The sequence below is a fragment of the Citrobacter sp. GW821-FHT07H02 genome (assembly GCF_059418505.1).
This window is the reverse complement of the sequence record NZ_JBWKPZ010000001.1, coordinates 315833-373503: the sequence shown is the minus strand read 5'-3', so window position 1 is coordinate 373503 and position 57671 is coordinate 315833. Positions and strand designations below refer to the sequence as shown.

The window sequence follows — 57671 nt, the reverse complement described above, 5'->3', positions numbered from 1 at the left end:
TCCAGCTAACGCGGTAAAAATCGTCATGCCGCGCGATATTATCTCCGGAAATGTGGGGGACAATGATGTTTATGGTGCTCAGCAACATGCGCCATTACTCAGTATCCATTTTGATTTTTAATAAATAACACAACAACAACCATTGAAGTGCTGGATTCTGCTGTATCGCGGCACTTCGCATAATTCATGCGGTTGGTCATAACAGGCGAGCACCTGAGCGTTTTTATGCACTCGGGTGTTTGCTAACCCTACACATTAATTACCAGCCATTTTCCGATGGAGTAAACATGAAGAAAATTAGTTTAACAAAGATGATCATATTAGGCCTGATACTCGGGATGATTACCGGGGTGGCTATAAATAATATGGCATCTGTTGACACAGCAAAGTCGTATTCACAACACATTTCCATTTTCACCACCATATTTTTACGTATGGTGAAAATGATTATCGCTCCTCTGGTTATTTCTACTCTCGTGGTAGGTATTGCCAAAATGGGCGATGCGAAAACACTGGGACGTATATTCTCAAAAACGTTTTTCCTCTTCATTCTCGCGTCCTTGATCTCCATTGCCCTGGGTCTGGTCATTGTTAACATCTTCCAACCAGGTGTTGGCATTAACTTTGTGCCTCATGACGTTGGTGCTGTGGCCGCCGTTAAGTCTGAGCCGTTCACGCTGAAAGTCTTCATCTCACACGCAGTACCTACCAGTATTGTGGATGCGATGGCGCGTAACGAAATCCTGCAGATTGTCGTGTTCTCCATCTTCCTCGGTTGCAGCCTGGCAGCGATCGGAGAAAAAGGTGAGCCGATCGTGAAAGTGCTCGATTCTCTGGTACACGTAATGCTGAAACTGACCGGTTATGTGATGCTGTTTGCGCCACTGACCGTGTTTGCCGCCATCTCCGGACTGATCGCTGAACGCGGTCTGGGCGTGATGGTCAGCGCCGGTATCTTTATGGGTGAGTTCTACCTGACGTTGAGTATGCTGTGGGCGATTCTGATTGGTATGTCGACGATGATTGTTGGTCCGTGCATCGGCCGTCTGACCAAATCTATCCTCGAACCTGCCCTGCTGGCCTTCACCACTTCCAGCTCTGAAGCGGCCTTCCCTGGCACGCTGGATAAACTGGAAAAATTCGGCGTCTCTTCCAAGATTGCCAGTTTCGTTCTGCCTATCGGTTACTCCTTTAACCTGGTCGGCTCCATGGCCTACTGCTCGTTTGCAACCGTATTCATCGCGCAGGCCTGTAACATCGAGCTGAGCATAGGTGAGCAGATCACCATGCTGTTAATCCTGATGCTGACGTCAAAAGGCATGGCTGGCGTACCGCGTGCGTCAATGGTGGTTATTGCCGCAACCCTCAACCAGTTCAACATTCCTGAAGCAGGTTTGATCTTGCTGATGGGTGTCGATCCGTTCCTCGACATGGGCCGTTCCGCGACCAACGTCATGAGTAACGCCATGGGTTCTGCAATCATCAGCCGCTGGGAAGGTGAACACTTCGGTGAAGGTTGCCGTGGTAAAGCCCCAGAACAACGTCCGGTTACTGAACCTGCTCTTTCCTAATTTTTTATAACCCGATGCACTGGGCCGACTCCGGTCGGCCTTTTTTCCAACAACAACACCAACACTAACTTCACCAGGATCCTTTATGAATCTAAAACTTCTTAGCGTCAGTGTGTTTTCGGCAAGCTTACTCTGCAGTGCTGCCGTTTGGGCTCAACCCGCTCCGGATTACGCCCAAATCATAGAGCAAGCGCATCAAAAATATAAAAACAATAACGACGGAAAAGTCGCTGACTACATCCCGGCACTGGCAACCTACAGCCCGAAATTTTACGGTATCGCGATCGCGACCGTAGATGGAAAAATCTACAAAGTCGGTGATTCCAGCAAAGCGTTTCCAATGGAGTCGCTGAGCAAGGTCTTCACAATGGCGTTGGCGATGGAGCAGCATGGAACGCAGGTTGTACTGGATAAACTCGGCGCCAATGCCACCGGTTTACCGTTCAACTCCGGTCTGGCAGTTGAGCTGACGCAGGGCGCACCGGAAAACCCGCTGGTGAACGCGGGCGCCATGAGTACCGTTAGTCTGATTGAAGCAAAAGACAAAACGGAACGCTGGAACAAAATTCTCAATTACATGAATGACTGGGCAGATGCGAAGCTGGTCGTCAACCAACCGGTATTCAAATCGGAAATGGACACCAACCAGCATAACCAGGCGCTGGCGAAATTGATGGAGTCGTACAACAGCTTCTACGGTAACACCGATGAAGCTGTCGAGATTTATACCCGTCAGTGTTCAGTCGATCTCAACGTCGAGCAGCTCGCCAAAATGGGTGCCGTACTTGCTAACAACGGTAAATCACCTTTCAACGGCAAACAGTTGCTGAACGAGAAGTATGTTCCGCAGGTGCTGGCAGAAATGGCCATTGCCGGTCTCTATGATGGCAGCGGCAAGTGGCTGTACACCGTAGGTATTCCGGCGAAAAGCGGTGTCGGCGGCGGTATGGTCGCCGTTGTCCCTGGTGAGTACGCGATTGCCGTTTACTCTCCGCCGCTGGATCAAGCCGGTAACAGCGTTCGCGCACAGAAAACGATCGAAGATGTCGCTCACGCGACGCAGGCCAACGTCTTTTTAGGCCAGTAAGAAAATGCCGGATGGCGACGCTTCGGCGTCTTATCCGGCCTACAACGGATAGCGAACACGTAGGCCGGATAAGGTGCATGCACCGCCATCCGGCAAAATAACCACAAGGTGAGAAGTTAACATGTCTAAACCATTTGTCTGGCAAGAACCGTTTCTTCAACAAAAAGATAATACAGAATACGAATTGCTGAGTAATCAATACATTTCAGTAACGGAGTTAGACGGTGAAGAGGTCATCAAAGTCGCACCAGAGGCGCTAACATTGCTGGCTCAGCAGGCATTTTATGAAGCCTCTTTTTTCCTGCGCGCCGGACATCTGAAACAAATCGCCAGTATTCTGCATGACCCACAGGCCAGCAGTAATGATAAATACGTTGCTCTACAGCTGTTACGTAATGCTGAGGTTTCCGCCAAAGGCGTACTGCCTAACTGCCAGGACACCGGCACGGCAACCGTGGTGGCGAGCAAAGGGCAAAATGTCTGGACCGGCTGCAATGACGCCGAAGCGTTAAGCAAAGGGGTCTATACCACTTTCACAGAGAATAATTTGCGCTACTCGCAAAATGCCCCGCTGGACATGTACACCGAGGTGAATACCCAGACCAACCTGCCAGCACAAATCGATATTAGCGCGACGCCGGGCAGCGAATACCGTTTCCTTTTCGTCAACAAAGGCGGTGGTTCAGCCAACAAAGCGGCGCTGTACCAGGAAACCAAATCTATTCTGCAACCCGAAAAACTGAAGAACTTCCTGATCGAAAAAATGAAGTCGCTGGGAACGGCTGCTTGCCCGCCGTACCACATCGCGTTTGTGGTGGGTGGATTATCTGCCGACCAGGCGCTGAAGGTCGCGAAACTGGCCTCGACAAAATACTACGATAACCTGCCCACCAGCGGAAACGAGCTGGGTCAGGCATTCCGCGACACCGCGCTGGAAACCACACTGCTCAACGCCAGCCGCGAGTTTGGCATCGGCGCACAGTTTGGCGGCAAATATTTCGCGCATGATATCCGCGTCATTCGTCTTCCACGTCACGGCGGTTCCTGCCCTATCGCAATGGCGCTCTCCTGCTCGGCCGATCGCAACATTAAAGCGAAAATTAACAAACACGGCATCTGGCTGGAAAAACTGGAGCACAATCCGGGCAAATACATTCCTGACTCTCAGCGCGTAGAAAATAGCGCTCAGACCGTTCGCCTTGATCTTAATCGCCCTCTGCGTGAGATCCTGCATGACCTCTCTGCGTTGCCGATTGGTACACGAGTGACCCTGAATGGCCCAATCGTCGTTGCCCGCGATATCGCGCATGCCAAAATTAAAGAACGCCTGGACAACGGCGAACCCATGCCGGAGTACATGAAACACCATATCGTCTACTACGCAGGCCCGGCAAAAACACCAGAGAACAAGGCCTGCGGCTCACTCGGCCCGACGACCGGCGGTCGTATGGATGGCTACGTGGACGCGTTCCAGGCCGCAGGCGGCAGTTTGATTATGTTGTCCAAAGGCAACCGCAGCAAGCAGGTGACTGATGCCTGTCATAAGCATGGCGGATTCAACCTCGGCAGCATCGGCGGCGCGGCAGCCCTGTTGGCGCAGCAGTATGTGAAGAGCTTACGTTGCCTCGAGTATCCTGAACTGGGAATGGAAGCCGTCTGGATGATGGAAGTCGAAAATCTGCCTGCGTTTGTACTGGTAGACGACAAAGGCAATAACTTCTTCAGCCAGTTTGAGCAGCAGCATCGCTGCACAACCTGCCCTGCAGGGCATTAAGGAGCAATAATGGAAGCGCGATCCAATACTGAAAGGCACCGTCAGCGGCAGCAGAAACTGAAAGAACAGGTTGATACCCGCGTGGCAGCAGCAACCGAACAGAAAGGCATCCTGATCGTCTTCACCGGCAACGGCAAAGGCAAATCGACGGCGGCTTTTGGTACGGCAACACGCGCTGTCGGCCATGGAAAAACGGTTGGCATCGCGCAATTTATTAAAGGCCAGTGGGATAATGGCGAATACAACACCCTGCAACCTCTTGGCGTTGAATTCCATATTATGGGTACCGGATTCACCTGGGAAACGCAAAACCGGGAATCTGATATTCAGGCGGCGCAGGGTGTCTGGCAGGAAAGCAAGCGCATGCTGGCCGATGCGCATTACGATCTGGTCGTGCTGGATGAGTTGACCTATATGCTGGCTTATCATTACCTGGACACGCAGGAGGTGATCGCCGCGATTGTGAATCGTCCTGCTCACCAGACCGTCATTGTCACCGGACGCGGCTGCCATAGCCAGTTACTGGAGCTTGCCGATACGGTCAGTGAAGTTCGCCCGGTAAAACACGCGTTCGACAGCGGCATTCAGGCACAAGCTGGAATCGATTGGTAAATGCAGGGGCGGTGCTAGCGCGCCGCCCTTCCACCGTAACTACAACGGCGTCAAACTCCCCTCGAAACCACCGACTTTTCTAACAACCAGTTGCGGAAGGCCTGCAAATGGCGGGATTCCGCTTTTTCTTCACGCCAGGTCATGATGAAACGGTTCCCCGTGCGCATCGGCACATCACAAGGAATGACCATCTCGCCATTATCGAGGTCGCGCTGAATGGCAAAACGCGGGAGTAGCGCAACACCAAGATTAGAGCGCACCGCAGCGATCAGCATCGACAATAAATCAAAACGTGGACCTTTGTTCACCTGCGCGTTGCTGACATCAGACAGTGCAAACCACTCCTGCCAGCCTTTGATGCGCGTACTTTGGTGCAATAAGGGAAACTCATTAAGCAGGTCGTTCACCGACACTTTTTGGCCTGGCTCCATGAGCAAATGTCGGCTACACACCGGCAAAATTTCCTCTTCAAAAAGATACTCTACCGCAGACCACGGCGAGCAAAAGTCTTCCCGCATGATGGCGGCGTCATACTCGCGGTTGAGAAAATCACCAATATTCGCCAAAGAGTGAATATTTACGATGATATCAGGATTAAGCTTATTGAACTCACGCAAATTCGGGATCAGCCAATGCGTGCTAAATGTCGGGTTTACCGCTAACTCGATAACTTGTACGGTCGGCTGCCAGGTCATTATTGTTGTCGTATCGCGTTCCAGTTTGTTCAGCGTTTCTTTTACGATACTTAAATAGTGTTTACCCGCTGCATTTAAAAAAATACGCTTTTTAGCGTGATTAAAAAGTGAGGTGTTGAGAAAATCCTCCAGTGCGTTCACTTGTCGAAACACGGCGCTCTGGGTTAATGCCAACTCTTCTGCTGCCCGGGTATAACTTTCATGACGTGCCACCACTTCAAAAGTCACCAGTAGCTCAGTTTTCGGTATTTTTCCTCTCATAACGTCTTCCATATGCAGCGTGCAAAAAAAGTTTAAGTTATTAAAACAATGTAATCGCTCCAGATTAATCCCGAGAGTTATATTTTATTTCCATCATTGTTGTCTTTGATCCATTCCATGATTTACTCACACAAATAGCGAATAAATATTCACCAATAATACTCAAGCATACCCATAAACACAATTTAAATGCGGTTAATTCCAGGCAAATAGTGCCAATAACTTCTTAATAATTTTTCAAGACAACTTGTTTATTGAAGAAAAAACTTTGCGAGTTTAATCAATATTATCTCCGCATTAATTCAGGAAAATTGGGCACTATGACTTACAGGCAAACGGCGACTTTTTATCATTCTGCCATTTTAGTCTCCGCCATTTTCTACGTTAGACGTGATAAAGGACACAGTGTGAAAACTTCCGGAAAAGTTTGGCTCGTTGGGGCTGGCCCTGGTGATATATCGTTGCTTACCCTCAAAGCGATGCAGTGCATTCAACACGCCGATGTGGTGATCTACGATCGACTGGTTAACCCAAAAATACTGGAATGGGTCTCTCCTGATTGCCTGCTCATAAATGTTGGCAAAAATCCAGGCTTCCATTGCGTTCCACAGCATGAAATCAATGCGCTGCTTGTCCAGCATGCTGAAACACATGAAAACATTGTCCGTCTTAAGGGCGGCGATCCTTACGTCTTTGGTCGCGGCGCCGAAGAGGTTGAATGTCTGGTCGATGCTGGCATTCCTTTTGAAGTCGTCCCCGGCATCAGCTCGGCGATTGGGGGGCTTGCCTGCGCAGGTATTCCAGTCACGCATCGTGACATGGCTTCCGGTTTTCATGTTGTGACCGGCCACACCCGTGAAGGAAATCAACAGCAAGACTGGCGGCAGCTTGCCAAACTCAACGGAACGTTGGTCATCGTTATGGGCATTGCCAATTTGCCGTTTATTTGTGAAGAATTACTTATGGGTGGCAAATCCCCGGAGACGCCAGCCGCCATTGTGATGTCAGCGACAAGAGAGAATCAGCGTCGGTTAACCTGCACACTGGGTACGTTGCTTAACAAAGCGCAGGAGGCCAATATTGTTCCCCCTGCGCTGATTGTTATTGGCGATGTCGTCACGCTGAGCGATCGATTATCGTTCATTCCCAACAACGTTAAACTGCCGAAAAATCTCTATTGAGAAAACTGCTCGTAACGAAAAGATTGCGGTGAACGTTGATGTACAGCCCGGAAAACACGACAAAAGTAACTGGTTTGCGCGTATTGAAGTTTCCGGGCAATGCTCTCAATTGAATGGCCAGGGTCGCGAAGCAGTTCACTGGCGCGCTGCATTTTCTTCTGATTAACCCAGGTTTTGAAATTAACCCCCTGCTGCTTCTTAAAAAAGCGACTAAAATAATTTGCGCTTAAGCAGACCTGGGAAGCCACAGACTCTAACGTTAGCTCACCATAGAGATTTTCATCAATATAACGCAACGCCGCCGCCAGTTTCCTTTCATGACGTGAAAGCTCAGAGTAAGAAAAAGGAGATTCGCCACAGTGCGATTCGAGAGTCGATGAATATTTACTTTCTGTTAAAGTAATATTATTAACAATGAAATTAAGTAAATTCGCTGATGCAACCAGGTGATTATTATCCATAATAGCAACCTGCCGCCAGGCCTCATTTATTTCAGCATTTTGCGCCCACAACCTTTCATCCTGAATGACAATTGTTTTATATTCCTGAAATTTCGCCCGTACCTGCCCACAAATGATAAAGCCGAGCAAGCTCCCTTCACGAATGAGCGGCATCGAAAATAAGCTCAATCCCGCGTGGCAGCTGAGTATTTTTGGCTTTGATTCCTTAAGCCCTTCATAGGCGCAATATTTTTCGCACTGTTGGCAACCTACCCGGTATTGCTCATGGGCGCGCATCAACGAACAAAAGGAATTAAAATGATGACAACTTGAAAGCGCATTGCCGTGTATATCAACGACCACAGCAGCCAGCCCAGTTGCACTGGAGAAGACATCAGCGAGTGAGTAAAAACGATCTAAGTATTCATCCTGATTATGCACAGTCATGCATTTCCCCAATAGTTATTCTCTGTAAGTGGGTAATATGCAGAATTTGGCGTAATGAAAAAATGATGCTAACCGCAAAAAAATATCTCGTTTACTCAGGAAATTATGATTAAAACGCAAGAAGTTCAATAAAGAAAAAGAACAAAAAAGGCCATCATCAGATGGCCAACCATGTCGAAACGGACCACCCCTTCGCCATTCACCTACGGGAAATGAATGGCTTGGGTTGTTTTACTCTTTTAATACTTTACTTAATAACGCTTTTCAGTGCTTCGCCGATATCGGCCAGGCTACGAACGGTTTTCACGCCTGCCGCTTCCAGAGCCGCGAACTTCTCGTCCGCCGTTCCTTTACCGCCTGCGATGATCGCGCCTGCATGACCCATACGTTTGCCTTTCGGCGCAGTCACACCGGCAATGTAGCCGACAACCGGTTTGGTCACATGATCTTTAATGTACGCTGCGGCTTCTTCTTCCGCGCTACCGCCGATTTCACCGATCATCACGATCGCTTCAGTCTGCGGGTCTTCCTGGAACAGTTTCAGGATGTCGATAAAGTTAGAGCCTGGGATCGGGTCGCCGCCAATGCCCACACAGGTGGACTGACCGAAACCGTAGTCAGTAGTCTGCTTAACGGCTTCATACGTCAAAGTACCTGAGCGAGACACGATGCCCACTTTGCCTGGCTTGTGAATGTGACCCGGCATGATGCCGATTTTGCATTCGCCCGGAGTGATAACGCCCGGGCAGTTCGGCCCGATCATGCGTACGCCAGCTTCATCAAGCTTCACTTTTACCGTCAGCATGTCCAGTGTCGGGATGCCTTCAGTGATGGTGATGATCAGTTTGATGCCTGCATCGATCGCTTCCAGAATGGAGTCTTTGCAGAACGGTGCCGGAACGTAGATAACCGATGCGGTTGCACCTGTTGCTTCTACCGCTTCACGCACGGTGTTAAAGACCGGCAGACCCAGATGTTCAGTACCGCCTTTACCTGGTGTAACACCACCAACCATCTGCGTACCGTAAGCCATTGCCTGCTCAGAGTGGAAAGTCCCCTGGCTACCGGTAAAGCCCTGACAGATAACCTTGGTGTTTTTATCGATTAAAACAGACATTATTTCCCCTCCACTGCGGCAACAACCTGCTGAGCTGCATCCGTCAGACTTTTCGCTGCAATAATATTCAGGCCGCTGTCAGCCAGTTTCTTCGCGCCGAGTTCGGCGTTGTTACCTTCCAGACGAACGACCACCGGAACGTTTACACCCACTTCCGCCACGGCGCCGATGATGCCGTCAGCGATCAGGTCGCAGCGCACGATACCACCGAAGATGTTAACCAGAACGGCTTTTACATTGTCGTCGGAAAGGATGATTTTGAACGCTTCGGTCACGCGCTCTTTGGTTGCGCCGCCGCCAACATCAAGGAAGTTAGCCGGTTCACCGCCGTGCAGTTTAACGATGTCCATGGTGCCCATTGCCAGGCCCGCACCGTTCACCATACAACCGATGTTGCCATCCAGCGCAACGTAGTTCAGTTCCCACTGTGCCGCCTGCGCTTCACGCGGATCTTCCTGAGACTGGTCGCGCATTTCGCGCAGGTCAGCCTGGCGGAACAGTGCGTTACCGTCAGCGCCCAGTTTGCCATCGAGGCAGATCAGATCGCCCTGCTTAGTGATAACCAGCGGGTTGATTTCGATCAGCGCCAGATCGCGCTCCAGGAAGATGGTCGCCAGACCCATGAAGATTTTGGTGAACTGCTGAACCTGTTTACCTTCCAGACCCAGTTTGAACGCCAGCTCACGTCCCTGATACGGCATTGGGCCTGCCAGCGGATCCAGTGCCACTTTGTGAATCAGGTGCGGGGTTTCTTCCGCCACTTTTTCGATTTCCACGCCGCCTTCGGTAGAGGCCATGAAGACCACGCGACGGGAGCTACGGTCAACAACCGCGCCCAGATAGAGTTCTTTATCAATATCAGTGGCAGCTTCAACCAGAATCTGGTTAACCGGCTGACCGTGCGCATCCGTTTGGTAGGTCACCAGACGTTTACCCAACCAGTGCTCAGCAAAAGCGCGAATTTCTTCTTTGCTCTTCACCACTTTCACACCGCCCGCTTTACCGCGGCCGCCAGCGTGAACCTGACATTTGACTACCCACGGACCCGCACCGATTTTAGAAGCGGCTTCTTCTGCTTCACGCGGAGTAGTACAGGCATAACCCACCGGCGCCGGTAAGCCATAGCGGGCAAAAAGTTGTTTTGCCTGATATTCATGTAAGTTCATGTGTTCTGTCCATCCTTCAGTAATCGTTATCTTTAAACCCGTAGACCAGAGCGGTATCTTTGCCGGATGGCGCTACGCTTATCCGGCCTACGGGGCAGGTGATACTCTTGTTTACTATACGTCCAGCAGCAGACGTGTCGGATCTTCCAGCAGCTCTTTAATGGCCACCAGGAAGCCTACTGACTCGCGACCATCGATCAGACGGTGGTCGTAAGACAGCGCAAGGTACATCATCGGCAGGATCTCAACCTTACCATCAACAGCCATCGGTCTGTCTTTGATTGCGTGCATGCCCAGGATTGCGCTCTGCGGCGGGTTGATGATCGGCGTAGACATCAGGGAACCGAACACACCACCGTTGGTGATGGTGAAGTTACCGCCGGTCAGATCTTCAACGGTCAGTTTGCCGTCGCGACCTTTCACTGCCAGTTCTTTAATTTTCTTCTCAACGTCAGCCATACCGAGGGCATCGACATCGCGCAGCACTGGTGTTACCAGACCGCGCGGCGTAGATACCGCCATGCTGACATCAAAGTAGTTGTGGTACACCACGTCATCGCCATCAATAGAGGCGTTGACTTCCGGATAACGTTTCAGCGCTTCAACCACCGCTTTCACGTAGAAGGACATAAAGCCCAGACGGATACCGTGACGTTTTTCGAACGCGTCGCCGTACTGCTTACGCAGATCCATAATCGGCTTCATGTTGACTTCGTTGAAGGTCGTCAGCATCGCGGTCGAGTTTTTCGCTTCCAGCAGACGCTCGGCCACGCGCTTACGCAGACGGGTCATCGGAACACGTTTTTCGCTGCGCGCGCCGAGAGCCGGTTGTGCGGCAGGAGCTGCAGCTGGCGCTTTAGACTCGGCTTTTGCAGGTGCTTTCGCCAGATGCTTTTCAACATCTTCACGGGTAATACGCCCGCCGACGCCGGTGCCTTTAATAGCGCTGGCTTCGAGGTTGTGCTCACCGAGCAGGCGACGGATCGCCGGGCTCAGGGCATCATTGTTTTGCTCAGACAGAGAAGCCTGCTGACGCTGCGCCGGGGTAGACGCTTGCTCATCAGACTTGGCGTTGGTTTCTTTCCCTGCGCTGTTGCCTTCACGCAGGCGACCCAGGATCTGGCGAGAAGTCACGGTGGTGCCTTCATCTTCCAGTACTGCATCCAGAATGCCGTCCGCCGATGCCGGTACTTCCAGTACCACTTTGTCAGTTTCGATTTCTACCAGCACTTCGTCGCGAACAACCGCGTCGCCTGGTTTTTTATGCCAGGTTGCAACGGTCGCGTCTGCTACAGACTCAGGCAGGTCGGGAACAAGAATATCTACGCTACTCATTTTGTATCCTTTAATTAATCGACGTTCAGCGCGTCATTGACCAGATCTTGTTGCTGCTTCTGGTGAACGGACATATACCCTACCGCCGGAGAGGCGGAGGCCGGGCGACCTGCATAACGCAGAGCAGACCCAAATGGAATCACTTCACGGAAATGATGCTGGCTGCAATACCATGCGCCCTGGTTGAGCGGCTCTTCCTGGCACCAGACAAAATCATGTACGTGAGCGTACTGTTTTAATACTTCCTGCATCGCCTGATGCGGGAAAGGATAGAGTTGTTCGATGCGCACAATGGCCACATCTTTTTGATTGTTCTTACGGCGCTGTTCCAGCAGGTCGTAGTAAACCTTACCAGAACACATCACCACACGCTTCACGGCTTGCGGATCGAGTTCATCAATCTCACCAATCGCCGGCAGGAAGGTGCCATTTGCCAGTTCATCAAGTGAAGAGACGGCCAGCGGGTGACGCAGCAGCGACTTCGGCGACATCACCACCAGCGGACGGCGCATACCGCGCAGCGCCTGACGACGCAACATGTGGTACACCTGAGCTGGGGTCGACGGGACGCAAACCTGCATGTTCTGCTCAGCGCAGAGTTGCAGATAACGTTCCAGACGCGCGGAGGAGTGCTCCGGACCCTGACCTTCGTAACCGTGCGGCAGTAACATGACCAGACCACACATACGTCCCCACTTCTGCTCACCGGAGGAGATGAACTGGTCGATAACCACCTGCGCGCCGTTGGCGAAGTCGCCGAATTGCGCTTCCCAGATAGTCAGCGTGCGGGGTTCTGCTGTGGCATAACCGTATTCAAATGCCAGTACCGCTTCTTCAGAGAGCACGGAGTCCCAGACACGGAAAGTGCCCTGGCCGTTATGCACGTGCTGCAACGGGGTATAGGTGGAACCGTTGGACTGGTTATGAATCACCGCGTGACGGTGGAAGAACGTACCACGGCCCGCATCTTCACCGGACAGACGCACCGGGATACCTTCATCAACCAGCGTCGCGTACGCCAGCGTTTCCGCGCCGCCCCAGTCGAACAGTTTCTCGCCTGACGCCATCGCCTGACGGTCACCGTAAATTTTGGCTACGCGAGACTGCATCTCAACCGCTTCCGGCACGGTGCTGATACGTTTGGCCAGTTCCTGCAGGCGCTTCATTTCAACCGTATCCGGGTATTTTTCATCCCATTCATGGTTGAGGTACGGCGACCAGGTAAAGGAGTGCATATTCATCGGACGCCACTCTTTCACCACACACTCGCCCGCATCCAGCGCGTCGCGATACAGATTGACCATTTCGGTGGAGTCTTCCTGCGAAGCGACTTTATCCTGCTCGAGTTTGTCGGCGTAGATTTTACGCGGCGTCGGATGTTTTTTGATTTTCTGATACATCAACGGCTGAGTTGCACTCGGCTCATCGGCTTCGTTATGGCCGTGACGACGGTAGCAGAACAGGTCGATGAAGACATCGCGTTTAAAGGTGTTACGGAAGTCCAGCGCCAGACGGGTCACAAACGCGACCGCTTCCGGGTCATCCGCGTTAACGTGGAAGATCGGCGCCTGTACCATTTTACCGATGTCGGTGCAGTACGGGGTAGAACGCGCATCCAGCGGGTTAGAGGTGGTGAAGCCCACCTGGTTGTTGATAACGATGCGAACGGTACCGCCCACTTCGTAACCCCGCGCTTTCGACATGTTCAGGGTTTCCTGAACCACGCCCTGCCCTGTCACTGCCGCGTCACCGTGAATGGTGATTGGCAGGACTTTATTGCTGCTCGGTTCGTCCAGACGATCCAAACGCGCACGCACGGAACCGATAACCACCGGGCTGACGATTTCCAGGTGCGACGGGTTAAACGCCAGCGCCAGGTGAACCAGACCGCCTTCGGTTTCGATATCAGACGAGAAGCCCATGTGGTACTTCACGTCGCCGGTGCCGAGATGTTCTTTGTGTTTGCCCGCAAATTCGTCGAACAGATCCTGCGGTTTTTTACCCAGAACGTTAACCAGCACGTTCAGACGACCACGGTGCGCCATACCCAGCACCACTTCACGGGTGCCGCTGTTACCCGCATGACGGATCATCTCTTTGAGCATTGGGATTAACGCATCGCCGCCTTCCAGCGAGAAGCGTTTCGCCCCCGGGAATTTCGCGCCCAGATAACGTTCAAGACCTTCCGCTGCGGTCAGTTCGCTCAGGAAGCGTTTCTTCTCTTCAGTGCTAAATGCCGCACGACCCGATTCGATACGCTGTTGCAGCCAGCGTTTCTCTTCGGTGCTGGTGATGTGCATATACTCGGCGCCAATCGGGCCGCAGTAGGTCTGTTTGAGCGCTGAAAGCAGCTCGCCCAGCTTCATTGTCTCTTTGCCGCCAGCAAAAGAACCTACGTTAAAGCTTTCCTGGAAATCGGCCTCAGTCAGATCGTGGAAAGAAGGATCCAGATCTGCCACGTTTTCTTGCTTCCACAGTCCCAGCGGGTCGAGGTTTGCATGCTGGTGACCGCGGAAACGATAAGCGTTGATAAGCTGCAGGACTTTAACCTGCTTAGCATTGGTGTCAGGGTCGGAAATCGTAGAAGAGTAACGTGAGGCATCCTTCGCCAGACGACGGAAATAATCACGCGTTGTTGAATGGAATTGATCCGGTTTGACTCCGGTGCCAGGTAACTGCTGGAACATAGAACGCCAGTTGGCGTCTACTGAGTCAGGATCGGTTAAGAAGTCTTCATAGAGCTGTTCTATCCAGCTCTGGTTTGCGCCAGAGAGGTAAGAAGAGTCCAACCAGGCTTTCATTGCGCCGTTCTGCATCGTGATCCCTTAAGCATTCTGTATGCTTATTTCGCCGTGGATACTAACCACGCACAACCGGTGTGCGTGCCGGGGTTCACTTGTTGCGGACTGTCGTGTCATCTGCGTCCGCTAAGGAACCTTTAAAAACTGTCTAATAATCGTCGCTGTTCAGGCTGCGACTGCGTTGCAACCGTCCCTCACACCGGTCACATAGTTAACTATGCTCCCGGTGATTCGTTCCGTTCGCGCCTTGTCTCGCGCTGAACATCTCGATTATTGCTATCAATCTGGCAGTTTTTAGAGGTTTCCTGCACTTACTTTCCTGATGTCGCTGCGCTTATCAGGCCTACGGGAGAATGCCCTGTAGGCCGGATAAGACGTCAGTCGCCATCCGGCGTTGACTACTTACGCACTGCGATTCAGCAACATCGATTTAATATGACCAATCGCGCGCGTCGGGTTAAGCCCTTTCGGACAGACACTGACGCAGTTCATGATGCTGTGGCAGCGGAATACACTGAAAGCATCACTCAACCCTTCCAGACGGCTATCGGTTTCAGTATCGCGGCTGTCGATCAGGAAGCGATACGCAGCAAGCAGACCCGCCGGGCCGATAAATTTGTCCGGATTCCACCAGAATGACGGGCAGGATGTTGAGCAGCATGCACACAGAATGCACTCGTACAACCCATCCAGTTTTTCACGCTGCTCAGGCATCTGTAAATGCTCACGAGCGGGTGGATTTTGCCCATTATTCAATAGGTAAGGTTTAATCTTCTCATATTGAGCATAGAATTGCCCCATGTCTACCACCAAATCGCGAACAACCGGTAAGCCAGGCAGGGGACGGATCACAATTTTCTTACCCGGTTGGTGTAACGCCGAAATCGGGGTGATACAGGCCAGACCATTTTTACCGTTCATGTTCAAACCATCGGAGCCACACACCCCTTCACGGCATGAGCGACGGAACGACAAACTTGGGTCTTTTTCTTTCAGCTGGATTAAGGCATCCAGCAGCATCATGTCACGCCCTTCTTCGCCTTCCAGGGTGTAATCCTGCATGCGCGGAGCGTCATCAACATCCGGGTTATAGCGATAAATCGAAAACTCGAGTTTCATTGTCCTGTCTCCGCATTAGTAAGTACGAATCTTCGGCGGGAATGCCGGGCGCAGTTTCGGTTCCATATTGACCTGACGTCGCGTCATGGATTCCGTCTCTGGCAGATACAGGGAATGGCACAGCCAGTTTTCATCATCACGTTCCGGGAAGTCGAAGCGGCTATGCGCGCCACGGCTTTCAGTACGGAAGTTGGCGGATACTGCGGTTGCGTAAGCGGTTTCCATCAGGTTATCCAGCTCCAGGCACTCGACGCGCTGGGTATTGAACTCGCTGGAGGTGTCATCCAGGCGCGCATTTTTCAGACGCTCGCGGATCGCTTTCAACTGCTCAAGCCCTTTCGCCATCGCATCACCTTCGCGGAATACCGAGAAGTTATGCTGCATACATTCCTGCAAGGCTTTACGGATAACCACCGGATCTTCGCCGTCACGGTTGCCGTTCCAGCGGTTCAGACGTTCCAGAGAAGCGTCGATTTCCTCTTCGGTCGCATCCAGCAGGGCACCCTGCTCCGCGATGGATTCTTGCAGATGCAGGCCAACCGCACGGCCAAATACCACCAGGTCGAGCAGCGAGTTGCCGCCCAGACGGTTGGCGCCGTGAACCGATACGCAGGCGATTTCGCCCACCGCAAACAGCCCAGGGATCACCACGTCTTCGCCCTGCGCGTTCACGGTCAGCGCCTGACCGGTCACTTTGGTCGGGATACCGCCCATCATATAGTGGCAGGTTGGGATGACCGGAATCGGCTCTTTCACCGGGTCAACGTGTGCGAAGGTACGGGACAGCTCAAGAATGCCCGGCAGACGGGATTCGAGAACGTCTTTACCCAGATGGTCGAGTTTCAATTTAGCATGCGGGCCCCACGGGCCGTCACAGCCGCGCCCTTCACGGATTTCAATCATGATGGAACGCGCCACCACGTCACGACCCGCCAGGTCTTTCGCATTCGGGGCATAACGCTCCATGAAGCGCTCGCCGTGTTTGTTAAGCAGATAACCACCTTCACCACGGCAGCCTTCTGTCACCAGAACGCCCGCACCGGCGATACCGGTTGGGTGGAACTGCCACATTTCCATATCCTGCACCGGTACACCGGCACGGATAGCCATACCGACGCCGTCACCGGTGTTGATATGCGCGTTAGTGGTGGACTGATAGATACGGCCTGCGCCGCCGGTCGCCAGCACAGTGGCGTTAGCTTTGAAGTAAACCACTTCACCGGTTTCGATACACAGCGCGGTACAACCGACCACGGCGCCATCGGCGTTTTTCACCAGATCCAGCGCATACCACTCAGAGAAAATGGTGGTGTGGTTTTTTAGGTTCTGCTGATACAGCGTGTGCAGCAGTGCGTGACCGGTACGGTCAGCCGCCGCTGCGGTACGTGCCGCCTGCTCGCCGCCGAAGTTTTTCGACTGACCGCCAAACGGACGTTGATAAATAGTGCCATTATCGAGGCGAGAGAACGGAAGCCCCATATGATCCAGCTCCAGAATCGCTTCCGGGCCGGTTTTACACATATATTCAATCGCGTCCTGGTCACCAATATAGTCCGACCCTTTTACGGTGTCGTACATGTGCCATTCCCAGTTATCTTCATGGGTATTACCGAGCGCAACGGTAATACCACCCTGCGCAGACACGGTATGGGAACGGGTTGGGAAGACTTTAGACAGCAGCGCACAGGTCTGGCCGCTCTGGGAAATTTGCAGCGCCGCACGCATACCTGCGCCGCCTGCGCCAATCACTACAGCATCAAATTCTCTTACTGGCAGTTTCATTACACCCCCCACACCACAACAAATCCATAAATGACGTAAACCACCAGCGCAACAACAATAACCAGTTGCAGCACAAGGCGCACAGCCAGCGGTTTAACGTAGTCGGTCAACACCTGCCACATGCCGATCCAGGCATGGATTAAGATGGAAAACAGAGCCAGCAGGGTGAAGACTTTGGTGAATGCCGATGAGAAGAAACCCGTCCAGATTTCCCAGGTCAGCTCGCCGCTTGTGGCGAAAAAGCCGACCATATAGATGATGTATAACGTCAGAACGATAGCGGTAGCACGGACCAGAATGAAGTCATGTACGCCGTTGCGTCCCAATGCGGAGGCGTTGCTTACCATACGAGGACTCCTGCGAGAAGTGAAAGCACGACAGTGATAACAAAAGAGATTTTGGCGGAGCGTTTACCCGCTTCGAATGTTTCTTCCAGATAGCCAAAATCCATCATCATGTGACGAACACCGACCACGACGTGATACGCCAGCGCGGTGAGAATGCCCCACATAATAAATTTAACGAAGAAGCTTCCCATGATGGCGGACGCCTGCTGGAATCCTTCAGGGGAAGAGAGGCTGGTACCCAATAACCACAACAGGATCCCGACCGCCACAAAGGTGATCACTCCGGAAACGCGATGGAGAATGGACGCTATCGCCGTGATTGGGAAGCGGATCGTTTGCAGATCCAAATTGACAGGTCTTTGTTTTTTCACATTTCTTATCATGAATAACGCCCACATGCTGTTCTTATTATTCCCTTTGGACTTCGGGTACAGAGAGGATCCTGTAGCCTGGAAGACGGCGGGATTTCCTTACTCCGGTCTGCGTGCGGGTCAGACAGCGTCCTTATCTATAACTGTGCGTCATGTAAAACACTGCTTCCAGATGCTAAATCGACACGTTACAACGCTGGGTGGCTCGGGATTGCAGGGTATTCCGGAGACCTGGCGGCAGTATAGGACGTTCACAAAATCATTACAATTAACCTACATATAGTTTGTCGGGTTTTATCCCGAACAGTGACATAGGTCACGATACCAACATTTATTTAATTTTTAATCATCTGATTTGACAACCATTAAACAAAGTTGTTACAAACGACACCAGAAAAAGCATATAATGCGTAAAAGTTATGGGGTCACTCTTTCACCTGACATTAAGTTATGTAACAGTGTATAGGTATTGACCGATTCCTTCAGGACAGTTATTAGTGATAAACAGGTTTAATAATTCGGATTGCTAAGTACTTGATTTGCTGCTTATTCGCCATGAATTAACCGTTTTACCTGCAAGCGCCCATAGCTCTGTACCCAGGTCTTCCCCCCTCTTTCCAGAGCGGCGAGCCAAATAACAAACTGGTAACGGTTCATTGATGTACGAAGGCAAATGTGAGTTCCGGCAGTCTTAAGCAATAAGGCGCTAAGGAGACCGTAAATGGCTGATACAAAAGCAAAGCTCACCCTAAATGGTGATGCAGCTATTGAACTGGATGTGCTGAAGGGCACGCTAGGTCAAGACGTTATTGATATTCGTAGCCTTGGTTCAAAAGGTATGTTCACTTTTGACCCAGGTTTTACCTCTACCGCATCCTGCGAATCCAAAATTACGTTCATCGACGGCGATGAAGGTATTTTGCTGCATCGCGGCTTCCCGATTGATCAGTTGGCGACCGAGTCCAACTATCTGGAAGTGTGTTATATCCTGCTGTACGGCGAGAAGCCGAGCCAGGAAGAGTACGACGAGTTCAGAACTACTGTTACCCGCCATACGATGATCCACGAGCAAATTACTCGCCTGTTCCACGCCTTCCGTCGCGATTCTCATCCGATGGCCGTTATGTGTGGGATCACCGGTGCGCTGGCGGCGTTCTATCACGACTCTCTGGACGTGAATAACCCGCGCCACCGTGAAATTGCTGCCTTCCGTCTGCTGTCCAAAATGCCGACCATGGCGGCAATGTGTTACAAGTATTCTATCGGCCAGCCGTTCGTTTATCCGCGCAACGACCTCTCCTATGCCGGTAACTTCCTGAACATGATGTTCTCTACGCCGTGTGAAAACTATGAAGTGAACCCGGTGCTGGAACGTGCGATGGACCGTATCCTGATCCTGCACGCCGATCACGAACAGAACGCGTCAACCTCTACCGTGCGTACCGCCGGTTCTTCTGGTGCTAACCCATTTGCCTGCATCGCAGCCGGTATCGCCTCCCTGTGGGGACCGGCGCACGGCGGCGCGAACGAAGCTGCGCTGAAAATGCTGGAAGAAATCAGCTCTGTTCAACACATACCGGAATTTGTTCGCCGCGCGAAAGACAAGAACGACTCTTTCCGCCTGATGGGCTTCGGTCACCGTGTTTACAAAAACTACGATCCGCGTGCGACCGTGATGCGCGAAACCTGCCACGAAGTACTGAAAGAGCTGGGCACCAAAGATGACCTGCTGGAAGTGGCGATGGAGCTGGAACACATTGCACTGAACGACCCGTACTTCATCGAGAAGAAACTCTACCCGAACGTAGACTTCTACTCCGGCATCATTCTGAAAGCGATGGGCATTCCGTCCTCCATGTTTACCGTTATCTTCGCGATGGCGCGTACCGTGGGCTGGATTGCACACTGGAACGAGATGCACACCGACGGCATGAAAATTGCGCGTCCTCGTCAGCTGTACACCGGCTACGAACAGCGCGATTTTAAATCCGCGATCAAGCGTTAATATTCACGCTAAGCAAAACGCGCCTGCGGGCGCGTTTTTTATGCCTTCACCACTCTCCCCCCTCGCGTTTTTATTAATTACTGGTATTTTTTTCTCCGCCCGCTTTCTCTATGCTGTATCGATACATCACACAAAAATACCAGGGAGCATGAAATGCCCGTTTTGCAGTGGAGTTCGTTGTTTCTGCTCTCTCTCCTGCTCTCGCTGATTTTTCTCTTCTTGCATCTCCCGGCGGCACTGCTGCTCGGTCCCATGATCGCAGGCATTGTATTCAGTATGAAAGGCGTCACTCTCCGCCTTCCCCGCGCCGCTTTTCTCGCCGCGCAGGCGATTCTTGGCTGTATGATTGCGCAAAACATGACCGGTTCGATATTGACCACCCTGGCGGTGAACTGGCCGGTTGTGCTGGCCATCCTGTTCGTCACTCTGCTCTCCAGCGCGGCGGTTGGCTGGCTGTTAGTGCGTTACAGCGGATTACCGGGAAATACCAGCGCGTGGGGGTCGTCTCCCGGCGGGGCGGCGGCGATGGTCGCCATGGCCCAGGACTACGGCGCAGATATTCGACTGGTGGCGTTTATGCAATATCTGCGGGTACTGTTCGTTGCAGGCGCAGCGGTCTTAGTCACGCGTATTGCGCTGGGCGACAGCGCCGAAGCGGTCAGCCAACAGATTGAATGGTTCCCGCCGCTCAGCCTGAACCTGTTAACCACCCTGCTGCTTGCCGCTGTCGCGGGAATTGCCGGGCGCGTATTACGCATTCCTTCCGGCACCATGCTGCTGCCGATGCTGGCGGGCGCGGTGCTGCATTCAGGTGGAATTGTTGAAATTGAATTACCGGAATGGCTGCTGGCGGCGGCTTACATGGCGATCGGCTGGCGTATTGGGCTGGGTTTCGACAAACAGGTGTTCTTTATGGCACTGCGCCCGCTGCCGCAAATTCTGGCCTCTATCTTTGCCCTGTTGGCAATTTGCGCAGCAATGGCATGGGGACTCGCCCACTACATGCAGATTGATTTTATGACCGCTTACCTTGCCACCAGCCCCGGAGGGCTGGACACGGTGGCGGTGATCGCCGCAGGCAGCAATGCCAACATGGCGCTAATCATGGCGATGCAGACCCTGAGGCTGTTTAGCATTTTGCTAACCGGTCCCGCCGTGGCCCGGTTTATTTCAGCCCATGCGCCGAAACAGCCTCTGTCATGAAGAGACGTATTAATCCGGAAATTCGGTTTCTGTGACGGTGGTTCCCGCCGTGGCCGACTCCAGTAAAAACTCCGTCGTCCCTCCTGGAAAACTCTGCGTAATATGCAAAATGTTATCCCCTTGCCATTGATATTCCACACGTTCGGTATCGCCCAGTTTTTCAATGGTGAGGTTTTTGCCTGGGGTCAACGTCGGCAGTAGATTTTTGCTATCTGACCGCGCTTTCCGGTGAGCCTCGTAGGCGTCTTTCATCGACATATTAGGGTAAAAACAGCGCGTCATTGCCCCATGTTCATACACGTATTCCATATCCCGTGGCCCCAATTCACATTTACGGGTATCCGGCTTTGTGGACTGTTTATTCTCATCGCGAGTGTAGGTGACGATTTTATCTTCATATAAAAAGGCCAGTTTGCTGCCAAAATCGAGTAACTCAACGCCCGCAACCGGGCACTCTCCCACCGGCGATGCGGTCTCCAGAATGGTGAGTTTTTCAGGAAGTTTCAGACCGACACTGGCAAACAGGGAAGTGTAGAGTTCGACGGTGCTATTGCTGTGATAATACTTCACAGGCGTCTGAACGTAGGAGTTCCAGGACAAACGACACGCAGTGCCGAACATCATCTCATGGCCTTTGAAGGCGATTGGCTTGTCGGTGAATGTCTGTTGGTAAAAGGCGTCAGGGTGGTTTCTATCCCCCATCAGCGATTCCCGACTGACCGACGCATAGTGCCACCGCGTGCCATCAAGCCTTTGCGTCAGTTCCTCAACCGGTGAGTTGATGGGTAACGCGCTGTCGTTGGCAAAAACAGCGGGAATACCGGTCGAGATGAAAAGTAATGCAACACCATAAAAACGCTGAAAATCCATTTTCTCTCCTGCTCAAATTCCAGACCCGCGGTGTGCAAGGGTAACGTGTCGCACTACCGTTGACAATGCGGGCACCAGTAAAACGGTCGTGACGAAAGCATCGTTTTTTCGATAATACCGCCGCAGCGCTCGCAGGCTTCGCCGTCGCGATGAAAGACCTTAAAGCGAAACAGCGCACCATGATGTTTATTGTCATCCGCCTGACCCCGGGTGGTATAAGACAGACGAGGGATGTCGAGCAATGCGTGAGATAACGCCACGCGCTGCGAATCGCTGAGATCTTTCACCTTGTGCTGCCCGGTCAATCCCACCTGCCAGAGGATCTCCACCCGCAGATAGTTTCCCAGTCCGGCGAGAAACGCCTGGTCCAGCAGAAGCCCGGAAAACTGGCGATTGCGAAAACGCGGTGAAAGCAGTCGGGCTTCAACGGCCTGTGGCGTTAAACGTGGATCCAGAACATCCGGCCCAACCCGTTGCAGAAACGAATGCGTAGTCAGCTGTTCAGGGGTCAGTATGTCGATATCGGACGCGCTATACAGCAGGATGGTTTTATCGGCCGTTTGCAACCTGACGCGCAGCACCCGCGAGGTCTGTGGAAGCGTGCCGGTATCGACCACCCGCCACACGCCATAAAGCTGATTGTGGCTGTAGAGGGTAAGTCCTTTGGAGAAGTGGGTCAGCAACGCTTTTCCCCGCGTCTCCATCCGGGTGACGGTTTGCCCAATCAGCGGTGATTGATACGGTTTTAACCGATCAAAAGCAAACCAGACGTCCGTCAGCGGTTTGCCTTTGATCGCCGCCTCCAGGTTATCCGCCGCGCGGCGGATCTCCGGGCCTTCTGGCATGGTTGTGTCCTTACTTAATGGGTTGCGCCGCCCGTAACGGCGATATCATTTTCTACCTGTAGCGCCGTGGTAATGGCGATTTCCAGCGCCTGACGCACCGTTGTCGCCGCCATGCTTGGCGCGCCGGGGTGCGCCGCCGCCTGTTCTGGCAAATAAGGGATATGGATGAATCCCCCCTTCACCTCCGGCCTGGCGTTGAGTTTATGCAGCAGACCGTACATCACGTGATTGCAGACAAACGTCCCCGCCGTTTGCGACACCGAGGCCGGAACGCCCGCTTCGCGCATTGCCGCCACCATCGCTTTGATCGGCAGCGTACTAAACCAGGCCGCTGGCCCCTGCGCCACTATCGGCTCATCAACCGGCTGCTTGCCACGGTTATCCGGGATACGGGCATCATCAATGTTGATCGCCACCCGCTCAAGCGTAATATCCGCACGCCCTCCCGCCTGACCGACGGCCAATACCAGCGAAGGCGACAACGCATCAATGGCAGCGTTCAGTACCGTGAGCGATTCACCAAACACGCACGGCAGTTGACGCGCCACCACGCGACATCCGGCGATGATAGCATTGTCGAGCCGGGAGACCACTTCCCAGGAAGGGTTAACCTGCTCGCCTCCAAAGGGCTCAAATCCGGTGATTAAGACGGTTTTCATGGATTGCGCCCCTCCTTACGGGAACATCAGGAAATACATCAGGAACACGTTTACCAACAGCAGCAGCGCGCCGGTCGGCACCTGCGCTTTGATGACCGCGTTTTTATCCGGCAGTTCCAGCAGCGCTGCCGGTACGATGTTGAAGTTGGCCGCCATCGGCGTCATCAGCGTTCCGCAGTAACCGGAGAACATGCCGATGGCCGCCATCACCGCCGGATTGCCACCGTGCTGCAACACCAGAATCGGAATGCCAATTCCCGCCGTCACAATCGGGAAAGCGGCAAACGCATTGCCCATCACCATGGTCAGCAGCGCCATACCGAGAGTGTAAACCGCGACGGCCACAAAGCGGCTGTCAACGGCAAGGTAGTGCTGGGTGAGATACGAAATCCCGCTGCCGACGCCCGCCGCCGTAAACAACAATCCCAGCGTGGCGAGAATTTGCGGCAGGATGAAGGCCCAGCCAATAGAATCCAGAAGACGGCGCGCCTCCTGAATCGGCTGATGGACACGCTCGTGGGTCATTTTTATCGCCATCCCCAGTCCGATCACTGTCCCTGCTGTCATCGAAAACAGCGTGACCAGCGTGGAGTGATTGCCTGAGCCAAACAGCGCATTCTGTAATCCGGGTATGTGGTTGAACATCAGTACGCCAATGACCGTCACCACCGGGATCGCCAGCGCCGGATAAAACAGACGGTTGCCCAGCCGGGTGGCGCTCTCCTGACGCTGCTCGCGGGTACGCTGGTGATAGCTGCCCAGCTTCACGCCGCCGAAACCGGCAATCAACGCCATCAGCACCACCGCCACGCCGACCGCAATTTGCACCGTACGTTTGTCGCCAACCAGCGAGTATGTCCAGTCGCCCACTAAAAACAGCAGGCCATAAACGCCCCAGAACAATCCAGTCGTTAAACGGCGCGGATTGGCTTTATCCCGCCAGGACATCACGGCAACCAGCAGCAACACCACACCGGCCAGCCAGTAGAGATAGCTTTGCTGAAAATTCATTTCGCTTCTCCTTTGCTGGTCGCGACGGTATTCACTTTCGCCATTTCTCGCTGCAGATAGTTGTCCAGACGCCATAGCCTTGTTGCGTGGATCAGGAAGGCGCATATCGCCGTCGGGATCCCCCACAGGGCAATGTGCAACGGCTCAGTCTGGATCCCTCCCGACTCCAGCATAAAATTGTGCATGAAAATAATGGCGCCAAAGGCCACGAAAATGTCTTCGCCAAAGAACAGCCCAACGTTGTCGGTCGCCGCCGACATCGCCCGCAGGCGGTAACGCACCGCGCCGGGAAGCGCGCCGTGATTTTTTTCTGCCGCCCCTTCCGCCATTGGCGCCAGCAGCGGGCGCACCATTTGCGGATGGCCGCCGAGGCTGGTCAATCCCAGCGCAGCGGTGGCTTCACGAACAAACAGATAAACAATCAGCAGACGTCCCGCCGTGGCGCTGTGGATTTTGGCGATCCACGCCTGGGCGCGCTCTTTCAACCCGTGGCGCTCCAGCAGACCAATAACGGCCAGCGGGATCAGCAGGGTAAACGGTAGATTACGGGTGTTGAGGAAACCTTCCCCCAGTTTTTCAAGGATCGTGGCGATCGGCATATGCGCCGCCAGTCCGGTGACGATCCCGGCAACGATGACCACCAATACCGGGTTAAAGCGTAAGAGAAAGCCAACCACAATGACGGCGATCCCCATCAGTGGCCAGAGTGCGACTGCATCTTCCATAGTCCATTCCTGTCAGTTATGTTGCGTGTTATTTTATTTTTATATTAATGACTTATGCGCCAATCTGAATATTGTATGCGTTGAACGCGGCGCGCAAGCGGCGGGCAAAAGCAAGTGCGTGCTCACCATCCCCGTGAAGACACACCGTTTGCGCCACCACTTTCGCCCACTCGCCGGTAATGCTTTTGACTCGCCCGGACTGCACCATCTCCAGGGTTTGCGCCAGAGACTGTTCTTCGTCATCGATAAGCGCCCCTGGCTGGGTGCGCGGCACCAGACTGCCATCCGCCAGATACCCCCGATCGGCAAACACTTCCTGGCGCGTCGTCAGGCCATAGTGTGCGCCTGCGCGGATCAGTTCACTGCCGGCCAGTCCCACCAGAATCAACGCCGGATCGCAGACATGCACCGCCCTGGCGATAGCATCTGCCAGTTGCGCGTCTTTGGCCGCCTGGTTATACAACATGCCGTGCGGTTTGACGTGGCGCATCACGCCGCCTTCCGCCTTTGCGATCGACGCCAGCGCGCCAATTTGATACAGCGTTTGGGCATACACCGTTTCCGGCGGTAGCGTCATGGCGGTGCGACCAAAGTTTTCCCGATCCGGAAAACTGGGGTGCGCGCCAATCGCTACGCCATTTTTTAGTGCTTCGCGTACGCTGACCAGCATGGTTTGCGCATCGCCCGCGTGAAATCCGCAGGCAATATTGGCAGAGGAGACCAGCGTGAGCAGTTCTCTGTCGCTGGCGCAGCCTTCACCTAAGTCTGCATTGAGGTCAATTTTCATCACTGAGCCGCCATGTGAGCTGTTCCAGGTAACGTTGCTGATCCCGGCGCGCTTTTAGCGCCTCTTCCAGCGAACACTGAACGAAATGAATCGGCTGTCCGAGGGGAATTTGCGCCAGGTGGTACATATCGGCTTCGATAATGCAGGCGATCCGCGGATAGCCGCCCGTTGTCTGAGCATCATTCATCAGGACTATCGGCTGACCGTTATGCGGCACCTGCACGACGCCAGGCAGTAAACCGTGGGACATCAGTTCACGATCCGTGATGCGTGTTAACGGCTGCCCCTGCAAACGATAGCCCATCCGGTTACTTTGCGGGCTGAGTTGCCAGGGCGAGCGCCAGAATGCCTCCTGCGAGGCCGTATCAAATTCATGATATTCCGGGCCAGGCAGCGCGCGGATCCAGTTCCCCCACAGCAGTTGCTTAACCCCCTGCGGGCCGCTGAATTGCCGCGCCGGTTTCCCGGTTGCCAGGCGGTCTCCGTCTTTTAACAGACGCCCCTCCAGGCCGCCGATCCCCACTTTCAGATCGGTGCTGCATGAGCCCATCACCGGTGGGACATCAATCCCGCCCGCGATAGCCAAATAACTGCGCATCCCGTGCTGTGGTCGTTTTAGCGTCAGTCGCTGTCCTGCCTTCATCGGCAACCGCCAGCCTGTCCAGACGGGTTTGTCGTCCAGTCGCGCCTCGCAGCTTGCGCCGGTCAGCGCAAACCAGCCGTCCGCCATAAACTCCACCACCAGTTGCCCCAGCGTCACTTCTAGCGCCGCGGCATTGGCATCATTGCCCACCAGCAGATTGGCGATGTGCAACGCCGGTTTATCCAGCGCACCACAATGGCTAATCCCGGACTGACGAAAACCCTGCCGTCCGCCATCTTGTACGGAGGTGTACAGACCCGCACGAATAATATTCAGCATACGCCCTCCTTCTGCGGCACAAATCGCACACTGTCTCCGGGACGCAGCAGAATCGGTTCATCCCGCATAGGGTCGAACAGTTTTAGCGAGGTATGACCGATCAACTGCCAGCCGCCCGGTGTCGACAAGGGGTAAATCCCCGTTTGCGCGCCGCCGATACCCACGGAACCTGCCGGAACAAGCAGGCGTGGTTCCGCACGTCGCGGGGTATGTAATTGTTCCGGTAAATTCCCAAGATAGGGAAACCCAGGCTGAAAACCTAAAAACCAGACCACGTACTCGACGGACGAATGCAGTTCAACCACCTGTTTCTCACTCAGGCCGCTGTGTCGGGCCACCTCGGCCAGATCCGGTCCCCCAGTACCGCCGTAAGTGACCGGAATTTCAATAAAACGTGAGTCAGGCTCCAGCGCCACACTCTCTTCCCACCAGCGCTGCAGGCGCTCTATGGCATCCAGCGCCAGCGTTTGCGGCTCATGCAAAATAACCGTGATATTGTTCATTCCCGGTATGGCTTCCGCCACATTCGGCATCTCGGCCAGACGCTGTGTCAGCCGCCAGATGCGTTTTTGCGTGGCCAGGGTGACCGGCGGCTCAAGTTCGAGAACCACCGCCGTTTCACCCAACAGATAACAACGCGCTCGTTGCACTTTCATCCCTCTTAGAGTTGTTTAGGCCGGATTGGGAATATCAATAAAGGTAACGTCCAGGCTGGTGTTTTCAGTCAGCCATTCGCTTAGCGCACGAATACCGCCACGCTCGGTCGCGTGATGCCCGGCGGCATAAAAATGCAGTCCCTGTTCACGCGCGGAATGAATCGTCTGTTCAGACACTTCGCCCGTAATAAATGCATCGACGCCAAAACGGGCGGCGCTGTCAATAAAGCTTTGACCGCCACCAGTACACCACGCCACACGCTGAACCGTATCCGGCCCGGTATCCCCGCACCATAATGGTTTACGTCCCAGACGCGCTTCAATCCATGATGCCAGCTCCAGTCCCGGAACCGGCATCGCCAGTTCGCCCCACGGTACTAACGGCTCAATCTCACCCATCACGGTGATCCCGAGCAACGCCGCGAGTTGTGCGTTGTTGCCCAGTTCAGGATGGGCATCCAGCGGCAGGTGCCAGCCGTAGAGGTTAATATCATGGGTCAGCAGGGTTTTCAGGCGGTTACGCTTCATTCCACGAATAACCGGCGATTCCCCTTTCCAGAAGTAACCATGATGAACGATAACCGCATCTGCCTGCAGGCGGACGGCTTCGTCAAGCAACGCCTGGCTTGCCGTTACACCGGTCACGATTTTTTGTACCGTCGTTTTTCCTTCAACCTGCAATCCATTCGGCGCGTAATCACTGATGGCCGCACTGTTTAGTTTTTCGTTGATCAGATGTTCCAGTTCAGTGTTTTTCATCATTGTTCCCTTCTTAATGTATTCATTACGTTAAAATAGCGTTCTCCCGTCAGTTCGTCGATAGCCATTTTTTTGACATATTGATAAACAATAGCGCCGTTTTAAGACGAGATTTTCATGCTGTGCGGCGGGGTGCTGGCCTGGTAGTGATGGGGTTTGCTGAACGGTTTATCGATCCGGTGGCGGTCGAATCCTGACCTCATTCTGCCCGACGCGTAACGCCTGTCGGGCATCGTCCTCTTCTATGCGCCGCCTTTTCGCGCGGCGTCATACGCCGCCAGCGTTTCTAATCGCGCCTGTTTGTGATCCACAATCGGGTGCGGGTAATCCAGCGTAACACCGTCTTTCTGCGCCCACGTCCAGGGGGCGTGGATGGCTTTTCCGGGTACGTTGCGCAATTCCGGCAGCCACCGGCGAATAAAGTCGCCGTCACGGTCAAATTTTTCGCCCTGCGTCGTCGGGTTAAAAATGCGAAAGTACGGCGCGGCATCGGTGCCGGTCGAAGCGGCCCACTGCCAGCCACCGTTGTTGGCGGCAAGATCGCCATCGATAAGCTGCGACATGAAATAGCGCTCCCCTTCCCGCCAGTCGATCAGCAGGTCTTTCACTAAAAAGCTGGCGGTAATCATCCGTAAACGATTGTGCATCCATCCTGTTGCATTGAGCTGGCGCATCGCGGCATCCACGATGGGATAGCCCGTTTTCCCTTCCTGCCACGCCTGAAAATGCGCGTCGTTACGGCTCCACTGCACGCGATCGGTCCAGTGAATGAACGGACGGTGTTGACACAGCCGCGGATAAAAGGTGATCAAATGCCGATAAAATTCACGCCAGATAAGCTCATTCAGCCAGACGCTTCCCGCGCCGCCATCAACGGCCTGGGGCTGCTCCGCCAGTAAGCGATGCAGACACTGACGCGGCGAGAGTCCACCGGTCGCCAGGCTCGCGGATAACCGGCTGGTTCCTTCAAGAGCCGGAAAATCCCGTAACTGCTCATAGCGTTCTGCCGTCTGCTGGCAAAACTGACGCAACTGCGCGATGGCCGCCTTTTCCTCCACAGAGAAAAACGTCGGGTCGAACTCCTGCTGTGGCATCGTCAATGTCAGCGGCGTGACGTCGCACGAAATCGCCCCACCGTCACGGATCCCTGGTGCCGCGACACACGCAGGCATCTCCTCTTTAAGCCGCTTTAGCCAGGCGTTTTTAAAGGGAGTAAACACTTTGTACATGTCGTGATTGCCGGTCATCACCGCGCCGGGCGGCAATATCACGCTGTCATCAAATCCTTCACAAACAACCCGGCTTAGCGCGCGCTCTACCGCGGCATCACGCTGGCGTTCGTTCACTTCATATTGGTAGTTGTAAAACAGATGGCTGACGTCATGTTGCTGGCATACCTCAGCCACCACGCCGACGCTGGCCGCGAAATCATTCACTTCACGAAAAATCAGCGGGATGCCTTTCTCCGCCAGCGCGGTTTGCAACGCATTGAGCTGGGCATTCATCAACGCCGCCTGACGTGGGGACATGTCGTGCGCTGCCCACTGCGCCGGGGTAGAGATGAACAGTGCCAGCACCTGCGCCGAACGATCCCGGCAGGCGGCAGCTAAAGCCAGATTATCATGCAGACGTAAATCACGACGAAACCAGACCAGATGGGTGGTCATAACACTCCTGAATCAGTAATACGTTTAGCTTCCGTAGCGCAAACGCAGGGCCTCAGGCCAGGGATCAAAGTAACGTTGCCCACAAAGGTAGGCATCCGGATACTCCGCCATATAGTGTTTGAGTAACGTGATAGGCGCAAGCAGCGGTTGTGTCGCGCGGCGATACCCCTCGATCAGCGCGGTCAGTTCCTGACGTTGACGGGGGTTCAATTGCTTACGGAAATATCCCTGAACATGCATCAGGACATTGGTGTGATTACGCCGGGTGGCGGGGTGCGCGAGCAGCGTCATTAACCGCAGGCGATACTCTGCAAAATAAAGATCCAGATCCGGCCACTCATGGATGGCTGCCACAAAACGCCCCAGGTCCCGATACTCCGGCTGTGAATGCGCCAGCAGCAGCAGTTTGTAGCGGCTGTGATAGCCCAACAGCGCCGCGCGGGTCAGTCCCTGTTGACGAATTTCATTCAGTTCATGCAGCGCATAGATACGTTCGACAAAGTTTTCACGAAGTTGCGGATCGTGCAGCCGCCCGTCCTCTTCCACCGGCAGCCACGGATAGGTTTCAATTAAAATCGAGGTGTAGATCCCGCGCCCGGCTTTACGGTTGTTTTTGCCGTCAGCATCGTAGACACGTACGCGCTCCATCCCGCAACTGGGCGATTTGGCGCAAACGATGTATCCGCACAAATGTTCGAATCCGGCAATACGCGCATGGCTGAACGTGGTCATGGCATCGGTCAGATTCCCTTCCCGCTTATCGCTAAAGCGTAACGCGAGGGCACCGTCTTCATCTTTTACCAGTCGCAATGCGGGTCTGGGTACAGGCAGGCCGATCGCCATTTCCGGGCATACCGCTTCAAAATGAACCCAGGGGGATAACGTTTCAACGGCAAACGCCAGTCGTTTATGCCCGCCATCAAAACGAACCGTATCGCCCAATAAACAGGCGCTGATGCCGACAGGGATTTTCTCACTCATCACAGCTCCTTTTTCGTGCCTGAGATAAGTGTAGACATAAGGGACGCTACATTGCGGGGGGAATGTTGTTTAGCTAAGCGCTGGCAAACTGAAAAACTATGAAGTAATTACCCAGAAGAGGCAACATGTTGGTTTTGCGAACGGTTCCGTTCACTTTATGTTCTTCGCTTCTCTGGCATTTCATGTCCCGTGAACGGGTTAAGGGAGGCGGAAGTGAGCCTCCCTTGCACGTTCACAGGTAGGGTGGTTTCAGAGAGGCTGTGGACATAAGGTGAACGTAAACATTCACCAGAGTAAAAGGTTCTCCCTGATTCCTTAATCGATTGTCACCGCCACATTACTGTTGAGCGCCTTTTCAGGCGACGATCAATTAATAAAAATCACAGGTGGCTTTTTCAGCCTGATCCATCCACACCGGCTTATCGCTGGTTTTCGACCAGACGCGATGCAGATAGCTATAAAAACGGGCGCGATCTTTCCAGAACAACATCACCGGCAGCGCCAGTACACCAGCCACAACGGCAAAAGTACGGCGTAACAAGACAATGTGTGCAGGATATTCTTTATAGAGTTCCATACTTTTCTCCCCTTTATCTGGCCGGTGAAACGCACCGGAAAAATGAACTTGGTTAACTGATGAAAAGAGTATCGCTTTTCGTGTAATTTTACTACTCATCCGACCACTTATTTTTAGCTATTTAGGCCTTATTTACATTCACCGCCGTAATTAAGTTACAAAAAAGTTAAATTAAAACTAACCATTAGTTAAATAATGGTCTTTTTCATTTTTATACTTTTTTTATACCCGCCCCCCGGATTTTTGCGAAATCTTTGCAACCAAAATCCTACCTTCTGGATATCAAAACAAATGCCACGGGAGGTGCTCTGTGAGTACAGGCTTGATAATCGGCATCGGGCTGGTTTTCTTGTTATTGGTTTATCTGGTGTATGCCTTGATTAATGCGGAGGCATTCTGATGGCCGCTTCAGGATTTTTACTCATTGCCAGCTTTTTACTGGTGCTGTTTGTGGTCGCCAGACCTTTAGGGTCTGGACTGGCCAGGCTTATCAATAATACACCGCTACCGGGCGTCGGCGGCGTCGAACGCCTGCTCTGGCGGGGTCTGGGGATCCCGACTGAAGAGATGAACTGGCAGCGCTATTTGCTGGCTCTCCTCATGCTGAATTTACTGGGGCTGGCGGTGTTGTTTTTGATGCTGCTTGGGCAAAACCTGCTGCCGTTCAACCCACAGCAACTGCCGGGCCTCTCCTGGCATCTGGCGCTGAATACGGCGGTCAGTTTTGTCACCAATACCAACTGGCAGTCTTATAGCGGGGAGACCACCCTGAGCTACTTCAGTCAGATGGTCGGGCTTACGGTACAGAACTTCCTCTCCGCCGCGACCGGTATTGCGGTGATCTTCGCGCTGATCCGCGCCTTTATGCGCCAGAACATCAGCACGCTGGGTAATGCCTGGATGGATCTGGTCCGCATTACATTGTGGATACTGCTGCCTGTTTCGCTGCTCATTGCGCTGTTCTTTGTTCAGCAAGGCGCACTGCAAAACCTTTCCCCTTATCAGCCTTTCGTCACCCTCGAAGGGGCAAAACAGATCCTGCCGATGGGCCCGGTGGCCTCGCAGGAGGCGATAAAAGTGCTCGGCACTAACGGAGGCGGGTTCTTCAATGCCAACTCATCACACCCGTTTGAGAACCCTACGGCGCTGACCAACATGGTACAGATGCTGGCGATCTTTTTGATCCCGACCGCGCTGTGCTTTGCGTTTGGCGATGCCGTGGGCGATCGCCGACAGGGACGCACCCTGCTGTGGGCAATGTCGCTGATTTTTGTGGTCTGCGTGGCGGTGGTGATGTGGGCGGAAGTCCAGGGTAATCCCCATCTGTTGTCGCTGGGCGCTGACAGCAGCATCAACATGGAAGGCAAAGAGAGCCGCTTTGGGGTCCTGGTCAGTAGCCTGTATGCGGTGGTGACGACAGCGGCGTCCTGCGGCGCGGTCATTGCCATGCACGACTCCTTCACCGCACTGGGCGGTATGGTGCCGATGTGGCTGATGCAGATTGGCGAAGTGGTCTTCGGCGGCGTTGGCTCTGGTCTCTACGGCATGCTGCTGTTTGTGCTGCTGGCGGTGTTTATCGCCGGGTTGATGATTGGCCGTACGCCGGAGTATTTGGGTAAGAAAATCGACGTGCGCGAAATGAAAATGACCGCGCTGGCGATTCTGGTCACGCCCGCGCTGGTTCTGCTCGGTACCGCACTCGCCATGATGACGGACGCCGGACGCAGCGGCATGTTAAACCCGGGTCCACACGGTTTCAGCGAAGTGCTGTATGCCGTCTCGTCCGCCGCAAACAATAACGGTAGCGCCTTCGCGGGCCTCAGCGCCAACTCCCCTTTCTGGAACTGCCTGCTGGCGTTCTGCATGTTTGTGGGTCGATTCGGCGTGATTATTCCGGTGATGGCGATTGCCGGATCGCTGGTGAGTAAAAAAATCCAGCCCGCCAGTCCCGGCACATTACCCACGCACGGCGCGTTATTTGTCGGGCTGCTGGTCGGTACGGTGCTGCTGGTCGGCGCGTTGACCTTTATTCCTGCCCTGGCGCTTGGTCCGGTGGCAGAACACCTCTCTTTACGTTGAGCGATGTGGAGCACATTGTTATGAGTCGCAAACAACTGGCGCTGTTCGAACCCTCCCTGGTCGCTCAGGCGCTTCTCGATGCCGTGAAAAAGTTAAATCCTCACGCACAATGGCGCAACCCGGTGATGTTCATCGTCTGGATTGGCAGTCTGTTGACCACTCTGATTACGGTAGCCATCGCAACCGGACATATGCCGGGCAATCCGCTTTTTACGGGCGCTATCAGCCTGTGGCTGTGGGTGACGGTGCTGTTCGCCAATTTCGCCGAGGCGCTGGCAGAAGGACGCAGCAAAGCCCAGGCCAACAGCCTGAAAGGCGTTAAAAAAACGGCATTTGCCCGCAAACTGCGTGAGCCGAAATATGGCGCAAAAATGGACCACGTCCCGGCGGATGAACTGCGTAAAGGCGACATTGTGCTGGTAGAAGCTGGCGATATTATTCCCTGCGACGGCGAGGTTATCGAAGGCGGCGCGTCGGTGGACGAAAGCGCCATCACAGGGGAGTCAGCACCGGTTATCCGTGAGTCTGGCGGCGATTTCGCCTCCGTAACCGGCGGGACGCGTATTCTTTCCGACTGGCTGGTCATCGAATGTAGCGTCAACCCCGGCGAGACGTTCCTCGACCGGATGATCGCCATGGTGGAAGGCGCACAGCGGCGCAAAACGCCCAACGAAATTGCGCTCACTATCCTGCTGATTGCGCTGACCATCGTCTTTTTACTGGCGACGGCTACTCTGTGGCCCTTTACCATCTGGGGCGGAAACGCGGTCAGCGTGACGGTACTGGTCGCCCTGCTGGTGTGCCTGATCCCCACCACCATCGGGGGGCTACTTTCGGCAATCGGGGTGGCGGGGATGAGCCGAATGCTGGGGGCAAACGTGATCGCCACCAGCGGTCGTGCGGTGGAAGCCGCCGGTGACGTGGATGTCTTGCTGCTGGATAAAACCGGCACCATTACCCTCGGCAACCGTCAGGCCTCCGATTTTCTGCCCGCCCAGGGGGTAGACGAAAAAACGCTGGCCGACGCCGCACAGCTTTCTTCTCTGGCGGACGAGACGCCGGAGGGCCGCAGTATCGTCATTCTCGCCAAACAACGCTTTAATTTGCGCGTCCGCGACGTTCAGTCATTGCATGCCACCTTTGTGCCGTTTACCGCCCAAAGCCGCATGAGCGGAATCAATATTGATAACCGGATGATTCGTAAAGGTTCGGTGGATGCTATTCGTCGCCACGTTGAAGCCAACGGCGGTCATTTTCCTGCCGACGTCGAACAGAAAGTGGATAACGTCGCCCGCCTTGGCGCCACGCCGCTGGTGGTCGTCGAAGGCTCCCGCGTGCTCGGCGTGATTGCGCTAAAAGATATCGTCAAAGGGGGAATAAAAGAACGCTTCGCCCAGTTGCGTAAAATGGGCATCAAAACGGTGATGATCACCGGCGACAACCGTCTGACGGCGGCGGCGATTGCGGCGGAAGCCGGTGTTGATGACTTCCTTGCGGAAGCCACGCCGGAAGCAAAACTGGCGCTGATCCGCCAGTACCAGGCGGAAGGTCGTCTGGTGGCGATGACCGGGGATGGCACCAACGATGCCCCCGCGCTGGCCCAGGCCGACGTTGCGGTGGCGATGAACTCGGGCACCCAGGCGGCGAAAGAAGCGGGCAACATGGTGGATCTGGACTCTAACCCCACCAAGCTGATTGAAGTGGTCCACATTGGTAAACAGATGCTGATGACGCGCGGTTCGCTAACCACGTTCAGTATCGCCAATGACGTGGCGAAATATTTCGCGATTATTCCGGCTGCCTTTGCAACGACCTATCCGCAGTTGAATGCCCTGAACGTGATGCACCTGCATTCGCCGGATTCGGCGATCCTCAGTGCGGTCATTTTTAACGCGCTGGTCATTGTGTTTCTGATCCCGCTGGCGCTGAAAGGCGTGAGCTACAAGCCGTTATCCGCGTCAGCCATGCTGCGCCGCAACTTGTGGATTTATGGTCTGGGCGGTCTGGTTGTGCCGTTTATCGGCATCAAGGTGATTGATTTACTGCTGACCCTGCTGGGTCTGGTGTGAGGTTTCTGATGACTGGGTTTCGTCCTGCATTATCCACGTTACTGTTTCTGACTGTTATCACCGGCGGCGTTTATCCGTTGCTGACGACCACCCTGAGCCAGTGGTGGTTCCCTGACCAGGCCAACGGTTCGCTCATTCGCGAGGGCAACAGCGTGCGCGGTTCCGCGCTGATAGGCCAGGCATTTACCCGCGACGGTTATTTTCAGGGACGTCCGTCCGCCACGGCTGAAATGCCCTATAATCCAATGGCTTCGGGTGGTAGCAATCTGGCTGTCAGCAATCCTGAGCTGGATAAGCAACTACAGAGCCGTATTGCCGCGTTGCGCGCCGCTAACCCACAGGCCAGCCCAACGGTGCCGGTGGAACTGGTGACCGCCTCCGCCAGTGGTCTGGACATTAATCTGACGCCCGCCGCAGTGGCGTGGCAGATCCCGCGCGTCGCGAAAGCGCGTCAACTGCCCGTTGAAGAGGTGGCGCAGCTGGTTGCACAATATACGCAAAAACCGCTGGTCAGCTTTATCGGGCAGCCGGTAGTAAACATTGTTGAACTCAACCTGGCGCTGGATGCGTCACAGGGGCACTAAGCGACATGAATGACGAACCCTTGCGTCCTGACCCGGATCGCCTGCTGGAGCAGACCAGCGCCCCCCACAGGGGAAAGCTGAAAATATTCTTCGGTGCCTGCGCGGGCGTCGGTAAAACATGGGCGATGCTGGCAGAAGCACAGCGGTTACGGGCGCAAGGGCTGGATATCTTGATCGGCGTGGTGGAAACCCACGGGCGCAAAGAGACCGCCGCGCTGCTGGAGGGACTCGCCATCCTCCCGCTCAAACGCCATGCGCATCGTGGACGGCATATCAACGACTTTGATCTCGATGCCGCCCTCGCCCGCCGTCCGGCACTGATACTGATGGATGAACTGGCGCACAGTAACGCGCCTGGCTCACGTCACCCCCGTCGCTGGCAGGATATCGAAGAACTGCTGGAGGCGGGGATCGATGTTTTTACCACCGTGAACGTTCAGCATCTGGAAAGTCTGAACGACGTCGTCAGCGGCGTGACGGGGATTCACGTTCGTGAAACCGTCCCCGACCCGTTCTTTGATGCTGCCGACGAAGTGGTGTTGGTCGACCTTCCTCCCGACGATCTTCGCCAGCGCCTCAACGAAGGTAAAGTCTATATCGCCGGTCAGGCAGAACGGGCTATTGAGCATTTCTTTCGCAAAGGGAACCTGATCGCCCTGCGTGAACTGGCGCTGCGCCGTACCGCCGACCGGGTAGACGACCAGATGCGAGCATGGCGCGACCGCCAGGGTGAAGAAAAGGTCTGGCATACCCGCGATGCCATACTGCTGTGCATCGGGCATAATACCGGCAGCGAAAAACTGGTACGCGCAGCGGCCCGCCTGGCTTCACGACTTGGCAGCATCTGGCACGCGGTATATGTGGAAACGCCCGCGCTGCACCGGTTACCGGAAAAACAACGACGTGCGATCCTCAGCGCGCTGCGACTGGCCCAGGAGCTGGGCGCTGAAACCGCCACGCTTTCCGACCCTTCTGAAGAGAAAGCCGTCGTGCGCTATGCCAGAGAACATAATCTTGGCAAAATCGTCATGGGGCGCCCCACCACACGCCGCTGGTGGCGCAGCGATTCGTTTGCCGAGCGGCTGGCAAAACGCGCGCCGGATCTCGATCAGGTCATTGTTGCGCTGGATGAGCCGCCCACCCGCCCTCTGGCGCACGCCCCCGACACCCGCACCTTTAAAGACAAATGGCGGGTACAAATTCAGGGCTGCATCGTCGCCGCCGCACTTTGTGCCTTCACGACCCTTATCGCCATGCAGTGGCTGGTGGCCTTCGACGCCGCGAACCTGGTGATGCTGTATCTGCTGGGTGTGGTCGTGATCGCCCTTTTTTATGGTCGCTGGCCGTCGGTAGTGGCGACCGTGATTAACGTGGTCAGTTTCGACCTCTTCTTTATTGCTCCCCGCGGTACCCTCGCCGTCTCTGACGTACAGTATCTGTTGACCTTTGCCGTGATGCTAACGGTCGGTTTGGTGATTGGGAATCTGACGGCCGGGGTTCGTTATCAGGCCCGCGTCGCCCGCTACCGGGAACAACGCACCCGCCATCTTTACGAAATGTCGAAAGCGCTGGCAGTCGGGCGTAGCAGGCTGGATATCGCGACCACCAGCGAGCAGTTTATCGCCTCCACATTTCAGGCGCGCAGTCAGCTTTTACTGCCCGATGAAAACGGCAAGCTGAGGCCTCTGACGCAGCAACAGGGCATCACGCCCTGGGATGACGCCATCGCCCAGTGGAGCTTTGATAAGGGCCAGCCTGCCGGTGCGGGGACTGACACCTTGCCCGGCGTGCCGTATCAGATCCTGCCCTTAAAAAGTGCGGATAAAACGCACGGTCTGGTGGTTGTCGAGCCGGACAATCTTCGCCAGTTGATGATCCCGGAACAGCAGCGTCTGCTGGAAACATTCACCCTGCTGGTCGCCAGCGCCCTTGAACGTCTGATGCTCACGGCCAGTGAAGAACTGGCCCGGCTCGCCAGCGAACGCGAAAGCCTGCGTAATGCCCTGCTCGCTGCGCTTTCTCACGATTTACGCACGCCGCTGACCGTGCTGTTTGGTCAGGCGGAAATCCTGACTCTCGATCTGGCGAGCGAAGGATCATCCCATGCCCGCCAGGCCAATGAGATCCGCCAGCATGTGCTCAACACCACGCGGCTGGTCAATAATCTGCTGGATATGGCGCGCATTCAGTCTGGTGGGTTTAATCTTAAGAAGGAGTGGCTGACGCTGGAAGAGGTGGTTGGCAGCGCACTGCAAATGCTGGAGCCGGGATTAGCACATCCGATCAATCTGTCGCTGCCGGAGCCGCTAACGCTTATTCACGTAGACGGCCCGCTGTTTGAACGTGTGCTGATCAATTTGCTGGAAAATGCGGTTAAATACGCTGGTGTACAGGCCACGATCGGCATTGATGCCCATATTGAAGGGGATCACCTGACTCTGGATGTGTGGGACAACGGTGCAGGCATCCCAGAAGGGCAAGAGCACAGCATCTTTGATAAGTTCGCCCGCGGAAATAAAGAGTCTGCGGTACCGGGCGTTGGGCTGGGTCTGGCGATTTGCCAGGCGATTGTCGAGGTGCACGGCGGTACCATCGCGGCGCAGAATCGACCGCAGGGCGGTGCCTGTTTCCGTGTTACACTGCCACAAGAATCTCCCCCTGAACTTGAAGATTTTCATGAGGATATGTGACAAACGTTCTGATTGTTGAAGATGAGCAGGCTATTCGTCGTTTTCTGCGTACCGCGCTGGAAGGTGACGGACTGCGTGTCTATGAAGCCGATACGCTGCAGCGCGGTTTACTGGAAGCCGCAACGCGAAAACCCGACCTTATCATTCTCGATCTTGGTTTACCGGATGGCGACGGTATTGATTTTATTCGCGATCTGCGCCAGTGGAGCGTTATCCCCGTCATTGTGCTCTCTGCCCGCAGTGAAGAGAGCGACAAAATCGCCGCGCTGGATGCCGGTGCCGATGATTATCTGAGTAAGCCCTTTGGTATTGGCGAACTGCAGGCGCGTTTACGTGTCGCTTTACGTCGCCATTCCGCCAGCCCTTCTCCCGATCCGGTCGTCTGTTTTTCCGACGTGAAGGTGGATCTGACCTCAAGACTTGTGCATCGCGGTGAAGAAGAGATCCACCTGACCCCGATTGAATTTCGCCTGCTGGCGGTGATGTTGAATAACGCGGGTAAAGTGTTAACCCAACGCCAGTTGTTGAATCAGGTTTGGGGACCGAATGCCGTCGAGCATAGCCACTATCTGCGTATTTATATGGGGCATTTACGTCAGAAGCTGGAGCAGGACCCAACCCGTCCTCGTCACTTAATTACCGAGACGGGAATCGGTTATCGGTTTATGCCATGAAAATGGGATGAAAAAAAGGAGCCTTATTGGCTCCTTTCTTCATTCAGGTAATTGTGTGTTTAGGCGTTTTTCAGCACTTCACTGACAATTTCAACGGCTTCTTTCTCGATCTGTTTGCGATGTTCTTCACCGAGGAAACTTTCACAGTAGATCTTGTAAGCGTCTTCCGTACCGGACGGACGCGCAGCAAACCAGCCGTTGTCGGTCATCACTTTCAGACCGCCAATGGATGCGCCGTTGCCCGGAGCTGCCGTCAGACGCGCGGTGATCGGATCGCCCGCAAGCATGCTGGCGCTGACCATTTCCGGAGACAGTTTGGACAATGCCGCTTTCTGAGCGGACGTTGCAGCTGCCTGCAAACGGTTATAGCTCGGCGCGCCAAAGCGAGCCGCCAGTTCGTTGTAGTGTTCCTGCGGGTTTTTACCCGTAACCGCGGTGATTTCCGCCGCCAGCAGACACATGATGATGCCGTCTTTGTCGGTAGACCACGGGGTACCGTCAAAACGCAGGAAAGATGCTCCCGCGCTCTCTTCACCACCGAAGCCGAAGCTGCCGTCGAACAGACCGTCAACAAACCATTTAAAACCTACCGGCACTTCTACCAGTTTACGGCCTAAATCGTTCACCACACGGTCAATCATCGCAGAAGACACCAGCGTTTTACCAACTGCGACATCTTTGCCCCACTGCGGACGATGCTGGAACAGGTAGTTGATGGCAACCGCCAGGTAATGGTTCGGGTTCATCAGCCCTGCTGGCGTGACGATGCCGTGACGGTCATAGTCCGGATCGTTGGCAAACGCCAGATCGAACTTATCACGCAGCGCCAGCAGACCAGCCATCGCACACTCGGAGGAGCAGTCCATACGGATCGCGCCGTCTTTATCCAGGTGCATAAAGCGGAAAGTCTGATCAACCTGATCGTTCACAATGGTCAGGTTGAGTTTGTAATGCTCGGCAATACGCTTCCAGTATTCGATACCGGAGCCGCCCAGCGGATCGACGCCCAACGTCAGGCCCGCTTTTTGAATCGCCGCCATATCGACGATATCCGCCAGCCCTTCAACGAATGGCTGCACCAGATCCTGCTCTTTCACATGACCAGAGGCCATTGCCGCATCCAGTGAAATGCGCTTCACGCCTTTCAGGCCATCCGCGAGCAGCGCGTTAGCCCTGTCTTCCACCACTTTAGTGACGTTGGTATCCGCCGGGCCGCCATTGGGCGGATTGTATTTAATGCCGCCATCTTCCGGCGGGTTGTGGGACGGCGTAATCACGATGCCGTCAGCCAGCGGACCGCCTTTTTTGTTATGGACCAGGATTGCATTCGAAACCGCAGGCGTCGGCGTAAAGCCGTTGTTTTCCTGAACAATGACATCGACACCGTTCGCCGCCAGCACTTCCAGAACGGAAATAAAGGCTGGCTCAGACAGCGCATGAGTATCTTTACCCACATAGCAAGGGCCTGTGATGCCGTTTTTCGCACGCTCTTCCGCAATCGCCTGGGCAATGGCCAGAATGTGCAGTTCATTAAAACTATGACGACCGGCGCTGCCGCGATGCCCGGAAGTCCCGAACTTCACCGCGTGCTCCGCATTCCCTGCTTCCGGTTTCAATACATAGTATTGCGCCGTCAGTTGGGCGACATTAATTAAATCACTCTGTTGCGCAGGCTGACCTGCACGCTTGTGGATTGCCATTGCCTGGTCCTTTTAATGCAACGTTTAGATTGTTCCGCAAACCTTTTCAATCAATTCCGCCGGGAATTGCATTGATTGCATGATGTGTTCAATCATGCTGCATTTACGGCCGGTGTTGGTGTTGGTGATCACCCAATACGGCGTGCCTGGCACGTGTTTCGGCTTGGTTTGATTACCATTTTTCAGCAGAGTCTGCTCGTCTGCCGCAAAGTATACGCGCGTACGACCGTGCAACGATTCCGTCGCCTCAGCAAACGCGTTGTGATCCAGTGAGTAAAGTGTAGACAGTACCAGCATAAAGCGATTTACCGCTTTCTTCTGCTCTGCATATTCATCGGAAAGCAGAAGTTCACGCATGGCGCGCACTTTATCTTTTACGGGGTTGACCGGCTTCGCTTCAACGATAGCGGGTTGCGCTATGCGCACCTCTTTCGCCGCCGGAGTGACAGGCTGTGATGCGGCGGAAAATTTCAACATACGCCGTAAAATGTCGGATGCGCTCTCGCCGATATGCTTGGTGTGGCTGGCAATATAGCTATAGAGTTCATCATCAACTTCAATCGTTTTCATCTTAATCCAGTGCGGTGTCTTATCTGAATACAAGTCGTTGGGATTATAGGGGCAAATCCCAACAGCGGATAGCGTCAAGCCAGGCTGTCTGAAAAACTCGGAGTAAACCGTAGTTGTTGCAGCCCCGTGGCAGAATGGTCAACATAATACCCTAACCCGACAGAGCGAAAAAAAGAACTTTGCCATGAAATTGAACATCCGAGCGCAATCTGCACAAAAGCTGCACAATAATTCTCCCATCGTCCTTGTTCACGGCTTGTTTGGTAGCCTTGATAACCTCGGCATACTGGCGCGCGATCTTGTAGAGGATCACGACATCATCCAGGTTGATATGCGAAACCACGGTCTTTCTCCCCGTTCAACGGAGATGAATTACCCGGCGATGGCGCAGGATCTGCTGGATACTCTGGACGCCGCGAGTATCGAAAAAGCCACCTTTATTGGTCACTCAATGGGCGGAAAAGCCGTTATGGCGCTGACCGCACTGGCACCGGATCGTATTGATCAACTGGTGGCGATTGATATTGCGCCGGTTGACTATCACGTGCGCCGCCACGATGAGATCTTTGCTGCGATCAACGCCGTGACCGAATCTGACGCGCAAACACGCCAGCAGGCGGCAGTCGTCATGCGCCAGCACCTCCAGGAAGAAGGGGTTATCCAGTTCCTGTTAAAGTCGTATGTCGATGGCGAGTGGCGCTTTAACGTGCCCGTATTGTGGGAGCAGTACCCACATATCGTAGGGTGGGAAACCATTCCCGCCTGGGATCATCCGGCGCTGTTTATCCCTGGCGGTAATTCGCCTTACGTCACCGAAGCCTATCGTCACGATTTACTGAGCCAATTTCCTCAGGCCCGGGCGCATGTGATTGCGGGTGCCGGCCATTGGGTGCATGCGGAAAAACCGGATGCCGTGCTGCGCGCGATACGCCGGTATCTGGCGGATAAGGCTAACTGATTAAAAACTCAGCGTCCGCGCGCGATTACGTGCGTGGACGTTGGCGTGCCTCACTCGCTGATGTATGATGGCGCGCTATCCATCCGGGCATACGCCTGGCTGATTGTTTCCCCGAAGTCACCAAAATCATGGCCAAAGAACAAACGGACCGTACGACATTAGATCTGTTCGCGCACGAGCGTCGCCCGGGACGACCCAAAACCAATCCGCTTTCGCGTGATGAACAGCTACGCATTAATAAGCGTAATCAGCTTAAACGCGACAAGGTTCGTGGGCTTAAGCGTGTCGAACTGAAGCTGAATGCTGATGCCGTGGATGCGCTGAATGAACTGGCGGAAGCACGCAATATGAGCCGTAGTGAGCTCATTGAAGAGATGCTGACAAACCAGCTTATCTCGCTGCGTGGCCAGGGGTCTGTCTGAATTTCTGCTCTAAATCATAAATCGTGTAGCACAGAGTGCAGTCCTGCGTGTTTGCTGTTTCCGCATGCCTGACTGATCTGCTATGATTGCCCTTATCCGTGGGCAATACGCCACCACCATTTCAATAAGTTTCAAGAGGTTATTTTACTCATGGCAATCACTGGCATCTTTTTCGGCAGCGACACCGGTAATACCGAAAATATCGCAAAAATGATTCAAAAACAGCTTGGTAAAGACGTTGCCGATGTTCATGACATTGCGAAAAGCAGTAAAGAAGACCTGGAAGGGTATGACATTCTGCTGTTAGGTATTCCAACCTGGTACTACGGTGAAGCACAGTGCGACTGGGATGACTTCTTCCCTACCCTCGAAGACATTGATTTCAATGGTAAACTGGTGGCTCTGTTTGGTTGCGGCGATCAGGAAGACTACGCAGAATACTTCTGCGATGCGCTGGGCACCATCCGCGACATTATCGAACCGCGCGGCGCAACCATCGTAGGCCACTGGCCAACTGCAGGCTATCACTTCGAAGCCTCTAAAGGTCTTGCTGATGACGATCATTTTGTCGGTCTGGCTATCGACGAAGACCGTCAGCCGGAATTGACCGCTGAGCGCGTTGAAAAATGGGTTAAACAGATTTCCGCCGAACTTCATCTCGACGAAATCATCAACGCCTGATTTCGTGCGGCGCAGAAACCATCTGCGCCGCATCAATAGATAAAACCAATCAAAATAATTGCTACAAATTTGTAACTTTCCTGCCCATCCCTGTACAATGTTCGGGTGTTATTCTGGTATTGCACAGTGTGATTGTTGGCAGTACCACGTTTTGATTAATAATATTTGCCCGAGGCTTGCAGTTTTCATTTAGACATGGCAGTTCTATAATGATACGCATTCTCTCAAGTGCAATTTCTGTCACTTCTTTAATGAAGTGAATCGTTTAGCAACAGGACAGATTCCGCATGACTGACAACAATACCGCATTAAAGAAGGCTGGCCTGAAAGTAACGCTTCCTCGTTTAAAAATTCTGGAAGTTCTTCAGGGACCGGATAACCATCACGTCAGTGCGGAAGATTTGTATAAACGTCTGATCGACATGGGTGAAGAAATTGGTCTGGCGACCGTGTATCGCGTGCTGAACCAGTTCGATGACGCCGGTATCGTGACCCGCCACAATTTTGAAGGCGGTAAGTCCGTTTTTGAACTGACTCAACAGCATCATCATGATCATCTTATTTGCCTCGATTGTGGCAAAGTGATTGAGTTCAGCGATGATTCTATCGAAGCGCGTCAACGTGAAATTGCGACTAAGCATGGTATTCGTTTAACCAACCATAGCCTCTATCTTTACGGTCACTGCGCTGAAGGCGATTGCCGCGAAGACGAACACGCGCACGACGCAAAGTAATATGCCCCCAAAGAGCCAACCACGCGGTTGGCTTTTTTATACCCATAAAAAAGACCCGCTATCAAAGCAGGTCTTTTTCCCTTCCGGTAAGTACATTTACTGTACTGTGTTTTTACTGCGAATTTCTTTCCAGATTTTGTCACAATCGGCTTGTACCGCCTGACCATTGCCCGTACGTGTCGCCTGAATACATTGCTGGTAATCCAGTACCCGCACGCTCTCTTCGTTAGCAAACTGCTTATGCTGGTCTTCTTTTTTCAGCACATTTAATACGCTTTGGCAGGCTTCGATTTTTTCCGGTGAACCTTGCGCGGTGTTAATACATGCGCTGTATGCCTCTTTAAGGCGGCTATCTTCCTTAGGTGCAGGAGATTGCGAGCAGGCCACCAGACCTGACGCCATAATGGCGATGAGTAACATTTTTTTCATACAACGGTCCTCAACGATGCGGCAGAGAAATACCCTGCCGCGACTGGCATCAGAAAATAGTGAATGGGGCGATAACCATGAACTTCACGTCACGCTCATCCTGGAAGATGTTGCCATAACCACCGCTCCAGCTCGGGATATTGGAGTGGTTGTCATACTCGGTGAAGTGCAGTTTAAACATGGTGCCTTTGGCACGTCCTTCCTGCATGGTATAAACCGCATCAAGACTGTAGGAGGATTCTTCGATGGTTTTGTTTTTGTCGTAGAACGCATCCGGGTTGCTCTGCCAGGTAGCCGGTTTGGCATCCCAGGCGTAGACGTACGACGCACCCAGCGCCATACCTGGCAGATTCCAGTTCTTCAGGTCATACATCGCGCCGAAGAAGACCGCTTTTTCGCCGTTGGCGTTAAAGTCGGAACGGTTATCCCACCAGACATCCAAACGACCGTTTGAGGAGGCATAGGTCGGCGTCATACGCTGCAAGAAGTAGCCCTGCTGCCCGTCCGCTTTCACCCAGGTTCCTTCCAGACGCAGATCGACCACTTCCGCCACTTTGTAACCGAAAGTCAGTGCCTGCAACCATGCAGTGCCGTCATAGATGTCGTTCACACTGCGATCATCAACTTTATCGCGTGCGCCGTAGAACTGGTAACTGGTGGTAAACGGATTCCCGCCCAGATCGAATTTGTAACTGGCTTTGGCAAAGTACTGATCGACATAGCCCTCAGACTGACCAAAGGCAGCCTCAAGAATAAGATCATTTTTGAAATCGTATTTTGCGCCAACGGAGTGGAGATAATCGACTTTGGTCTTTTTATCAGCCTGGTAGAATTTATCCACTTCAATGTGCCACGGCGCTTTATACTCGTTGGCCCACATGTAGGAGAAGCTCAACGCACCCGCATCGCCATAGTCAAAGTTGGCTCCGGCTTCTGCCCCTTGATAGGTACCCGGCATAAAGCTCCAGTGCGGCGCTAACAGCGTCTGTCCGGTTGGCTGAATATAACCGGCACGTGCCCAGGTCGGGCCATATTTAAATTTTGCAGCGGCTTTATAAAGGCTGACACCACTCTTATCGCCAGAGTAATCTTCGTCATAGCCTTTATTTTTTTTCGAGAATGCAATTTCGTTAGGGTGTCCGCTGTCGTCACTTTCCGCCATTTCAATTGCGGTAAATGCCGCAATATCCAGACCGAACATATCCGCTGCATAACCCGACTGGAAATCCAGGTTGGCGTTCCAGGTCGCGTGTGAAAGGTTGGTTTTGTATTTATCTTCATCCGTGACGTCTTTACGGTCACGCTCACGCTGCCAGTAATAAATGCCGCCTGTTAAGGTCGAATCGTCGATAAAGCCCGCGGCGCTTGCCTGCGGTGCAACCATCCAACCCGACATTGCTGTGATACCGGCGATAGCCAGCGCCAGCGTACTACGTTTGCCACTAAACGTACGCATATGTTAATCCTCTTTGACGTATAAAATGCTGCCGCCAAAGGCGAACAGCTAAAAATAAAAATTAAAAATAGCGCTGAGAAAACCTCATTGACTACAGTGAACAGACTATTTTTCGCGACGCGAATTATCAATCTCTTTCTGTAACCAGTATGTAATAATATGAGCGACCGCACATATTTCATTGCTTTTTGTTACACATTCAGCAAATGCGAAAAATTATCATCAAAATGAAAAATACCGTTGATTTCCATGAAGATGAAAACGGTTACAGCGTTTAATTTAGTCTCGACCTAAATTTCTGAGCCTACTTATCAAAAAATCGTTTATCGGATTAATTATTTTTCAGATGCAATTAATTCGCTCCGCAAACAGAGGATCTCGCGGAAATTAAGCGAAAAAAAACGCCGCGAAGCGCGGCGTTAGTCGGATGGAATGGTGTCGTGTGGCTTATTCGCCGACTTTAGCCCATGTATCACGTAAACCGACAGTACGGTTAAATACCAGTTTGTCGGCCGTTGCATAGCGGCTGTCGAGGCAGAAGTATCCCTCACGCTCGAACTGGAAGGCTTTACCCGCAACCGCAGTCTTCAGCGACGGTTCTGCGAAGCCCTGTTTGATCACCAGCGAATCAGGGTTCATTGCCGACAGGAAATCTTCCGCCGCGCCTGGATTCGGTACGCTGAAAAGGCGATCGTACAGACGAATTTCAACCGGCAATGCGTGCGCTACACTCACCCAGTGAATAACGCCTTTTACTTTACGCCCGTCAGCCGGATCTTTGCTCAGGGTGTCTGCATCGTAGGTACAGAAGATGGTGGTGATATTACCTTCCGCATCTTTCTCTACACGCTCTGCTTTGATCACGTAAGCGTTACGCAAACGGACTTCTTTCCCCATCACCAGACGTTTGTACTGCTTGTTGGCTTCTTCGCGGAAGTCAGCACGATCGATCCAGATCTCGCCACTGAACGGAACTTCACGGCTGCCCATTTCCGGTTTGTTCGGATGGTTAGGCATGGTGACCATTTCGCCTTCGCCCTGATAGTTTTCGATAACCAGTTTTACTGGATCGATAACCGCCATTGCGCGCGGGGCGTTTTCGTTCAGATCTTCACGGATGCAGGACTCCAGCGATGCCATCTCAATGGTGTTGTCCTGCTTGGTGATGCCGATGCGTTTGCAGAACTCACGAATAGCAGCAGCTGTGTAACCACGGCGACGCAGACCGGAAATCGTCGGCATACGCGGGTCATCCCAACCTTCTACGTGCTTTTCCGTCACCAGCTGATTCAGCTTACGTTTGGACATCACGGTATATTCCAGATTCAGGCGCGAGAATTCGTACTGGCGCGGGTGAACCGGGATTGTGATGTTGTCCAGCACCCAGTCGTACAGGCGACGGTTGTCCTGGAATTCCAGCGTACACAGGGAGTGCGTAATACCTTCCAGCGCATCGCTGATGCAGTGGGTGAAGTCGTACATCGGGTAGATGCACCACTTGCTGCCCGTCTGATGATGATCGGCAAATTTAATGCGATACAGCACCGGATCGCGCATAACGATAAACGGCGACGCCATATCAATTTTGGCGCGCAGGCACGCTTTGCCTTCTTCAAAACCGCCAGCCCGCATTTTCTCAAACAGCGCGAGGTTCTCTTCTACACTGCGATCGCGGAACGGGCTGTTTTTGCCTGGCGCTGTCAGCGTGCCGCGGTATTCGCGGATCTCATCAGCAGACAATTCGTCAACATAGGCCAGGCCTTTGTTGATAAGCTCAACGGCATACGCATACAGCTGATCAAAGTAATCTGAGGAGTAGCAGATGTCGCCAGACCAGTTGAAGCCCAACCATTGCACATCGTTCTTAATAGACTCTACGTATTCGATATCTTCTTTTACCGGGTTGGTATCATCGAAACGCAGGTTGCATTGACCCTGGTAATCTTGCGCGATCCCAAAGTTCAGGCAGATAGACTTGGCGTGACCGATGTGCAGGTAACCATTGGGTTCCGGCGGGAAACGGGTATGAACTGTGGTGTGCTTACCACTGGCCAGATCTTCATCGATGATCTGACGAATAAAGTTAGTCGGGCGGGCTTCAGCCTCACTCATCGTGGATTCCTCAAAGCGTAAACAACGTATAACGGCATATGGTCTTATAAGCCGGACAGACTGACAACCTTTAGTTACTTAAAATACGTAACAGACTGGCATTATGGGATCAATTGCTGCAAAAAAAAGCGGCGGAGGTTTCCCCCCGCCGCTTAAGGCACAGACTCTACTCAGGAGCGATTACTTGCCTTTAATCTCATACAGCGCTGTTTGACCTGCAACGACGTGTCCTTCCGCCTTCACAACCAGCCCACCAAAATCATCGATGTTGCTGCAAACGACAGGACTGATCATTGAGCGCGCATTCGCATTCAGGTACGCCAGATCCATTTCCAGAATCGGCTGTCCTGCAACGACTTCGGCACCCTCTTCCACCAGACGCTTGAAGCCCTGGCCACCCAACGCGACAGTATCGATACCCATGTGGACAACGATTTCCGCACCTTTTTCTGTTTCCAGGCAGAATGCGTGATTGGTGTTGAAGATTTTCACGATGGTGCCCGCAGCCGGGGAAACCACGGTTTTATCCGTTGGTTTTACCGCTACGCCATCGCCTACGGCTTTACTGGCGAACGCTTCATCAGGAACCTGATCAAGTGCCACAACATCACCGGTAACCGGGGAAACCAGCTCAGCGATAGTCACTGTATTCAGAACGGCCTGCGGTTTCGCTGCCGGAGCCGCCGCGGCTGGCGCTGTGTCAGCAGAGGCTGCTGCGACCGGACCCGTGGTTTTCATCGCGTTAGCGATTTTCTCAGCCACAAAGCCAACGATAATCTGTACGCTGGTTTTGTTCAGGCGAATCACACCAGAAGCTCCCAGGCGTTTTGCCATCGCTTCGTTCACCAGCGAAGAGTCTTTTACATTCAGACGCAGACGAGTGATGCACGCATCGATACCTGTCAGGTTGTCAGAACCACCCACCGCAGCGATATACTGACGCGCCAGACCGGCAACATCCTGGTCTTTGTCTGCGCTTACATTCATGTCCTGACCATCGGCTTCGCTACCGGCAACTGCCAGCTCACGACCCGGAGTCATCAGATTGAATTTGGTGATAGTAAAGCGGAACACCACATAGTAGATCGCGAAGAAGACCAGACCCTGTGGGATCAGCATCCACCAGTGCGTCGCCAGCGGGTTACGGGAAGAAAGCACCATATCCACCAGACCCGCACTGAAACCGAAACCGGCAATCCAGTGCATAGAGGCAGCGATGAAGACTGAAATCCCGGTCAGAACGGCGTGAATAACATACAGAACCGGTGCAACGAACATGAAGGAGAATTCCAGCGGCTCGGTGATCCCGGTGAAGAACGCAGCGAATGCGCCCGCCATCATGATACCCAGCACTTTCGCCTTGTTCTCAGGACGCGCGCAGTGGTAGATAGCCAGCGCTGCACCCGGCAGGCCGAACATCATGATTGGGAAGAAGCCAGCCTGGTAACGACCGGTAATGCCCACAACCGCTTTGCCCGCGTCAATAGACTGCGCGCCGCCGAGGAAGTTAGGAATGTCGTTAATGCCCGCCACGTCGAACCAGAATACGGAGTTCAGTGCGTGGTGCAGACCAACCGGAATCAGCAAGCGGTTGAAGAAAGCGTAGACGCCCGCGCCAACGGAACCCAGTTTCTGGATGTGTTCACCAAAGTTTACCAGACCGTCGAAGATAATCGGCCAGATAAACATCATGATGAAGGCAACAATAATCATCACGAAGGAGGTCAGAATCGGCACCAGACGACGGCCGCTGAAGAAGGAGAGCGCTTTCGGTAACTCAACGCCGCTGAAGCGGTTGTACAGCTCAGCAGAGATGATACCCACCAGAATCCCCACGAACTGGTTGCTGATTTTACCGAACGCGGCAGGAACCTGGTCCGCCGGGATCTTCTGAATCATCGCAACCGCCGCCGGAGAACAAAGCGTGGTCAACACAAGGAAACCCACAAAACCGGTCAGCGCCGCAGCACCGTCTTTATCTTTGGACATACCGTAAGCGACACCAATCGCAAACAGTACGGACATGTTATCGATGATTGCGGAACCTGATTTAATGAAGAACGCCGCTACCGCGTTATCTCCACCCCAACCCACGGGATCAATCCAGTAACCTACACCCATCAATATTGCTGCCGCAGGCAGCGTGGCCACCGGCACCATAAGCGCGCGGCCAACCTTTTGTAAATAACCTAGAATACTCACTTTATTCCCCCTATGAGACCCCGTTTAAGGCGCGTTCTCAGCTGTGTTTTTATTGTGTCACTATCTTAGTGGTTCACTGGCATTCTGAGTGTGTGAAAATTTAATTCGTATCGCAAATTAAAAGCATGTTTTTTGTGAGTCCAGTCACCAAATATCGTTAAAACCACTCCCTTATACTGGCTAACTGCGAAAACTTATTTTATCATTCAAAAAATCAAGACGGATTGACTCTTGTTGATACAAAACCAGGTTACGCTTGACTATGTACCCATACTCAATCCGCCAACGTCTACATATACATTTGAGGTGAAGAATGAGACTGATCCCCCTGAATACCGCAGAACAAGTCGGCAAATGGGCTGCTCGCCACATCGTTAACCGTATCAATGCATTCAAGCCGACGGCGGATCGTCCGTTTGTTTTGGGTCTACCTACCGGTGGCACGCCATTGACCGCCTATAAAGCATTAGTTGAAATGCACAAAGCGGGCCAGGTCAGCTTCAAGCATGTTGTGACGTTCAACATGGACGAATATGTTGGCCTTCCGAAAGAGCACCCGGAAAGCTATCATAGCTTCATGCACCGTAACTTCTTTGATCACGTTGATATTCCAGCAGAAAACATCAACCTTCTCAATGGCAACGCTGCGGATATTGATGCTGAATGTCGTCAGTATGAAGAAAAAATCCGCGCTTACGGTAAAATCCACCTGTTTATGGGCGGCGTAGGCAACGACGGTCATATCGCGTTTAACGAACCGGCCTCTTCTCTGGCTTCCCGCACGCGTATCAAAACATTGACCCATGACACTCGCGTGGCAAACTCTCGCTTCTTTGATGGCGATGTCAGCCAGGTGCCGAAATACGCGCTGACGGTGGGTGTGGGTACGCTGCTTGACGCAGAAGAAGTGATGATTCTGGTGCTGGGCCATCAGAAAGCGCAGGCGCTCCAGGCGGCGGTAGAAGGCAACGTCAACCACATGTGGACCATCAGCTGTCTGCAACTGCACCCGAAAGCCGTGGTGGTGTGCGATGAACCTTCCACCATGGAGCTGAAAGTTAAGACGCTGAAATACTTCAACGAGTTAGAAGCCGAAAATATTAAAGGTTTGTAATAGTATCCCCGCCCTGACGAGCGTGTTGCAGGGCGGTATTTTTTGAAATCGGGGGTCGGAATGTATGCTTTAACCCAGGGCCGGATTTTTACCGGTCACGAAATTCTTGATGACCATGCGATTGTTGTCGCCAATGGCCTGATTGAAAGAGTCTGTCCAGTGGCGGAACTGCCGCCGGAGATCGAGCAACGCTCGCTGAATGGGGCCATTCTCTCCCCCGGTTTTATCGACGTACAGTTAAATGGTTGTGGCGGTGTGCAGTTCAACGATACCGCAGAAGCGGTGACCGTTGAAACGCTGGAAATTATGCAAAAAGCCAATGAACGTTCTGGCTGCACCAGCTATCTGCCAACGCTTATCACCACCAGTGATGACCTGATGAAACAGGGCGTTCGCGTCATGCGTGAATACCTGGCGAAATATCCGCATCAGGCATTAGGTCTGCATCTTGAAGGCCCATGGTTGAACCTGGTCAAAAAAGGGACGCATAATCCGGGTTTTGTCCGTAAGCCTGACGCTGCGCTGGTTGATTTCCTGTGCGATAATGCCGACGTCATCACCAAAGTAACCCTGGCGCCAGAGATGGTTCCTGCTGAAGTGATCACAAAACTGGCAGACGCGGGGATTGTGGTTTCTGCCGGGCATTCCAACGCAACGTTGAAAGAAGCGAAAGCCGGTTTCCGCGCTGGAATTAGCTTCGCCACTCATCTGTTTAACGCCATGCCGTACATTACCGGTCGTGAGCCAGGTCTGGCGGGTGCGATTCTGGATGAAGCCGACATTTATTGTGGCGTGATCGCCGATGGCTTGCATGTTGATTATGCCAACATCCGTAATGCCAAACGCCTGAAAGGCGACAAACTTTGCCTCGTCACAGATGCAACTGCACCGGCAGGCGCAGACATTGAACAGTTCATTTTTGCTGGTAAAACAATATACTACCGCAATGGACTCTGTGTGGATGAGAACGGTACGCTGAGCGGTTCATCTTTAACCATGATTGAAGGTGTCCGTAATCTGGTCGAACATTGCGGTATCGCGCTCGATGAAGTGCTGCGCATGGCGACCCTCTACCCTGCCCGTGCGATTGGCGTCGACCAACAGCTCGGCAGCATTGCACCGGGTAAAGTGGCCAACCTGACTGCATTCACACACGACTTTAAAATCATCAAGACCATCGTTAATGGCAACGAGGTCGTTACTGAGTAAGAAAACGTATGACACCTGGCGGACAAGCTCAAATAGGTAATGTTGATCTCGTAAAACAGCTAAACAGTGCGGCCGTTTACCGCCTGATTGATCAGCATGGGCCCATCTCGCGAATTCAGATTGCCGAGCAAAGCCAGCTTGCCCCCGCCAGCGTAACGAAAATTACGCGGCAACTTATTGAACGCGGGCTGATCAAAGAAGTTGATCAGCAGGCCTCTACCGGGGGCCGCCGCGCCATCTCTATCATCACAGAAACCCGTAACTTTCATGCGATTGGCGTGCGTCTGGGTCGTCACGACACCACGCTGACCCTCTACGACCTGAGCAGTAAAGTCCTGGCGGAAGAGCATTACCCGCTCCCAGAACGTACTCAGGAAACGCTGGAATTTGCCCTGCTCAATACCATTGAGAGCTTTATTGAAAGCTGCCAGCGTAAAATCCGCGAACTGATCGCCATTTCGGTGATCCTCCCGGGGCTTGTCGACCCCGAAAGCGGCGTCATCCGCTACATGCCCCATATTCAGGTCGAAAACTGGGGGCTGGTTGAAGCGCTGGAAAAACGTTTTCACGTTACCTGTTTTGTCGGCCATGACATCCGTAGCCTGGCGCTGGCTGAGCACTATTTTGGCGCAAGCCAGGATTGTGAAGACTCTATACTGGTGCGCGTACACCGTGGCACCGGGGCGGGGATCATCTCCAACGGTCGAATTTTTATTGGTCGTAATGGTAATGTCGGTGAGATCGGCCACATTCAGGTTGAACCGCTCGGTGAACGCTGCCACTGCGGTAACTTTGGCTGTCTGGAAACCATCGCCGCCAATGCCGCCATTGAACACCGCGTGCATAATTTGCTGAAACAGGGCTATCAGAGCCGCGTTCCGCTGGATGACTGCACCATCAAAACCATCTGCAAGGCGGCCAATAAAGGCGATAGCCTGGCCGCAGAGGTGATCGAGCACGTTGGCCGCCATCTGGGAAAAACCATCGCCATTGCGATAAACTTGTTTAATCCGCAAAAGATTGTCATTGCCGGTGAGATAACCGAAGCCGACAAAGTCCTGCTGCCGGCGATTGAAAGCTGCATTAACACTCAGGCATTGAAAGCATTTCGTAAAAACCTGCCCGTTGTGCGTTCGACGCTGGATCACCGCTCCGCCATTGGCGCATTTGCGCTGGTAAAACGCGCCATGCTTAACGGCATTTTGCTTCAACATTTGCTGGAAAATTAATGCGCTTTTATAGTATCGGATTCATAACAATTTCCCTGGGTAGTTCATGACCATCAAAAATGTCATTTGTGATATCGACGGCGTGCTAATGCACGACAACATTGCCGTACCCGGTGCGGCAGAATTTTTGACGGGTATTCTGGAAAAAGGCCTGCCGCTTGTGCTCCTGACCAATTACCCCTCCCAAACCGGACAAGACCTGGCGAACCGCTTTGCCACCGCAGGCGTGAATGTGCCTGACAGCGTCTTTTATACTTCCGCAATGGCGACGGCCGATTTCCTGCGTCGTCAGGAAGGCAAAAAAGCCTACGTAGTGGGTGAAGGCGCGCTGATTCACGAATTGTATAAAGCGGGCTTTACCATCACCGACGTTAACCCGGACTTCGTAATCGTCGGTGAAACCCGTTCCTATAACTGGGAAATGATGCATAAAGCGGCCTTCTTTGTTGCCAATGGCGCCCGCTTTATTGCCACCAACCCGGACACCCACGGTCGCGGTTTTTATCCGGCCTGTGGCGCACTCTGCGCGGGTATTGAGAAAATCTCCGGTCGCAAGCCGTTTTATGTGGGCAAACCGAGCCCGTGGATCATCCGTGCGGCGTTAAACAAAATGCAGGCACATTCCGAAGAAACGGTCATTGTCGGCGATAACCTGCGTACCGACATCCTTGCCGGTTTCCAGGCGGGGCTCGAAACGATTCTGGTGTTGTCTGGCGTCTCCACGCTTGACGATATCGACAGCATGCCGTTCCGACCAAGCTGGATCTACCCTTCCGTGGCCGAGATCGACGTTATCTGAAAACGACGCCATGCCTGATAACACGTTTCTTATCAGGCCGACGATTCGCACTTCGCTGTTAGCCGGATAAGGTGTTTACGCCGCTATCCGGCAAAGCCCTGTTTAATAAAATAGCCATAAAACTGTCGATTCATCAATAAACACGCTCATTACGTAATCTTTTTTCACTAATCTACAATGCCTATTGCATTTTTTCTTTTCTGACCGGCAATTCACTTGCACCCTCCCCTGCTTTGCTGCATTTTCTTAATCAAGCAAACACAAAAAGCACCACGCAACAGATTAACGGAGAAGGTTATGTGTTCTATTTTCGGCGTATTCGATATCAAAACAGACGCAGTTGAGCTGCGTAAAAAAGCCCTCGAACTGTCACGTCTGATGCGTCATCGTGGGCCGGACTGGTCCGGCATTTACGCCTGTGACAACGCGATCCTGGCGCATGAACGTCTGTCAATTGTTGACGTGAACGCCGGTGCCCAGCCACTGTATAACGAGAAGAAAACGCACATCCTGGCCGTAAACGGTGAAATTTATAACCATCAGGCGTTACGTGCGGAATATGGCGATCGCTATACCTTCCAGACCGGTTCCGACTGCGAAGTGATCCTCGCGCTGTATCAGGAGAAAGGGGCGCAATTCCTCGACGATCTGCAGGGCATGTTTGCCTTTGCGCTGTACGACAGCGAGAAAGATGCCTACCTGATTGGTCGTGACCATCTTGGCATCATCCCCCTTTATATGGGGTACGACGAACACGGCAACCTGTACGTCGCCTCCGAAATGAAAGCGCTGGTTCCGGTATGCCGCACCATCAAAGAGTTCCCGGCGGGCAGTTATCTGTGGAGTAAAGAAGGGGAAATCCGCCAGTACTATCAGCGCGACTGGTTCGATTTTGATGCGGTAAAAGAGAACGTTACTGACAAGAATGAACTGCGCCAGGCCCTGGAAGACGCTGTCAAAAGCCATCTGATGTCAGACGTGCCCTATGGCGTACTACTCTCCGGTGGTCTGGATTCATCAGTCATTTCCGCTATCACCAAGAAATATGCCGCCCGTCGTGTGGAAGATGACGAACGTTCTGAAGCCTGGTGGCCACAGTTGCACTCCTTTGCCGTCGGTCTCGAAGGTTCTCCGGACCTGAAAGCCGCACAGGAAGTGGCAAATCACCTGGGGACGGTGCACCACGAAATCCACTTCACGGTACAGGAAGGTCTGGATGCGATCCGTGATGTGATTTACCACATCGAAACTTACGATGTCACCACCATTCGCGCCTCGACGCCGATGTATTTAATGTCGCGTAAAATCAAAGCGATGGGTATTAAAATGGTGCTGTCCGGTGAAGGTTCTGACGAAGTGTTTGGCGGCTATCTCTATTTCCATAAAGCGCCGAATGCCAAAGAATTGCATGAAGAGACGGTACGTAAACTGCAAGCGTTGCATATGTTTGACTGCGCGCGTGCCAACAAAGCGATGTCAGCCTGGGGCGTAGAAGCGCGAGTCCCGTTCCTGGATAAGAAATTCCTTGATGTGGCAATGCGCATCAACCCACAGGATAAAATGTGCGGCAACGGTAAAATGGAAAAACATGTCCTGCGCGAATGCTTTGAGTCTTACTTACCGGCAAGCGTCGCATGGCGTCAGAAAGAGCAATTCTCGGATGGCGTGGGTTATAGCTGGATCGACACGCTGAAAGAAGTGGCCGCAGAACAGGTTTCTGACCAACAACTGGAAACCGCCCGCTTCCGCTTCCCGTACAACACGCCGTCCTCTAAAGAAGCGTATTTGTACCGCGAGATCTTTGAAGAACTGTTCCCGGTTCCCAGCGCCGCTGAATGTGTGCCGGGCGGTCCGTCCGTCGCCTGTTCCTCTGCGAAAGCTATTGAGTGGGATGAAGCGTTTAAAACCATGAACGATCCCTCCGGCCGTGCGGTGGGCGTCCACCAGTCCGCCTATAAATAAGCGAAAAGTGTAAAAAGAGCCCTCAGGGGGCTCTTTTTTATATTGTAATAATCCTTACAAAAACGATTAATAACCAATAATTGCCGAATATTGCGTCACGCTGTTCGCAACCTAACCAAACAGTCACATTCCGGCCATTTTCAATGAAAAAGGGGTTGACGCTTCAAGGCTCAATACGCATAATGCGCCCCGCAACGCCGATAAGGTAACGCGAAAAAAAAGATG

Annotated in this window: 52 protein-coding genes and 1 pseudogene (1 of these 53 cut by a window edge); 25 read left to right on the top strand and 28 right to left on the bottom strand. The window is 53.3% G+C overall.

Features of this window, described 5'->3' with window-relative positions:
• From AC07NP_RS01720 to cobO, 5 genes are all read left to right on the top strand, one after another.
• On the top strand, window positions 1–121 hold the final stretch of the coding sequence (locus tag AC07NP_RS01720; protein ID WP_162382520.1) for a DUF4387 domain-containing protein. Its footprint begins 197 nt before the window's first position; 121 of the gene's 318 nt are visible here — the last part of the coding sequence; its start codon lies beyond the left edge, outside the window; it ends in the stop codon at window positions 119–121.
• Between the two features lie 166 nt (window positions 122–287).
• A complete protein-coding gene (locus AC07NP_RS01715; protein WP_494659381.1) occupies window positions 288–1571 on the top strand; it encodes a dicarboxylate/amino acid:cation symporter in 1284 nt (427 codons plus the stop codon).
• Between the two features lie 85 nt (window positions 1572–1656).
• Window positions 1657–2658, top strand: a complete 1002-nt coding sequence (glsA, locus tag AC07NP_RS01710; RefSeq protein ID WP_203358454.1) for a glutaminase A — start codon at window positions 1657–1659, stop codon at window positions 2656–2658.
• 121 nt (window positions 2659–2779) lie between these two features.
• Complete coding sequence (locus tag AC07NP_RS01705) at window positions 2780–4432, top strand: class I fumarate hydratase (protein ID WP_494659380.1); 1653 nt, start codon at window positions 2780–2782, stop codon at window positions 4430–4432.
• A gap of 9 nt (window positions 4433–4441) precedes the next feature.
• Window positions 4442–5044 (top strand): cob(I)yrinic acid a,c-diamide adenosyltransferase, encoded by a 603-nt coding sequence (cobO, locus tag AC07NP_RS01700; protein ID WP_301696344.1) that lies wholly within the window; start codon window positions 4442–4444, stop codon window positions 5042–5044.
• Window positions 5045–5094: 50 nt separating this feature from the next.
• Here cobO and AC07NP_RS01695 read toward each other — a convergent pair whose 3' ends face one another.
• Window positions 5095–6000, bottom strand: a complete 906-nt coding sequence (locus AC07NP_RS01695) for a LysR substrate-binding domain-containing protein (protein ID WP_203358457.1) — start codon at window positions 5998–6000, stop codon at window positions 5095–5097.
• A 407-nt stretch (window positions 6001–6407) separates the two neighbouring features.
• On the opposite strand from AC07NP_RS01695, the gene cobA reads away from it, so the two are divergent.
• Complete coding sequence (gene cobA / locus AC07NP_RS01690) at window positions 6408–7181, top strand: uroporphyrinogen-III C-methyltransferase (protein ID WP_203358458.1); 774 nt, start codon at window positions 6408–6410, stop codon at window positions 7179–7181.
• On the opposite strand, the gene AC07NP_RS01685 is transcribed toward cobA, so the two are convergent.
• From AC07NP_RS01685 to sdhC, 9 genes are all read right to left on the bottom strand, one after another.
• A complete protein-coding gene (locus AC07NP_RS01685; RefSeq protein ID WP_203358459.1) occupies window positions 7175–8068 on the bottom strand; it encodes a PocR ligand-binding domain-containing protein in 894 nt (297 codons plus the stop codon). The genes cobA and AC07NP_RS01685 overlap by 7 nt on opposite strands.
• A 247-nt stretch (window positions 8069–8315) precedes the next feature.
• A complete protein-coding gene (gene sucD / locus AC07NP_RS01680) occupies window positions 8316–9185 on the bottom strand; it encodes a succinate--CoA ligase subunit alpha (RefSeq protein WP_494659379.1) in 870 nt (289 codons plus the stop codon).
• On the bottom strand, window positions 9185–10351 hold the full coding sequence (gene sucC / locus AC07NP_RS01675; protein ID WP_162382511.1) for an ADP-forming succinate--CoA ligase subunit beta: 1167 nt from the start codon (window positions 10349–10351) through the stop codon (window positions 9185–9187). The genes sucD and sucC overlap by 1 nt, the downstream gene beginning before the upstream one ends.
• A 114-nt stretch (window positions 10352–10465) precedes the next feature.
• Complete coding sequence (odhB, locus tag AC07NP_RS01670; protein ID WP_494659378.1) at window positions 10466–11686, bottom strand: 2-oxoglutarate dehydrogenase complex dihydrolipoyllysine-residue succinyltransferase; 1221 nt, start codon at window positions 11684–11686, stop codon at window positions 10466–10468.
• Between the two features lie 14 nt (window positions 11687–11700).
• Entirely contained in the window at window positions 11701–14502 is a 2802-nt protein-coding gene (sucA, locus tag AC07NP_RS01665; RefSeq protein WP_494659377.1) for a 2-oxoglutarate dehydrogenase E1 component, read from the bottom strand.
• Between the two features lie 387 nt (window positions 14503–14889).
• On the bottom strand, window positions 14890–15606 hold the full coding sequence (sdhB, locus tag AC07NP_RS01660) for a succinate dehydrogenase iron-sulfur subunit SdhB (protein WP_203358463.1): 717 nt from the start codon (window positions 15604–15606) through the stop codon (window positions 14890–14892).
• A 15-nt stretch (window positions 15607–15621) separates the two neighbouring features.
• Complete coding sequence (sdhA, locus tag AC07NP_RS01655) at window positions 15622–17388, bottom strand: succinate dehydrogenase flavoprotein subunit (protein ID WP_203358464.1); 1767 nt, start codon at window positions 17386–17388, stop codon at window positions 15622–15624.
• Window positions 17388–17735: a succinate dehydrogenase membrane anchor subunit gene (sdhD, locus tag AC07NP_RS01650; RefSeq protein WP_192611584.1), complete on the bottom strand. Its 348-nt coding sequence runs from the start codon at window positions 17733–17735 to the stop codon at window positions 17388–17390. The genes sdhA and sdhD overlap by 1 nt, the downstream gene beginning before the upstream one ends.
• Window positions 17729–18133 (bottom strand): succinate dehydrogenase cytochrome b556 subunit, encoded by a 405-nt coding sequence (gene sdhC / locus AC07NP_RS01645; protein WP_043001371.1) that lies wholly within the window; start codon window positions 18131–18133, stop codon window positions 17729–17731. The genes sdhD and sdhC overlap by 7 nt, the downstream gene beginning before the upstream one ends.
• Before the next feature lie 379 nt (window positions 18134–18512).
• Here sdhC and AC07NP_RS01640 point away from each other — a divergent pair, with 379 nt between their 5' ends.
• The 3 genes from AC07NP_RS01640 (at window position 18513) to AC07NP_RS01630 (ending at window position 21314) form a co-directional block, all read left to right on the top strand.
• Window positions 18513–18572: a hypothetical protein gene (locus AC07NP_RS01640; protein ID WP_442870729.1), complete on the top strand. Its 60-nt coding sequence runs from the start codon at window positions 18513–18515 to the stop codon at window positions 18570–18572.
• Between the two features lie 255 nt (window positions 18573–18827).
• Window positions 18828–20111 (top strand): citrate synthase, encoded by a 1284-nt coding sequence (locus AC07NP_RS01635; protein ID WP_203358465.1) that lies wholly within the window; start codon window positions 18828–18830, stop codon window positions 20109–20111.
• A gap of 153 nt (window positions 20112–20264) precedes the next feature.
• Window positions 20265–21314: an AbrB family transcriptional regulator gene (locus AC07NP_RS01630; RefSeq protein WP_494659376.1), complete on the top strand. Its 1050-nt coding sequence runs from the start codon at window positions 20265–20267 to the stop codon at window positions 21312–21314.
• A gap of 9 nt (window positions 21315–21323) precedes the next feature.
• Here the strand turns inward: AC07NP_RS01630 and AC07NP_RS01625 are convergent, their stop codons facing one another.
• The 12 genes from AC07NP_RS01625 to AC07NP_RS01570 all read right to left on the bottom strand — a co-directional run bounded on the left by AC07NP_RS01625 (window position 21324) and on the right by AC07NP_RS01570 (window position 31773).
• Window positions 21324–22184: a hypothetical protein gene (locus tag AC07NP_RS01625; protein WP_494659375.1), complete on the bottom strand. Its 861-nt coding sequence runs from the start codon at window positions 22182–22184 to the stop codon at window positions 21324–21326.
• Window positions 22185–22237: 53 nt separating this feature from the next.
• Window positions 22238–23029 (bottom strand): endonuclease VIII, encoded by a 792-nt coding sequence (gene nei, locus AC07NP_RS01620; protein WP_494659374.1) that lies wholly within the window; start codon window positions 23027–23029, stop codon window positions 22238–22240.
• Window positions 23030–23043: 14 nt separating this feature from the next.
• Window positions 23044–23688, bottom strand: a complete 645-nt coding sequence (gene pcp / locus AC07NP_RS01615; protein WP_494659373.1) for a pyroglutamyl-peptidase I — start codon at window positions 23686–23688, stop codon at window positions 23044–23046.
• 15 nt (window positions 23689–23703) lie between these two features.
• Window positions 23704–24699, bottom strand: a complete 996-nt coding sequence (locus AC07NP_RS01610; RefSeq protein ID WP_494659372.1) for a DUF979 domain-containing protein — start codon at window positions 24697–24699, stop codon at window positions 23704–23706.
• Window positions 24696–25424 (bottom strand): DUF969 domain-containing protein, encoded by a 729-nt coding sequence (locus AC07NP_RS01605; RefSeq protein WP_494659371.1) that lies wholly within the window; start codon window positions 25422–25424, stop codon window positions 24696–24698. The genes AC07NP_RS01610 and AC07NP_RS01605 overlap by 4 nt, the downstream gene beginning before the upstream one ends.
• Window positions 25425–25476: 52 nt before the next feature.
• Entirely contained in the window at window positions 25477–26211 is a 735-nt protein-coding gene (gene pxpA / locus AC07NP_RS01600; RefSeq protein ID WP_494659554.1) for a 5-oxoprolinase subunit PxpA, read from the bottom strand.
• Window positions 26201–27133, bottom strand: a complete 933-nt coding sequence (gene pxpC / locus AC07NP_RS01595; protein WP_494659370.1) for a 5-oxoprolinase subunit PxpC — start codon at window positions 27131–27133, stop codon at window positions 26201–26203. The genes pxpA and pxpC overlap by 11 nt, the downstream gene beginning before the upstream one ends.
• On the bottom strand, window positions 27127–27783 hold the full coding sequence (gene pxpB, locus AC07NP_RS01590; RefSeq protein ID WP_203358473.1) for a 5-oxoprolinase subunit PxpB: 657 nt from the start codon (window positions 27781–27783) through the stop codon (window positions 27127–27129). Before pxpB ends, pxpC begins: the two co-directional genes overlap by 7 nt.
• Window positions 27784–27804: 21 nt before the next feature.
• Window positions 27805–28548, bottom strand: coding sequence for a radiation resistance protein YbgI (gene ybgI / locus AC07NP_RS01585; RefSeq protein ID WP_494659553.1), 744 nt, complete (start codon window positions 28546–28548; stop codon window positions 27805–27807).
• A gap of 242 nt (window positions 28549–28790) precedes the next feature.
• Entirely contained in the window at window positions 28791–30215 is a 1425-nt protein-coding gene (gene phrB, locus AC07NP_RS01580) for a deoxyribodipyrimidine photo-lyase (protein WP_494659369.1), read from the bottom strand.
• Between the two features lie 24 nt (window positions 30216–30239).
• Complete coding sequence (locus AC07NP_RS01575; RefSeq protein WP_494659368.1) at window positions 30240–31196, bottom strand: YbgA family protein; 957 nt, start codon at window positions 31194–31196, stop codon at window positions 30240–30242.
• Window positions 31197–31566: 370 nt separating this feature from the next.
• Window positions 31567–31773 carry a YbfA family protein gene (locus tag AC07NP_RS01570; protein ID WP_162382539.1) on the bottom strand — a complete coding sequence of 69 codons (207 nt, stop codon included), beginning with the start codon at window positions 31771–31773 and terminating at the stop codon, window positions 31567–31569.
• A gap of 310 nt (window positions 31774–32083) precedes the next feature.
• Between AC07NP_RS01570 and AC07NP_RS01565 the strand changes: the two genes are divergently transcribed.
• From AC07NP_RS01565 to kdpE, 6 genes are read left to right on the top strand one after another with little or no spacing between them, the layout of a single operon-like run.
• On the top strand, window positions 32084–32173 hold the full coding sequence (locus AC07NP_RS01565) for a potassium-transporting ATPase subunit F (RefSeq protein WP_494659367.1): 90 nt from the start codon (window positions 32084–32086) through the stop codon (window positions 32171–32173).
• Window positions 32173–33852: a potassium-transporting ATPase subunit KdpA gene (gene kdpA, locus AC07NP_RS01560; protein ID WP_494659366.1), complete on the top strand. Its 1680-nt coding sequence runs from the start codon at window positions 32173–32175 to the stop codon at window positions 33850–33852. Before AC07NP_RS01565 ends, kdpA begins: the two co-directional genes overlap by 1 nt.
• 20 nt (window positions 33853–33872) lie before the next feature.
• Window positions 33873–35921 carry a potassium-transporting ATPase subunit KdpB gene (kdpB, locus tag AC07NP_RS01555; protein ID WP_494659365.1) on the top strand — a complete coding sequence of 683 codons (2049 nt, stop codon included), beginning with the start codon at window positions 33873–33875 and terminating at the stop codon, window positions 35919–35921.
• An 8-nt stretch (window positions 35922–35929) separates the two neighbouring features.
• Window positions 35930–36505 carry a potassium-transporting ATPase subunit KdpC gene (kdpC, locus tag AC07NP_RS01550; protein WP_494659364.1) on the top strand — a complete coding sequence of 192 codons (576 nt, stop codon included), beginning with the start codon at window positions 35930–35932 and terminating at the stop codon, window positions 36503–36505.
• Window positions 36506–36510: 5 nt separating this feature from the next.
• Window positions 36511–39195 (top strand): two-component system sensor histidine kinase KdpD, encoded by a 2685-nt coding sequence (gene kdpD / locus AC07NP_RS01545; RefSeq protein ID WP_494659363.1) that lies wholly within the window; start codon window positions 36511–36513, stop codon window positions 39193–39195.
• Window positions 39192–39869, top strand: coding sequence for a two-component system response regulator KdpE (gene kdpE, locus AC07NP_RS01540; RefSeq protein ID WP_203358480.1), 678 nt, complete (start codon window positions 39192–39194; stop codon window positions 39867–39869). Before kdpD ends, kdpE begins: the two co-directional genes overlap by 4 nt.
• Window positions 39870–39928: 59 nt before the next feature.
• Here the strand turns inward: kdpE and pgm are convergent, their stop codons facing one another.
• Both pgm and seqA read right to left on the bottom strand, forming a co-directional pair.
• A complete protein-coding gene (gene pgm / locus AC07NP_RS01535) occupies window positions 39929–41569 on the bottom strand; it encodes a phosphoglucomutase (alpha-D-glucose-1,6-bisphosphate-dependent) (RefSeq protein WP_203358481.1) in 1641 nt (546 codons plus the stop codon).
• 24 nt (window positions 41570–41593) lie between these two features.
• Window positions 41594–42139 carry a replication initiation negative regulator SeqA gene (gene seqA, locus AC07NP_RS01530; protein WP_494659362.1) on the bottom strand — a complete coding sequence of 182 codons (546 nt, stop codon included), beginning with the start codon at window positions 42137–42139 and terminating at the stop codon, window positions 41594–41596.
• A 184-nt stretch (window positions 42140–42323) separates the two neighbouring features.
• Here seqA and ybfF point away from each other — a divergent pair, with 184 nt between their 5' ends.
• The 5 genes and pseudogenes from ybfF to fur all read left to right on the top strand — a co-directional run bounded on the left by ybfF (window position 42324) and on the right by fur (window position 44934).
• Entirely contained in the window at window positions 42324–43097 is a 774-nt protein-coding gene (gene ybfF / locus AC07NP_RS01525; protein WP_494659361.1) for an esterase, read from the top strand.
• Between the two features lie 128 nt (window positions 43098–43225).
• The gene (gene ybfE, locus AC07NP_RS01520; RefSeq protein WP_203358484.1) at window positions 43226–43519 is read left to right on the top strand and encodes a LexA regulated protein; all 294 of its coding nucleotides are present in this window, start codon (window positions 43226–43228) and stop codon (window positions 43517–43519) included.
• 150 nt (window positions 43520–43669) lie between these two features.
• On the top strand, window positions 43670–44200 hold the full coding sequence (gene fldA / locus AC07NP_RS01515; protein WP_167456047.1) for a flavodoxin FldA: 531 nt from the start codon (window positions 43670–43672) through the stop codon (window positions 44198–44200).
• Window positions 44201–44409: 209 nt separating this feature from the next.
• Window positions 44410–44495 (top strand): annotated as a pseudogene (locus AC07NP_RS01510) (fur leader peptide).
• Window positions 44488–44934: a ferric iron uptake transcriptional regulator gene (gene fur, locus AC07NP_RS01505; protein ID WP_276292403.1), complete on the top strand. Its 447-nt coding sequence runs from the start codon at window positions 44488–44490 to the stop codon at window positions 44932–44934. The pseudogene AC07NP_RS01510 and the gene fur overlap by 8 nt, the downstream one beginning before the upstream one ends.
• Window positions 44935–45030: 96 nt before the next feature.
• Here the strand turns inward: fur and AC07NP_RS01500 are convergent, their stop codons facing one another.
• The 4 genes from AC07NP_RS01500 to nagE form a co-directional block, all read right to left on the bottom strand.
• Window positions 45031–45363: a ChiQ/YbfN family lipoprotein gene (locus AC07NP_RS01500; RefSeq protein ID WP_494659360.1), complete on the bottom strand. Its 333-nt coding sequence runs from the start codon at window positions 45361–45363 to the stop codon at window positions 45031–45033.
• A gap of 49 nt (window positions 45364–45412) precedes the next feature.
• A complete protein-coding gene (gene chiP, locus AC07NP_RS01495) occupies window positions 45413–46819 on the bottom strand; it encodes a chitoporin ChiP (RefSeq protein ID WP_203358487.1) in 1407 nt (468 codons plus the stop codon).
• Between the two features lie 447 nt (window positions 46820–47266).
• Window positions 47267–48931: a glutamine--tRNA ligase gene (gene glnS, locus AC07NP_RS01490; protein ID WP_494659359.1), complete on the bottom strand. Its 1665-nt coding sequence runs from the start codon at window positions 48929–48931 to the stop codon at window positions 47267–47269.
• A gap of 180 nt (window positions 48932–49111) precedes the next feature.
• Entirely contained in the window at window positions 49112–51133 is a 2022-nt protein-coding gene (gene nagE / locus AC07NP_RS01485; RefSeq protein WP_494659358.1) for an N-acetylglucosamine-specific PTS transporter subunit IIBC, read from the bottom strand.
• A gap of 313 nt (window positions 51134–51446) precedes the next feature.
• On the opposite strand from nagE, the gene nagB reads away from it, so the two are divergent.
• The 5 genes from nagB to asnB all read left to right on the top strand — a co-directional run bounded on the left by nagB (window position 51447) and on the right by asnB (window position 57446).
• On the top strand, window positions 51447–52247 hold the full coding sequence (nagB, locus tag AC07NP_RS01480; RefSeq protein WP_192611558.1) for a glucosamine-6-phosphate deaminase: 801 nt from the start codon (window positions 51447–51449) through the stop codon (window positions 52245–52247).
• A 60-nt stretch (window positions 52248–52307) separates the two neighbouring features.
• Window positions 52308–53456 (top strand): N-acetylglucosamine-6-phosphate deacetylase, encoded by a 1149-nt coding sequence (nagA, locus tag AC07NP_RS01475; protein WP_494659357.1) that lies wholly within the window; start codon window positions 52308–52310, stop codon window positions 53454–53456.
• 8 nt (window positions 53457–53464) lie between these two features.
• Window positions 53465–54685 (top strand): DNA-binding transcriptional regulator NagC, encoded by a 1221-nt coding sequence (gene nagC / locus AC07NP_RS01470; RefSeq protein ID WP_192611556.1) that lies wholly within the window; start codon window positions 53465–53467, stop codon window positions 54683–54685.
• 46 nt (window positions 54686–54731) lie between these two features.
• Window positions 54732–55484 carry a ribonucleotide monophosphatase NagD gene (gene nagD, locus AC07NP_RS01465; RefSeq protein ID WP_192611555.1) on the top strand — a complete coding sequence of 251 codons (753 nt, stop codon included), beginning with the start codon at window positions 54732–54734 and terminating at the stop codon, window positions 55482–55484.
• 297 nt (window positions 55485–55781) lie between these two features.
• A complete protein-coding gene (gene asnB, locus AC07NP_RS01460; RefSeq protein ID WP_494659356.1) occupies window positions 55782–57446 on the top strand; it encodes an asparagine synthase B in 1665 nt (554 codons plus the stop codon).
• Window positions 57447–57671: the final 225 nt, after the last annotated feature.

What these genes read in the sequence shown, in the direction of transcription:
- AC07NP_RS01715 (WP_494659381.1), top strand. Translation starts at nt 288, where the DNA reads ATGAAGAAAATTAGTTTAACAAAGATGATCATATTAGGCCTGATACTC.
- glsA (WP_203358454.1), top strand. Translation starts at nt 1,657, where the DNA reads ATGAATCTAAAACTTCTTAGCGTCAGTGTGTTTTCGGCAAGCTTACTC.
- AC07NP_RS01705 (WP_494659380.1), top strand. Translation starts at nt 2,780, where the DNA reads ATGTCTAAACCATTTGTCTGGCAAGAACCGTTTCTTCAACAAAAAGAT.
- cobO (WP_301696344.1), top strand. Translation starts at nt 4,442, where the DNA reads ATGGAAGCGCGATCCAATACTGAAAGGCACCGTCAGCGGCAGCAGAAA.
- AC07NP_RS01695 (WP_203358457.1), bottom strand. Translation starts at nt 6,000, where the DNA reads ATGAGAGGAAAAATACCGAAAACTGAGCTACTGGTGACTTTTGAAGTG.
- AC07NP_RS01685 (WP_203358459.1), bottom strand. Translation starts at nt 8,068, where the DNA reads ATGACTGTGCATAATCAGGATGAATACTTAGATCGTTTTTACTCACTC.
- sucD (WP_494659379.1), bottom strand. Translation starts at nt 9,185, where the DNA reads ATGTCTGTTTTAATCGATAAAAACACCAAGGTTATCTGTCAGGGCTTT.
- sucC (WP_162382511.1), bottom strand. Translation starts at nt 10,351, where the DNA reads ATGAACTTACATGAATATCAGGCAAAACAACTTTTTGCCCGCTATGGC.
- odhB (WP_494659378.1), bottom strand. Translation starts at nt 11,686, where the DNA reads ATGAGTAGCGTAGATATTCTTGTTCCCGACCTGCCTGAGTCTGTAGCA.
- sucA (WP_494659377.1), bottom strand. Translation starts at nt 14,502, where the DNA reads ATGCAGAACGGCGCAATGAAAGCCTGGTTGGACTCTTCTTACCTCTCT.
- sdhB (WP_203358463.1), bottom strand. Translation starts at nt 15,606, where the DNA reads ATGAAACTCGAGTTTTCGATTTATCGCTATAACCCGGATGTTGATGAC.
- sdhA (WP_203358464.1), bottom strand. Translation starts at nt 17,388, where the DNA reads ATGAAACTGCCAGTAAGAGAATTTGATGCTGTAGTGATTGGCGCAGGC.
- sdhD (WP_192611584.1), bottom strand. Translation starts at nt 17,735, where the DNA reads ATGGTAAGCAACGCCTCCGCATTGGGACGCAACGGCGTACATGACTTC.
- sdhC (WP_043001371.1), bottom strand. Translation starts at nt 18,133, where the DNA reads ATGTGGGCGTTATTCATGATAAGAAATGTGAAAAAACAAAGACCTGTC.
- AC07NP_RS01635 (WP_203358465.1), top strand. Translation starts at nt 18,828, where the DNA reads ATGGCTGATACAAAAGCAAAGCTCACCCTAAATGGTGATGCAGCTATT.
- AC07NP_RS01630 (WP_494659376.1), top strand. Translation starts at nt 20,265, where the DNA reads ATGCCCGTTTTGCAGTGGAGTTCGTTGTTTCTGCTCTCTCTCCTGCTC.
- AC07NP_RS01625 (WP_494659375.1), bottom strand. Translation starts at nt 22,184, where the DNA reads ATGGATTTTCAGCGTTTTTATGGTGTTGCATTACTTTTCATCTCGACC.
- nei (WP_494659374.1), bottom strand. Translation starts at nt 23,029, where the DNA reads ATGCCAGAAGGCCCGGAGATCCGCCGCGCGGCGGATAACCTGGAGGCG.
- pcp (WP_494659373.1), bottom strand. Translation starts at nt 23,688, where the DNA reads ATGAAAACCGTCTTAATCACCGGATTTGAGCCCTTTGGAGGCGAGCAG.
- AC07NP_RS01610 (WP_494659372.1), bottom strand. Translation starts at nt 24,699, where the DNA reads ATGAATTTTCAGCAAAGCTATCTCTACTGGCTGGCCGGTGTGGTGTTG.
- AC07NP_RS01605 (WP_494659371.1), bottom strand. Translation starts at nt 25,424, where the DNA reads ATGGAAGATGCAGTCGCACTCTGGCCACTGATGGGGATCGCCGTCATT.
- pxpA (WP_494659554.1), bottom strand. Translation starts at nt 26,211, where the DNA reads ATGAAAATTGACCTCAATGCAGACTTAGGTGAAGGCTGCGCCAGCGAC.
- pxpC (WP_494659370.1), bottom strand. Translation starts at nt 27,133, where the DNA reads ATGCTGAATATTATTCGTGCGGGTCTGTACACCTCCGTACAAGATGGC.
- ybgI (WP_494659553.1), bottom strand. Translation starts at nt 28,548, where the DNA reads ATGAAAAACACTGAACTGGAACATCTGATCAACGAAAAACTAAACAGT.
- phrB (WP_494659369.1), bottom strand. Translation starts at nt 30,215, where the DNA reads ATGACCACCCATCTGGTCTGGTTTCGTCGTGATTTACGTCTGCATGAT.
- AC07NP_RS01575 (WP_494659368.1), bottom strand. Translation starts at nt 31,196, where the DNA reads ATGAGTGAGAAAATCCCTGTCGGCATCAGCGCCTGTTTATTGGGCGAT.
- AC07NP_RS01570 (WP_162382539.1), bottom strand. Translation starts at nt 31,773, where the DNA reads ATGGAACTCTATAAAGAATATCCTGCACACATTGTCTTGTTACGCCGT.
- kdpA (WP_494659366.1), top strand. Translation starts at nt 32,173, where the DNA reads ATGGCCGCTTCAGGATTTTTACTCATTGCCAGCTTTTTACTGGTGCTG.
- kdpB (WP_494659365.1), top strand. Translation starts at nt 33,873, where the DNA reads ATGAGTCGCAAACAACTGGCGCTGTTCGAACCCTCCCTGGTCGCTCAG.
- kdpC (WP_494659364.1), top strand. Translation starts at nt 35,930, where the DNA reads ATGACTGGGTTTCGTCCTGCATTATCCACGTTACTGTTTCTGACTGTT.
- kdpD (WP_494659363.1), top strand. Translation starts at nt 36,511, where the DNA reads ATGAATGACGAACCCTTGCGTCCTGACCCGGATCGCCTGCTGGAGCAG.
- pgm (WP_203358481.1), bottom strand. Translation starts at nt 41,569, where the DNA reads ATGGCAATCCACAAGCGTGCAGGTCAGCCTGCGCAACAGAGTGATTTA.
- seqA (WP_494659362.1), bottom strand. Translation starts at nt 42,139, where the DNA reads ATGAAAACGATTGAAGTTGATGATGAACTCTATAGCTATATTGCCAGC.
- ybfF (WP_494659361.1), top strand. Translation starts at nt 42,324, where the DNA reads ATGAAATTGAACATCCGAGCGCAATCTGCACAAAAGCTGCACAATAAT.
- ybfE (WP_203358484.1), top strand. Translation starts at nt 43,226, where the DNA reads ATGGCCAAAGAACAAACGGACCGTACGACATTAGATCTGTTCGCGCAC.
- fldA (WP_167456047.1), top strand. Translation starts at nt 43,670, where the DNA reads ATGGCAATCACTGGCATCTTTTTCGGCAGCGACACCGGTAATACCGAA.
- fur (WP_276292403.1), top strand. Translation starts at nt 44,488, where the DNA reads ATGACTGACAACAATACCGCATTAAAGAAGGCTGGCCTGAAAGTAACG.
- AC07NP_RS01500 (WP_494659360.1), bottom strand. Translation starts at nt 45,363, where the DNA reads ATGAAAAAAATGTTACTCATCGCCATTATGGCGTCAGGTCTGGTGGCC.
- chiP (WP_203358487.1), bottom strand. Translation starts at nt 46,819, where the DNA reads ATGCGTACGTTTAGTGGCAAACGTAGTACGCTGGCGCTGGCTATCGCC.
- glnS (WP_494659359.1), bottom strand. Translation starts at nt 48,931, where the DNA reads ATGAGTGAGGCTGAAGCCCGCCCGACTAACTTTATTCGTCAGATCATC.
- nagB (WP_192611558.1), top strand. Translation starts at nt 51,447, where the DNA reads ATGAGACTGATCCCCCTGAATACCGCAGAACAAGTCGGCAAATGGGCT.
- nagA (WP_494659357.1), top strand. Translation starts at nt 52,308, where the DNA reads ATGTATGCTTTAACCCAGGGCCGGATTTTTACCGGTCACGAAATTCTT.
- nagC (WP_192611556.1), top strand. Translation starts at nt 53,465, where the DNA reads ATGACACCTGGCGGACAAGCTCAAATAGGTAATGTTGATCTCGTAAAA.
- nagD (WP_192611555.1), top strand. Translation starts at nt 54,732, where the DNA reads ATGACCATCAAAAATGTCATTTGTGATATCGACGGCGTGCTAATGCAC.
- asnB (WP_494659356.1), top strand. Translation starts at nt 55,782, where the DNA reads ATGTGTTCTATTTTCGGCGTATTCGATATCAAAACAGACGCAGTTGAG.